The sequence below is a fragment of the Sphingobacterium sp. UBA7631 genome, assembly GCF_002483935.1.
In the GTDB taxonomy this organism is placed as follows: domain Bacteria; phylum Bacteroidota; class Bacteroidia; order Sphingobacteriales; family Sphingobacteriaceae; genus Sphingobacterium; species Sphingobacterium multivorum.
The window spans coordinates 611,980-669,650 of record NZ_DLIX01000004.1 but is presented as its reverse complement, the minus strand read 5'-3'; the positions used below and the strand labels follow the sequence as shown (position 1 = coordinate 669,650).

The 57,671-nt window shown below is 38.6% G+C and carries 52 protein-coding genes (1 of these 52 running past the window's edge); 26 read left to right on the top strand and 26 right to left on the bottom strand.

The annotated features are described in order from the left end of the window. The first annotated feature begins 99 nt into the window (after nt 1-99). The 4 genes from B3P16_RS07600 (at nt 100) to B3P16_RS07585 (ending at nt 2,401) form a co-directional block, all read left to right on the top strand. Complete coding sequence (locus B3P16_RS07600; protein WP_201638850.1) at nt 100-753, top strand: Pr6Pr family membrane protein; 654 nt, start codon at nt 100-102, stop codon at nt 751-753. Between the two features lie 71 nt (nt 754-824). Then, entirely contained in the window at nt 825-1,346 is a 522-nt protein-coding gene (locus B3P16_RS07595) for a hypothetical protein (RefSeq protein WP_146753149.1), read from the top strand. Between the two features lie 128 nt (nt 1,347-1,474). Then, the gene (locus tag B3P16_RS07590; RefSeq protein WP_046675059.1) at nt 1,475-1,882 is read left to right on the top strand and encodes a VOC family protein; all 408 of its coding nucleotides are present in this window, start codon (nt 1,475-1,477) and stop codon (nt 1,880-1,882) included. A gap of 255 nt (nt 1,883-2,137) precedes the next feature. After that, entirely contained in the window at nt 2,138-2,401 is a 264-nt protein-coding gene (locus B3P16_RS07585; protein ID WP_112375837.1) for a hypothetical protein, read from the top strand. 81 nt (nt 2,402-2,482) lie between these two features. Here the strand turns inward: B3P16_RS07585 and B3P16_RS07580 are convergent, their stop codons facing one another. Beyond that, complete coding sequence (locus B3P16_RS07580; protein ID WP_046675061.1) at nt 2,483-3,106, bottom strand: HPP family protein; 624 nt, start codon at nt 3,104-3,106, stop codon at nt 2,483-2,485. Nucleotides 3,107-3,488: 382 nt separating this feature from the next. Between B3P16_RS07580 and B3P16_RS07575 the strand changes: the two genes are divergently transcribed. Beyond that, nucleotides 3,489-3,947 carry a VOC family protein gene (locus B3P16_RS07575; protein ID WP_201638853.1) on the top strand — a complete coding sequence of 153 codons (459 nt, stop codon included), beginning with the start codon at nt 3,489-3,491 and terminating at the stop codon, nt 3,945-3,947. A gap of 2 nt (nt 3,948-3,949) precedes the next feature. Here B3P16_RS07575 and B3P16_RS07570 read toward each other — a convergent pair whose 3' ends face one another. The 4 genes from B3P16_RS07570 to B3P16_RS07555 all read right to left on the bottom strand — a co-directional run bounded on the left by B3P16_RS07570 (nt 3,950) and on the right by B3P16_RS07555 (nt 6,850). Then, entirely contained in the window at nt 3,950-4,282 is a 333-nt protein-coding gene (locus tag B3P16_RS07570; RefSeq protein WP_286842195.1) for a winged helix-turn-helix transcriptional regulator, read from the bottom strand. A 93-nt stretch (nt 4,283-4,375) separates the two neighbouring features. After that, entirely contained in the window at nt 4,376-5,539 is a 1,164-nt protein-coding gene (locus tag B3P16_RS07565) for a PepSY-associated TM helix domain-containing protein (RefSeq protein WP_286842192.1), read from the bottom strand. A gap of 84 nt (nt 5,540-5,623) precedes the next feature. After that, nucleotides 5,624-6,103, bottom strand: coding sequence for a hypothetical protein (locus tag B3P16_RS07560; RefSeq protein ID WP_286842190.1), 480 nt, complete (start codon nt 6,101-6,103; stop codon nt 5,624-5,626). 171 nt (nt 6,104-6,274) lie between these two features. Next, the gene (locus B3P16_RS07555) at nt 6,275-6,850 is read right to left on the bottom strand and encodes a GNAT family N-acetyltransferase (protein ID WP_286769923.1); all 576 of its coding nucleotides are present in this window, start codon (nt 6,848-6,850) and stop codon (nt 6,275-6,277) included. Nucleotides 6,851-7,213: 363 nt separating this feature from the next. Between B3P16_RS07555 and B3P16_RS07550 the strand changes: the two genes are divergently transcribed. Then, complete coding sequence (locus tag B3P16_RS07550) at nt 7,214-8,743, top strand: DUF2931 family protein (RefSeq protein WP_286753350.1); 1,530 nt, start codon at nt 7,214-7,216, stop codon at nt 8,741-8,743. A 15-nt stretch (nt 8,744-8,758) separates the two neighbouring features. Here the strand turns inward: B3P16_RS07550 and B3P16_RS07545 are convergent, their stop codons facing one another. Beyond that, on the bottom strand, nt 8,759-9,250 hold the full coding sequence (locus tag B3P16_RS07545) for a GNAT family N-acetyltransferase (RefSeq protein ID WP_286842188.1): 492 nt from the start codon (nt 9,248-9,250) through the stop codon (nt 8,759-8,761). Between the two features lie 278 nt (nt 9,251-9,528). On the opposite strand from B3P16_RS07545, the gene B3P16_RS07540 reads away from it, so the two are divergent. Next, nucleotides 9,529-11,256 (top strand): tetratricopeptide repeat protein, encoded by a 1,728-nt coding sequence (locus B3P16_RS07540; protein ID WP_204990991.1) that lies wholly within the window; start codon nt 9,529-9,531, stop codon nt 11,254-11,256. Nucleotides 11,257-11,390: 134 nt separating this feature from the next. Here the strand turns inward: B3P16_RS07540 and B3P16_RS07535 are convergent, their stop codons facing one another. After that, a complete protein-coding gene (locus tag B3P16_RS07535; protein ID WP_070566941.1) occupies nt 11,391-12,074 on the bottom strand; it encodes a YceI family protein in 684 nt (227 codons plus the stop codon). A gap of 311 nt (nt 12,075-12,385) precedes the next feature. On the opposite strand from B3P16_RS07535, the gene B3P16_RS07530 reads away from it, so the two are divergent. The 3 genes from B3P16_RS07530 (at nt 12,386) to B3P16_RS07520 (ending at nt 16,141) form a co-directional block, all read left to right on the top strand. Continuing rightward, on the top strand, nt 12,386-12,769 hold the full coding sequence (locus tag B3P16_RS07530) for a winged helix-turn-helix transcriptional regulator (RefSeq protein WP_046675072.1): 384 nt from the start codon (nt 12,386-12,388) through the stop codon (nt 12,767-12,769). A gap of 158 nt (nt 12,770-12,927) precedes the next feature. Further along, complete coding sequence (gene acpA, locus B3P16_RS07525; RefSeq protein ID WP_286842186.1) at nt 12,928-14,274, top strand: acid phosphatase; 1,347 nt, start codon at nt 12,928-12,930, stop codon at nt 14,272-14,274. A 34-nt stretch (nt 14,275-14,308) separates the two neighbouring features. Further along, nucleotides 14,309-16,141 (top strand): cytochrome-c peroxidase, encoded by a 1,833-nt coding sequence (locus B3P16_RS07520; protein WP_286842184.1) that lies wholly within the window; start codon nt 14,309-14,311, stop codon nt 16,139-16,141. 105 nt (nt 16,142-16,246) lie between these two features. On the opposite strand, the gene B3P16_RS07515 is transcribed toward B3P16_RS07520, so the two are convergent. Both B3P16_RS07515 and B3P16_RS07510 read right to left on the bottom strand, forming a co-directional pair. Beyond that, complete coding sequence (locus B3P16_RS07515; RefSeq protein ID WP_286842181.1) at nt 16,247-16,759, bottom strand: GNAT family N-acetyltransferase; 513 nt, start codon at nt 16,757-16,759, stop codon at nt 16,247-16,249. A 304-nt stretch (nt 16,760-17,063) separates the two neighbouring features. Beyond that, complete coding sequence (locus B3P16_RS07510) at nt 17,064-17,423, bottom strand: response regulator (RefSeq protein ID WP_046675074.1); 360 nt, start codon at nt 17,421-17,423, stop codon at nt 17,064-17,066. A gap of 210 nt (nt 17,424-17,633) precedes the next feature. Here B3P16_RS07510 and B3P16_RS07505 point away from each other — a divergent pair, with 210 nt between their 5' ends. Then, entirely contained in the window at nt 17,634-18,425 is a 792-nt protein-coding gene (locus B3P16_RS07505; protein WP_286842178.1) for an NIPSNAP family protein, read from the top strand. Between the two features lie 13 nt (nt 18,426-18,438). Here the strand turns inward: B3P16_RS07505 and B3P16_RS07500 are convergent, their stop codons facing one another. The 4 genes from B3P16_RS07500 to B3P16_RS07485 all read right to left on the bottom strand — a co-directional run bounded on the left by B3P16_RS07500 (nt 18,439) and on the right by B3P16_RS07485 (nt 22,169). Continuing rightward, nucleotides 18,439-18,840 (bottom strand): hypothetical protein, encoded by a 402-nt coding sequence (locus tag B3P16_RS07500; RefSeq protein ID WP_112375845.1) that lies wholly within the window; start codon nt 18,838-18,840, stop codon nt 18,439-18,441. Nucleotides 18,841-19,030: 190 nt separating this feature from the next. Then, nucleotides 19,031-19,897: an AraC family transcriptional regulator gene (locus B3P16_RS07495; RefSeq protein WP_286842176.1), complete on the bottom strand. Its 867-nt coding sequence runs from the start codon at nt 19,895-19,897 to the stop codon at nt 19,031-19,033. Nucleotides 19,898-19,905: 8 nt separating this feature from the next. Then, nucleotides 19,906-20,463: a hypothetical protein gene (locus tag B3P16_RS07490; protein WP_046675076.1), complete on the bottom strand. Its 558-nt coding sequence runs from the start codon at nt 20,461-20,463 to the stop codon at nt 19,906-19,908. 167 nt (nt 20,464-20,630) lie between these two features. After that, nucleotides 20,631-22,169, bottom strand: a complete 1,539-nt coding sequence (locus B3P16_RS07485; RefSeq protein WP_286842173.1) for an ArnT family glycosyltransferase — start codon at nt 22,167-22,169, stop codon at nt 20,631-20,633. A 232-nt stretch (nt 22,170-22,401) separates the two neighbouring features. On the opposite strand from B3P16_RS07485, the gene B3P16_RS07480 reads away from it, so the two are divergent. The 3 genes from B3P16_RS07480 (at nt 22,402) to B3P16_RS07470 (ending at nt 26,258) form a co-directional block, all read left to right on the top strand. Next, on the top strand, nt 22,402-23,328 hold the full coding sequence (locus B3P16_RS07480) for a 2-hydroxyacid dehydrogenase (RefSeq protein ID WP_046675078.1): 927 nt from the start codon (nt 22,402-22,404) through the stop codon (nt 23,326-23,328). A gap of 151 nt (nt 23,329-23,479) precedes the next feature. Then, nucleotides 23,480-25,549, top strand: coding sequence for a M48 family metallopeptidase (locus B3P16_RS07475; protein ID WP_286842171.1), 2,070 nt, complete (start codon nt 23,480-23,482; stop codon nt 25,547-25,549). A 118-nt stretch (nt 25,550-25,667) separates the two neighbouring features. Further along, nucleotides 25,668-26,258, top strand: a complete 591-nt coding sequence (locus B3P16_RS07470) for a dihydrofolate reductase family protein (RefSeq protein ID WP_046675080.1) — start codon at nt 25,668-25,670, stop codon at nt 26,256-26,258. Nucleotides 26,259-26,309: 51 nt separating this feature from the next. Here B3P16_RS07470 and B3P16_RS07465 read toward each other — a convergent pair whose 3' ends face one another. Further along, nucleotides 26,310-26,807 (bottom strand): DinB family protein, encoded by a 498-nt coding sequence (locus tag B3P16_RS07465; protein ID WP_046675081.1) that lies wholly within the window; start codon nt 26,805-26,807, stop codon nt 26,310-26,312. Nucleotides 26,808-27,170: 363 nt separating this feature from the next. Between B3P16_RS07465 and B3P16_RS07460 the strand changes: the two genes are divergently transcribed. Continuing rightward, on the top strand, nt 27,171-27,743 hold the full coding sequence (locus B3P16_RS07460) for a hypothetical protein (protein WP_286842168.1): 573 nt from the start codon (nt 27,171-27,173) through the stop codon (nt 27,741-27,743). A 136-nt stretch (nt 27,744-27,879) separates the two neighbouring features. Further along, complete coding sequence (locus B3P16_RS07455; RefSeq protein ID WP_286842165.1) at nt 27,880-33,879, top strand: alpha-2-macroglobulin family protein; 6,000 nt, start codon at nt 27,880-27,882, stop codon at nt 33,877-33,879. 77 nt (nt 33,880-33,956) lie between these two features. Here the strand turns inward: B3P16_RS07455 and B3P16_RS07450 are convergent, their stop codons facing one another. From B3P16_RS07450 to B3P16_RS07430, 5 genes are all read right to left on the bottom strand, one after another. Beyond that, complete coding sequence (locus B3P16_RS07450; protein WP_286842164.1) at nt 33,957-35,393, bottom strand: TolC family protein; 1,437 nt, start codon at nt 35,391-35,393, stop codon at nt 33,957-33,959. Then, nucleotides 35,386-38,547 (bottom strand): efflux RND transporter permease subunit, encoded by a 3,162-nt coding sequence (locus B3P16_RS07445; RefSeq protein ID WP_286842161.1) that lies wholly within the window; start codon nt 38,545-38,547, stop codon nt 35,386-35,388. The genes B3P16_RS07450 and B3P16_RS07445 overlap by 8 nt, the downstream gene beginning before the upstream one ends. Before the next feature lie 16 nt (nt 38,548-38,563). After that, nucleotides 38,564-39,616, bottom strand: coding sequence for an efflux RND transporter periplasmic adaptor subunit (locus B3P16_RS07440; RefSeq protein ID WP_286842159.1), 1,053 nt, complete (start codon nt 39,614-39,616; stop codon nt 38,564-38,566). A gap of 137 nt (nt 39,617-39,753) precedes the next feature. Further along, nucleotides 39,754-40,176, bottom strand: a complete 423-nt coding sequence (locus B3P16_RS07435; RefSeq protein ID WP_046675088.1) for a hypothetical protein — start codon at nt 40,174-40,176, stop codon at nt 39,754-39,756. A 209-nt stretch (nt 40,177-40,385) separates the two neighbouring features. Continuing rightward, on the bottom strand, nt 40,386-40,610 hold the full coding sequence (locus B3P16_RS07430) for a YdeI/OmpD-associated family protein (RefSeq protein ID WP_286842156.1): 225 nt from the start codon (nt 40,608-40,610) through the stop codon (nt 40,386-40,388). 218 nt (nt 40,611-40,828) lie between these two features. On the opposite strand from B3P16_RS07430, the gene B3P16_RS07425 reads away from it, so the two are divergent. From B3P16_RS07425 to B3P16_RS07395, 7 genes are all read left to right on the top strand, one after another. Further along, nucleotides 40,829-41,854 carry an NAD(P)-dependent alcohol dehydrogenase gene (locus B3P16_RS07425; protein ID WP_286842153.1) on the top strand — a complete coding sequence of 342 codons (1,026 nt, stop codon included), beginning with the start codon at nt 40,829-40,831 and terminating at the stop codon, nt 41,852-41,854. A 226-nt stretch (nt 41,855-42,080) separates the two neighbouring features. Then, nucleotides 42,081-42,932, top strand: a complete 852-nt coding sequence (locus tag B3P16_RS07420) for a universal stress protein (protein ID WP_070566902.1) — start codon at nt 42,081-42,083, stop codon at nt 42,930-42,932. A gap of 198 nt (nt 42,933-43,130) precedes the next feature. Beyond that, nucleotides 43,131-43,943: a glycoside hydrolase family 16 protein gene (locus tag B3P16_RS07415; protein WP_112375860.1), complete on the top strand. Its 813-nt coding sequence runs from the start codon at nt 43,131-43,133 to the stop codon at nt 43,941-43,943. A gap of 49 nt (nt 43,944-43,992) precedes the next feature. After that, the gene (locus tag B3P16_RS07410) at nt 43,993-44,727 is read left to right on the top strand and encodes a YoaK family protein (RefSeq protein WP_070566898.1); all 735 of its coding nucleotides are present in this window, start codon (nt 43,993-43,995) and stop codon (nt 44,725-44,727) included. A 32-nt stretch (nt 44,728-44,759) separates the two neighbouring features. Next, nucleotides 44,760-45,599, top strand: a complete 840-nt coding sequence (locus tag B3P16_RS07405) for a helix-turn-helix domain-containing protein (protein WP_112375861.1) — start codon at nt 44,760-44,762, stop codon at nt 45,597-45,599. 67 nt (nt 45,600-45,666) lie between these two features. Then, nucleotides 45,667-46,275, top strand: coding sequence for a DUF417 family protein (locus tag B3P16_RS07400; protein WP_286842150.1), 609 nt, complete (start codon nt 45,667-45,669; stop codon nt 46,273-46,275). A gap of 171 nt (nt 46,276-46,446) precedes the next feature. Then, a complete protein-coding gene (locus B3P16_RS07395) occupies nt 46,447-46,854 on the top strand; it encodes a hypothetical protein (protein WP_139145018.1) in 408 nt (135 codons plus the stop codon). 58 nt (nt 46,855-46,912) lie between these two features. On the opposite strand, the gene B3P16_RS07390 is transcribed toward B3P16_RS07395, so the two are convergent. The 5 genes from B3P16_RS07390 to folE form a co-directional block, all read right to left on the bottom strand. Next, nucleotides 46,913-47,089: a DUF6496 domain-containing protein gene (locus tag B3P16_RS07390; RefSeq protein WP_167450483.1), complete on the bottom strand. Its 177-nt coding sequence runs from the start codon at nt 47,087-47,089 to the stop codon at nt 46,913-46,915. Nucleotides 47,090-47,199: 110 nt separating this feature from the next. Further along, on the bottom strand, nt 47,200-49,008 hold the full coding sequence (locus B3P16_RS07385) for a glycoside hydrolase family 2 protein (protein WP_083295991.1): 1,809 nt from the start codon (nt 49,006-49,008) through the stop codon (nt 47,200-47,202). A gap of 185 nt (nt 49,009-49,193) precedes the next feature. Next, nucleotides 49,194-51,233, bottom strand: a complete 2,040-nt coding sequence (locus B3P16_RS07380) for a M13 family metallopeptidase (protein ID WP_286842148.1) — start codon at nt 51,231-51,233, stop codon at nt 49,194-49,196. Between the two features lie 488 nt (nt 51,234-51,721). Beyond that, nucleotides 51,722-52,729: a CobW family GTP-binding protein gene (locus tag B3P16_RS07375; RefSeq protein WP_070566891.1), complete on the bottom strand. Its 1,008-nt coding sequence runs from the start codon at nt 52,727-52,729 to the stop codon at nt 51,722-51,724. A 66-nt stretch (nt 52,730-52,795) separates the two neighbouring features. Further along, nucleotides 52,796-53,467, bottom strand: a complete 672-nt coding sequence (gene folE / locus B3P16_RS07370; RefSeq protein ID WP_115050134.1) for a GTP cyclohydrolase I FolE — start codon at nt 53,465-53,467, stop codon at nt 52,796-52,798. A gap of 161 nt (nt 53,468-53,628) precedes the next feature. Here folE and B3P16_RS07365 point away from each other — a divergent pair, with 161 nt between their 5' ends. Beyond that, nucleotides 53,629-54,117 (top strand): hypothetical protein, encoded by a 489-nt coding sequence (locus tag B3P16_RS07365; RefSeq protein WP_112375864.1) that lies wholly within the window; start codon nt 53,629-53,631, stop codon nt 54,115-54,117. A 7-nt stretch (nt 54,118-54,124) separates the two neighbouring features. Here the strand turns inward: B3P16_RS07365 and B3P16_RS07360 are convergent, their stop codons facing one another. Further along, nucleotides 54,125-54,562: a helix-turn-helix domain-containing protein gene (locus tag B3P16_RS07360; RefSeq protein WP_286842145.1), complete on the bottom strand. Its 438-nt coding sequence runs from the start codon at nt 54,560-54,562 to the stop codon at nt 54,125-54,127. A 75-nt stretch (nt 54,563-54,637) separates the two neighbouring features. Here B3P16_RS07360 and B3P16_RS07355 point away from each other — a divergent pair, with 75 nt between their 5' ends. Further along, nucleotides 54,638-55,330, top strand: coding sequence for a CPBP family intramembrane glutamic endopeptidase (locus B3P16_RS07355; protein WP_286842143.1), 693 nt, complete (start codon nt 54,638-54,640; stop codon nt 55,328-55,330). Between the two features lie 71 nt (nt 55,331-55,401). On the opposite strand, the gene B3P16_RS07350 is transcribed toward B3P16_RS07355, so the two are convergent. Then, the gene (locus B3P16_RS07350; protein ID WP_112375866.1) at nt 55,402-56,694 is read right to left on the bottom strand and encodes a DUF389 domain-containing protein; all 1,293 of its coding nucleotides are present in this window, start codon (nt 56,692-56,694) and stop codon (nt 55,402-55,404) included. A 396-nt stretch (nt 56,695-57,090) separates the two neighbouring features. On the opposite strand from B3P16_RS07350, the gene B3P16_RS07345 reads away from it, so the two are divergent. Then, on the top strand, nt 57,091-57,671 hold the 5' portion of the coding sequence (locus tag B3P16_RS07345; RefSeq protein ID WP_046675099.1) for an ROK family protein. Its footprint extends 388 nt past the window's final position; 581 of the gene's 969 nt are visible here — the first part of the coding sequence; the start codon lies at nt 57,091-57,093; its stop codon lies off the right edge, out of view.

Below are 57,671 nucleotides of genomic sequence, written 5' to 3'. Positions count from 1 at the left end.
GATTTAAGATTCGAGTAGGGGTGAATTGGATTTCATTATTTAAAATTCCAAATAGCAGTTGAAATTTTTATATTTAGTATCGTATAGACCACTAGAAATATGGAGGCTCAGAAGTCATTAAAATCGGTTTTTGCTGGTAGCATTGGTATAATTACCTTGTTTGCAATTGTTGGACAGTTTATCTTAAGTGCTCATACCTCCAAGCTTGACAGGATCGACTATATTATTCAGTTTTTTAGTTATTTCACAATTCTGAGTAATGTAATGGTTATGTTATGCTGTTTTTTTACTATTTGCTGGTCAAAAAGTCGAATGGGCCTATTTTTTACTAGACCCGAAACAATTACTGCCGTAACATTATATATTCTTATTGTCGGAATTATCTATAATACCATACTTCGCTTTTTGTCGCATCCACAGGGTTTATCAATGGTGGTTGACGAATTATTGCATGTGCTCGCTCCTTTGAGTTTTTTCCTTTTTTGGTGGCGTTTTTTGGACAAGGGAACAATCCGGTGGAGTCATATTTTTTATTGGTTGATCTTCCCATTAGTCTATCTTTTTTATACGTTGTGGCATGGTTCGTTTTCTGGATTTTATCCCTATCCTTTTGTCAATGTTTCCGAATTGGGGATGGACAGGGTTATTTTGAACAGCTTTGGAGTAACGTTGGTTTTCATCGTCATTGGTACATTGCTCATTGTATTGGGAAAGTGGCAAAACAAACGGCGTTCTCAACGGATTAAAAAATAAGAAAACTCAAAGCTCTTCGATATTGTTATATCACAAAACGGCGTTTATTTTTTACTTTAATTGAATTGAAAATGGTTATACGATTTTTTATCTGTGTCTCTTTGGTATTATGTGGGATTTGTTGTTTTGGTCAAGTGGATGTTGATAAAATGAGAGCCGAGTACGCGACTGCTGTTCAAAACAAAAAGCTCTGTGAAACGAATCTGAAACTATTGGAAAAAGCTGCCAATTCCGCCACAGAAAAGGGTTATCTCGCGGCTTATGCGATATTATGGGCAAAACATATGGGCAACCCGTTTACAAAATTGGGGCAATTCAAGAAAGGAAAAAAGCTCCTCGAAGAAATGATCATGAAATACCCTGACAATATCGATTTACGTTTTATCCGTTGGAGCGTGCAGACGCACGCACCATCTTTTTTAAGCTATGGTAAAGATAGATTGCGTGATAAAGATTTCTTGGTCAAAAATTTACATAAATTGCCCAATCCAAAGGGCCGAGATGTAATATATACCTATCTGAAAGAAGCGAATGGTTATCTAAAAGGCGAGCATGTGTTTTCGCAGGCCGAATTGAATGAGCTCTCCAAGTAACGAGCTTTCCAAACAAGATTTAGCTATTCCACCAGTTCATTGATGCTGAATAAAAATCTTCGCATAGGCCAAGTTTTTTTTGGACGGAAATTTTCATCTTTGTTAGATCAGTAGCAATTAAACTTTAAATGATGAAACAGATATTTATAAATCTCGCAGTAGCAGATGTGAATAAGTCAATGGATTTTTATACACAATTGGGCTTTACGAACAATCCTCAGTTTTCGGATGAGCAAGGCAAATGTATGGTTTGGAGTGAGCATATTTTTGTTATGCTTTTATCTCCGGATAAGTTTAAAACATTTACGGAAAAACCGCTTGCAGATACAAAAAAACAGATCGCAGGACTATTTTCACTTGCTGTCTCTGGTCTGGATCGTGTGAACGAAATTGTTGATAAAGGACTGAAAGCTGGCGGTATAGAACCCACGCCAATGAAAGACTATGGTTTTATGCAACAGCGAAGTATTGAAGATTTTGATGGGCATACCTGGGAGATATTTTACATGGATATGAGCAAATTTCCAACCGCATAAAAATCACAACGGAATAATCGGTGAAAGCAAGGTCCCTGCAGTAATGTAAGGGACTTTTTCTTTTGATTTTAACGTAGCGAAGCAAGTGTATGCCGACTATTGCCGCGGGCGATTTTTTATAGGAAGTACGAATATTAAATCATGGTAAGCGAATTATAGTTATGGCTTGTCAAAAACGGATGTGCACCCTACATTTGACGAAATGCTCGTTCGTGTTAGATAAGCGGATCAGTATTAGATCATAAAACTTGACATATGTTTAAAAATAGAAAGCTCAGCAAAAATCCGCTTCATTATGTTTATGCGATAATATGGATTCTTTTATTTGGTTCCATCGCTTATTACGTTTATTCAGGCGCCGCATTTAAACCGGAGAATGGTAAAATCCATTTGGTCGCCATACTTATTGCTTGGGTGGTGGAGTATTTGGGGCTTACAATTACGAGTTTACTATTCCTTCTGTATGGAATTTATCGGGCTATAATAACTGTTTTAGATGACGGAAAGAAGCGATCATAAAAGGATAGCGTTTGGGCGTCTACCCAAAACGCTATCCTTTATTAGTTTTAGATCGTGTTATTCAATAGATCATAAAGACTTTTAATCAAGACTCGATGGGCTCCTGCTTGTTTCAAAACGGGTTTTTAAATGCTGTCTTCTTGAGCGGCGTAAACGTGATTTTTTTACAGGATAATGTCTCTTTTTCGTGATATTGTTAAAGATCAGAGCCACCAGGAATAAAATTATGCAACCCGATAGTACTGGACTTAATACATACCAATATCCCATCGATGAAATTTTTGTTCCGCTGCTGACGGCAATGAGTGCTGTTGCTCCACCAGGAGGGTGTAGTGTGCGTGTATGCTGCATACAAACAATGGACAAGGCCACGGCGAAGGGAGCGGTCAGCCAGATAATATCGGGAAGGAGCTGTGCAACGGTAACACCGGCGATTGCAGAAACAACATGCCCACCAATTAAGTTGCGGGGTTGGGCAAGTGGACTTTGTATGGCACCATAAACCAAAACCGAGGAAGCTCCGAAGGAGCCTATCAAAAAGATATTTTCCAGCGAAGGTAAATGAAGAGATTGGATATAAGCGATAATAAATATTCCTACAAAGGCGCCAATAAATGACCAAAAATGTTCCCAAGGATCGACTAACGTCTCTCTATAGATTACATATCTATAGATCCGTAATTGTCGGTGAAGATGCTGTTTCATTTTATTTGCAAATATATATAGACTAAGGGCTTTAAACTTTGCGCATTCTATCTCGATTTTTGAAGAATTTATAACATCCGATTTCTTATGTTGGATGTCACGATACTTTGGACAGTAAAGTCCATCGAAATGATGTCTAATGAATACCTCATATTTATAGACTCATGGTAGTTACAAAGCTTTTATTCCTTCTTCAGATCGAGATATTTAATGGGCAAAAGTACATTAAAATAATAAAATCTATCTCCTATAATTTAAAATCTCCCTCTGATACTGCTAGTTTTAACGTATACTCTTTTATGGCCACCAGCGCAACTTACAATTTTGTAAGTTGTTCCAGTCACCAGAAAAACAAATTAGTTTTGTTCAAAAAATATACTTTATGGAATTGAAAGATAATATTGTGGGTTTTCACCACCTGTCGATTAAGGCTCAGGATTTTGATAAGACAATTGGATTTTATGAAAATCTCGGTTTTATTATTGTGCATGAATGGTCATTACCCGAGTTTAATTTAGAACGTTGTGCTATGCTTTTTAATGCCTCTATTGGCTATTATTTGGAAATTTGTGATAAGAATGCTGCTATTCCAACGCAGGGAAGAAGGCGTATAGAAGGGGAGGAATATGTCGAGAATGCGCTACTTCATCTGTGTTTTACGGTAGAAGACGCCGAAGATGCCCGAATACAGGCTATCGCCCATGGTGCTCAAGATTTGAGTGATGGAGTATTTCAACTCATACTCAGCCAAGGTAAAAAAGATGTTTTTGTGCGAAATAGCCTCGTTTACAGTCCGAATGGGGAAGTGATTGAGTTTTTGGAGCGTGTTGATTTTAGTTAAGGTTAGTCGTTGTTAAACCCAGAAAGCGCCGCCAAGAGGGGTTTTAGTTTACGACTTTTATCGGTCAGCGAATAGATTGATGCTGTTTTACTTCGGTCTTTTTGAATGAGTCCGTCCAGCTGTAATTCTTTCAATTGTTTTGCAAGTGTACGATCGCTGACTTGGGGCAGGAGAATTTTGAATTCCGAGTAGTTCGTATCCTGCTCCAGGAGTTTGAATAGAATCGAAAGCTTCCATCGGCCACTGAATAATGCCAGCGTCTTGGAGGCGTTACAGAACTGTTGTAATGGTTTTTCATTGATTGCATTCGTCGAATTTTCTTTGCGGTCTTTCATAGCAGCTAATATCGATCATTTCTTCTATTATTATCTAGTCGTGTGTCTGATATAAGAATTCATTTGAATAAGTTTAAAAATAAGGATAATACGCTATGCTATGGTTTGAAGTTGAATTGCTTTCTTCTTTTGGCTTTTTGACGGTTTCTTCTTTCTTCTTTTGTTCAACCATATCCATATCCCTGTGATGGGGAGAGAAGCGGCTAGTGTAACGGCTAAGAATACAATAATTTTAGAAGGTAATCCAAATATCGACCCCATATGAATAGATTTCATCATACGTTGAGCCTGTTGCGCCAAAGGTAATTTTTCTAAAGGGTTATTTTTAAGTAGTTGTCCGGATTTACTGTCAAAGAAAGCCTGGTTGATCTGTAAAGTTGCATTTGAAAAATTTTCCTTAGTTAGTGCAAAAGCTAAGTCCTTCTTTTCAGGAAACGTGATAATTATATTTCCAGAGCTGGGATATAGGCTGTTTAGCTGCTGATAGATCGTATCCAGCACGAGGTAATCTGAAAAAGCCTGATTGTTGATGTTGCCGATCTTCTCTTTTGTTGATTTTTGGGTTGAACCCAATACTTTATAGAATTGTTTATTGTACCAATCGAAACTCCAGGTCAATCCCGTCAAGGTAAAAATAATTAAAAACAAAGATGCGTAAAAACCGCCCACTGCGTGAAAATCCCAGATTTTTCTTTTGAGAGAGGCTGCCATTTTCATCGTTACACGTTGTTTGAGCATGGATTTATTTTTTGGCCACCAAAGGTAAATACCACTTAGGGCAAGAAAGAAAGCCGCTAGAGCTGAGATTCCAGTTAGGGTACTTCCGATTTTTTCGACGAGAAGAAAACGATGGATATCCAAAGTCTTTTGAAAAAAACGGTCACTCTGCCGACCTTTGGATAATAGTGCTCCTGTATAAGGATTTATATATGCATACCAGTATCCGGTCTTTTTTTGTCCATACTGAATACGGAAACTACGGGAAGGATCTGCTGGAATTTCGATGCGAAACAACTTCTTGTCCGGAAATATAGCTTCGGCTTTTTGGGAAATATGTGCAAGGGAAAGACGATTGCTTTGTACAGTTACCTGCTGTTCTTTCGGCCATAAAAGTGGGGTAAGCTCTTTTTCAAAGCTCAATAACATCCCTGTCACGCAAACAGTAAAAAAGATTATACCAAATAATAAGCCCAAATAAAGATGCAATTTTCTAAGTATATTTTTTAGGCTTTTTTGTTTAGCTCTTTTATGTGTCATAGATGCGCTGTCAATCGGATGAACAGGGCAAAAATACAGTATTATCAGTAATTATTCTAAATAAACGTAAAGTTAATCGTACCGTTAATCGTCCCAATCCTCATTATCGTCGTAATACTCTTCTGGTCTTCCGTCAAGAGGTACATCTTTGACCACACGAATCGCAGCATTTCCTAAGTTGACATTCACTAGAAAAGAAGGGACATTCACAGAAAAGTTCCATCGGCCATTGGTCATATAGACATATCCGCCCCGATAAGGATCATAGAATGTTTTGTAATCGCTAAAGTACACATGATGTCTCATGTCGTAGTGATGTGCGCTAGCCCATCTTGGACGCCCATGATCATGTTCGTATGCATGTTTCCAGTATTTGCGATCTTGCTTATCGCGTTCGCGCACATATTTGTCGTACTCTTTTTCCCGTTTTCGAATGTATTTTTCACGGTCCTTGTTGCCATGCCAGCCATGGTCACCATGTCCTCTGTGTTGTGCTTGTGTTAAAGCTGGCGTCGCCAGAACTAGGCTTAGACAGCCCACCGCAATTGAAATTAGCTTTTTCATTATTCCCAAATTTTCATAGTTATTTTCTAGAATACAAAATCCTTGCCAATTGATCAATGGTTATGTCTGATCTAATTGGTGTTGTCTGCCAGAGCTGCTTGGACTTCTTCTCAAAGATACTGATTAGCGGGATAAGGCCTGAAATGGCGATAAATTAGATAAAAACCGTATCTAATCAAGTTGAATATACATGTGATAATATTCGCCCCCTACTAAAGGAGTTTTTTTGCCGAGTTTGAAACCAATCCTTTCATAGAGTTTTTGTGCATTGGGATTCTCTAGGTCGACGAGCAGGCCAACTTTCTTAAAACCATTTTGCTTAGCATGTGTAATCGCATAATTTAAAAGTTCTGTTCCGATACCTTTGCCCCGTGCCATGGGAGCAACCGCAATTGAATCGATATAAAATTCGTCGCCAGCTGTTTCGGCTTCTGGAATCAAATTATTATTGTACAGTTCCTTCATATGATCCAAAATAGGCTGTCTTAATTCAATAAATCGATCACCATCGTAACCGGTTAATGAGCCTAAAATATGTCCATTGTCGTCAATTGCGACAAACGTATGCTCATAACTATAGAGATTACCTTTTTGCTTGAAGAGCTGCGTTAAGAAATTTACAGCCTCGCTTCGATCTTCTTTTTTGATAAAGCGAAATATAATGTCTTCCATTGCCTGGAGCATAATTTCAGGGACATGATGTGCGTCGCTTTCCTGGGCACTTCTAATGTTATGATGTATATCCATTTTTTTGAAGAATAAAAGCGAAGTTAGTAAACTTAAATGATTTTCGTTAAAGGGCTTTTGATCGGATTTTTTTTCGAAGAAATTTTACTATAACGAGCGATATCTCGCTGAGGGGATAAAGTCGACCGTTTATTGAATGTAATATGAAATGGCTCAATGTATCGATCCTGACGAAAACGGATAACAGTTAATTAAATACTTCTTGTGAAAAAAATATATTGTCCACGTTGGATCGAATATTTGATCAATGTATTTGAATATTGATCGGCTTATATTCATAAGACATTTCTTGTTATTTTTGAATCGTGTTGTTGTCAGTTATACGGCTTTCGGCAGCTTTTTTTGGATTAAAAACAAATTACAATGATTTTAAGAGCGACAGTTTCTGCTTTTTTGGTTGCTATCATCAGCCTAATTGCGACCTTACTTGTACAGAATGCAGATCTAAATATGGTTTATGCTGCATTTTGCTGTTCGCCTTATTTTATTGTTATCGCCTTGGTTTATTTCCATTTTAATTTCTTTCGGAAGAAGTTAAAGGTCTTAGAGAAACCAAAATTCGCTTTTGAACTTGGCTACGGTTTTCTTTTTTATTGCTTATTTTCTTTATTGCTTCCGGTACTTCTTTTTTTATCAACCTTGGGTGATGAATACGAGCATCGGCTTTATGCAGATCTAGGGGGAGTGATTAAGGAAATGTTTCCCTTGATTTTAACACTCAGTATTTTCCTGACATTCTTTAGTAGCGTGATTATCACATGGGCAATAAAATCCTGGAAATATTTGGTTCCGACTTTGCTTGGATATCTTATTTTACTACCGATTATATTCGCGTTCTCAACGACAATACGTGAGTTTAATGACCTCAGGGAAGAACGCCTAACACAAGAAGATAATATCAGAGAAGGGCGCTATAAATGGTTCTGTGCGATGAGTAATCCAGCAGCTTATCCCGTCCAGTTATATAGTGGCCGTTTTATCTTTCCGAAAGATGAAGATTATGAATTTACATTTAGTGAAGGCAATATCGTAAACTATAACGCCGTGTGGGGACAAGCTGGAGGCGGTACATATGAGCAGGTGATGTCATTGCCTAAGGCATTAGACGTTACTTGGTATTCCTTTGCTGAAGATGTTTTTTATCGCATGAACGGTCCGATTGATTATAGTAAATTGCGGAGGTTGTTCAGTACACCATATCAAGAAAAAGGAGCGATCAAAACTAATGATGAACATTATAATAAGATTATTTTGGGTTTTGCTCCTGGCGGTGTACTTGTAGTATGGGCCAGTGGGACAGGACGTCGTCAGGTCGAAATCGGTCGTTATCAAGCCGAAAAAGTAGTGATCCATGCTACGGATACATCCAAAGATAATGGAGCGTACGGTAATGTCTTTAATCAGGAATGGCGCGATCAAGTATTGTCCGATACATCGATTATTCCTTCGGATGTTCAACAAGCCATTGCAAATAAATCTATTCCCTATGGCTACTGGGATAAATTACGGCAACGTTATCCTGTACAGCCTAAATTTGTATTGTCTTCTGACATAAAAGCATTTGATGCGGACTTTGAGTTTTATAATTCCGAACGATTTGTCTTTGATGAGCGTCTTCGGGATATGGACATGGCATCTCGAGGTATTCCCAAAGATGTGTACATCAAATGGTATGATCAACATAATAACCGATGTGCTGCGCGGTTTTTGTTTGATGAAACTGAGACATTTAAGAATTTCGCTTCATTTTTTAATGACAAAAAGGACGTTGGGGCTATGCTGGAGTTCAGTGTTGACACAAAGACTAAAATAGCAACAGCGACATTAAGAACCGATAGTGAAAGTAAGCTGCTTTTGAAAACTGAAGTAATCGACTATGGGGAGCATTTCTAAAATTTGGAAGTGAATCTAAAGATCTTTTTTCATGTTATAATTTGGTATTTCGACTTCAGTTCTTATTTGTATCTGCTCAGCGATAACTTTAAATCCATTTGCCTCAAAAAAGGGTTTCGCGGTTTTACTTACATCAGCAGTCACGAAAGTTCTTTCTTGTCTTCTTGCTTCATCTTCCAATGTAGTATAAAGTTTTTGAGCAATCCCTTGGCGTTGAAAATCTTTATGGACATACATGACATCGACATAGTTTCCATGATTGAGGGAAGCGAACCCAACCATTTTCTGATTTAGCATAGCTACAATAAAATACTGATCTTCGATTAGCCGATGCCAACGGCCATGATTATTGACGGACGATACCCATGCTGCAATTTGCTCGTTATTATAATCATCTGCGCATACAGTCGCAATAGTTTCAGAAAATAGGATTAACATTTCTTGCAGATCTTGCAATACTCCTTTTCGGAGAGTCAATCCCATTGTTTTTGTTTGAATTTTGTTCATCTTTTGGAAAAAGTGTTAGATAAAAGGCCTGATATGCCAAACCTAATGGGTTGCAGTGGTATCAAAAGAAGGCGAAATTTTAATGAAAACGTGTAATTATGTTAAAGTTATAAATATTATATTTATAACCGCAAGTCGGCGATCCGATTTACGAACAATAAGTCAGTATTAACCATTTTCTCGGAGGATTTTGCGTATTAATTTCACAGAATTGTTGAAATTAATTTATCGGTTATGCCAATAGGCAGACAGAACGTTGAAATTGACCTTTTTCAAGCATGAAGACCATATTTTATTTTTTTGTATTCGTTTCTTTGGTATTGTCAAGCAACTTTAATCATGTATGTGGGCAATCTGTAGTGGAAATAGCTGCAATTAAAAACCCTGTTGTCCAACTGGAGGCTGCTCTTCAGTTGCCTATTAGGTTTGATGGTGATACGATAAAATTGAAAAATGCCTTGGCGCCGTTTTTGGAATTGGCAGACAAAAAAAGAAGTGTTGCTTTAAAATGGGCTTATTATATGCGTATGGCTGACGGTTTCTCAATTGCGTTTGATCGCATAAATTCATCATCTGAGCGCTATTATCGTTTGGCTGAGCAGTTGCTCCGTGTACATCCGGATCCTGAATTAGAAATGTTGGGTTGTGCCCGTGAAGGGTATTACAACTTTATCTATAGACGGGTAAAAGAAGCATTTCCGTTCTTTTTACGAGCGAATGATTTAAAATCTAAAGTTACTATCAAAAAAATCCCCATGGTAGTCAAGCATTACCAATTTATGGCGAGTTTCTACAGCTACATTGGTGAACAGGCAAATGCTGTTGCTTATTTAGAGGAAGCGCTACCTTTTACCACGCCGGCTGCACGGGAACGTGTCGATCTGATCAATTCCATTGCTGTATATCTAGCAAAGGACTCGCTCGATCACCAAGCTTTTACCTATTTGAATCGCGCAATGGATGAAGCTAAACTGGCGAAAGATTCGGTTTGGATTGGTATCATTTCGGGTAATTTAGCGGATCATGCATGGCGAAAAGGTGAAAAGGAAAAAGCTATTGGGTTAGTTAAGAAAAATATTGAGCTTTCTATGCGTTATAATGAACGGAAAGATGCGATGCGTGCAAATCTCAATTTAGCCAATTGGTATATCGAATTGAAAGAATGGAAATTGGCTGAGCAATATGTGATGACCTGTGAAAGTTTGATGGAAGATAAGCCCTATTTTTTAAAATATAAAGTAGAATTAGCAAAATCCAAGTCTAACATCATGCGGGGGTTAGGACGTGGAGGGGAGGAGCTTAAGCAATTGCATTTGTATCTGATGTTGAAAGATTCGTTGGAAAAAAGGATGAATGATAAAGAGATACAGAAAATGCTGTGGCAAAGGGAGTCTGAAAAATACAATCGGACTATACAGGCTACTGAAGAAAAACGGATTCGGACAAAACGCATGTATCAGTTTATAGGCATTGTTCTTCTCTTGATTTTTGCCATAATTGTATTGTTGGTCAATAAGTCGAAAATTAAAATTAAGATGCGGAATACTTTACTAGAAAAAGACCAACTTGCGCTTGCCTATGAAAAACAATTGCTAGATCAGGAGCTAATGATTTTACGAAACTCTTTGACTGAATTTACAGCCACCATCCGGCAGAATGATGTCGTTATCCAGCAACTTAGGCAGGAGGTGGCGACGATTTCCGAATCTGATCCGGCGTACATCACGCAGGTTACGGATAATTTGAATGCGCTTTTGCAGCAACACATTATGACAGATGAGCGGTGGCAAAAATTCAAACATGTTTTTAACAAAGTGTATCCCGCTTATCTGACACAAATGCGGCAAACTTATCCAAAGGTTACCGAGAATGATCTTAAGATATTAGCGCTGCTCAAATTGGATTTAAGTAATGCGAGTATGAGTGAATTGCTGTGTGTTTCGGTGGAAGCCGTTCGTAAGGCAAAACAACGGTTGAAGAAAAAATTGGAGCAAACCGAAAAGTAAGGGAGATTCACATTTGATTCATGTCTTGAATAAAGATGATCTCGTATTCGGAGGTTATTTAAATCAAATAGATTAATCAAGTACAGTCTACCCGATTAATCTATTTGCTAAGAGCGACGAAGCGCTATCGAAATCTATTTCGCATTTTTTGCAGTGACATTAAGTTCAATGTCAACGTTTTGTGCGATCATCCAATCTTGAGGATTACCTTCTGTACCGTATGTAAGACCCCAATCTTGTCTTTGGATCGTAAATTTAGAATAGAATGTTACTTCATCACCATTGAAAGTAATTTTTGCAGGGAAAGTTACATTCACCGTTTTATCTTTGATGGTTAAGTTACCACTAACTGTATTTGTCGCATCAGCAACAACACTTTTTCCTTGCGCTGCATCGAATGGGCCAACTTTGGTGATTTCGAATTTTGCAGTTGGATATTTTGCTACGTCAAAGAAATCAGCACTTTTTAAATGTGCATCCAAATCTGATGATTTTTTGCCACCGGATGTCGCAGGATCTACAGAAGCTGTATCTGTCAGAATAGAATTGACATCGATAGTGAAAGTACCACCAGTAACTGCGTTATTTTCAGCTGAAAGTGTTCCTTCGCTTTTCAAAACACCATATCTTGGGTTTAAACCGCCTTTATGGTAACCAGTCCATTTTAATGAGCTTTTATCTGCTTCAACAGTGTAAGTCTGTCCTTTTTGTTCAGTTACTTCCTGAGCAGTTGTTGTTGTTGCTTTGTCGCCATTTGTATTTTGACAAGAAGCTAACAACAGGATAAGGGCTAAACCCGAGATTAATTGCTTTTTCATTTTTAATCGTTTTATTTTTTATATGTTTTTTACACTTTATATTTTGCCGCATCAACTGTGCCAATTTGCAGCTGCTGATGTTGTCGATACAAAGGTAGATGATAGATAGTTTATTTTTGGTATCAGTTTCCTTAAAGAAACTACTTTCCAAAAAGATAGTGGTCTGTAACTTTATAAATGCGTATTTTTGTAAGAATAAAGAAATCATGTCAGTGGCGCCAAGCTTTGCTTGTGTGTTCATTTATCGTTGATCGCATAGGGGATAAGGAAGCCAGTGAGGGTAGAGCGTACATGAATAAAAAAATAATGTAATGAAAAAGGAAGCAACTTTAACGTCGTCAGGTGCATGCAAAACACGTGTGTTGGCCATTAACGATACCATGGAGATTTTGGCCGGAAAATGGAAATTTCATATTATAGGTACCTTATTGTTGGTTGAGAAATTACGTTTTATGGAACTGCTGCGCGAAGTTGAGGGGATAGGTGCGAAGATGTTGTCTAAAGAACTGCAGGATTTAGAAATGAACCAGCTGATCAGAAGAACAGTATTAAATACCAAACCTCTGACGGTGGAGTATGAATTGACCGAATGCGGAAAAACTTTGGGCCCAATCATCGATGAGATTACTAAATGGGGTATAACTTACCGAAGTAAGCTTTATACCAAGAATGGGGAACTGGAAGCAACGACCTAGTATGTAAACACGCCTTTACTTTTAGTGATAAGAGGGAGGATGCCTGTAAAGAACCTGATACGTTGGTAGCAAATCCCTTTGATTATAGGTTATGAAAACGATAATAATTGTAAGTTTGTTCTAGAAATTACAGTCTAACCTACTAAAAAGAAGACAGGATGCGGTTACAACACTTACTTTATTTGTCTCTTGGAGTTTTGAGTATCAGCAGTTGCGGAGTTACCAAAAACGCCCGACACCAAGAGATTCCCTTTGATGAAGGTATCAAAAAAATTAACCATGTGGTTGTTATTTATATGGAAAACCATAGTTTTGACAATCTTTATGGCGAATTCAAGGGAGCCAATGGCATAGCGAATGTCAGAAAGGGTGATTTTTTACAGGTAGACGAGAATGGTAAAGCCTACCAATACCTCCCCGAAATTCCACGTAACAATTCCTTTCCAACCAATCTACCCAATCAATTTTTTAATATAGACCAATATGTACCTTCGGATAAGGCGACGCCCGATGTTACACATCGGTTTTATCATAATCAATTGCAGATCAATGGTGGAAAGATGGATAAATTTGCACTCTATAATGATTCCAAAGGTTTAGCGATGGGCTATTACAATACAGAGAAGCTACCTTTGTATCCGTTTGCCAAAGCCTATACATTATGTGATAATTTCTTTCAGAGTGTATTCGGCGGATCCTATTTAAATCATATTTATATGATTTCTGCGGCTATTCCTGTTTGGCCTGATGCACCAAGCTCATTGGTTGCTAAACTCGATGCAAATGGAAAGATGATTAAAGATGGTGTAGTTACGCCAGATGGTTATGCAATCAATCATGTGCTTTCTCGCAACAAACCTTATCCCGCGAAATCTGATACTTCCAAATTATTACCTTCTCAGACTATGCCGACCATTGGCGATCGCTTGACAGCGAAAAATGTAAGTTGGGCTTGGTATTCAGAAGGCTGGGATGACGCTGTTGCCGAACGTAAAAATAATTTTGCCTACAATCATGAGCCTTTTTTATATTTTGCTAATTATGAGGATGGTAAGGAAGGACGACAACACATGAAGGATCAAAACGATTTTATCAAGGCCGCAAAAGAAGGAACGCTTCCTAGTGTATCTTTTGTTAAACCAGGTGGGGGCAATGATGAGCATCCTGGAAGTTCGGCAGTCTATTCATCAGAACAACTTGCCGTTAATTTGATCAATGCTGTATTGGAGGGACCGAATGCAAAAGATGCGTTGGTGATTTTGACCTACGATGAATTTGGTGGCTTTTTTGACCATGTTAACCCACCCGTCGTTGACCGCTGGGGACCTGGTAGCCGAATCCCGGCAATTGTCATTGGACCATTTGCTAAGCGTGGTGTAGTGGATCATACGCCGTATGAGACAGTGAGCATCCTTTCATTTATAGAAAAACGCTGGGGAATGGAGCCTCTTGCTGAAAGGGATAAAAAAGCAAATCCCTTTAGAAATGCACTCGTTTTCAAATAGTCGGTTTTTATATCGAGAGATAGGAAATTGAACTATGTGTAAAAAGATTGCCGTTTTTATCTTATTGGTTGTAATAGTATTTACCCTCGGATTTACTACAGGGCAGCCTGTTTATACAAAACAAAAAGAGGGCAATGCCCGAGAGCATCTGATTCAGAGAGAAGTACTGGGTCAGATGCTTTCTTTTAAGAAATATATCAAGGATACGCTGCAGGCCGAAGTACAGAAAGGTACGGTGGATACGCTACGTCTCAGAACAGCATTTTTGACGACAAGGTTACTTTTTAAAAAGTTTGAATGGGCTTCGGAGTATTTTACTGCAGATCTATCCAGAAGGTTAAATGGACCTCCGGTGGAGGAAGTTGAAAATGCGGATTTGTTGGATCCCTCTTTGGCTAGAGGGGTAGAGCCTATTGGATTGCAGGTGATTGAAGAGCTTATCTATCCCATTTACGATAATAGCAATAGGCAAAAGCTAATTCGTGAAATCGAACATTTGATAACCAATACGGATTATTTGATTTCCTATTTTGAAGATCATCAATTGGAGGATTGGCGCATTTTGGATGCTTCGAAACTTGAAGTATTTCGGATTATATCTTTGGGGATTACCGGATTTGATAATGCACTTTCTCGAAATAGTATGATCGAGTCTTCTATGGCGTTAGGCAGCCTACAGCAAATTCTTTTGCAATATGAAGGTAGAAAAGAAACGCTAACATTGATGCTTAAAGGGGCGATCAAATATTTGCAACAACACGCGGAATTTGAATCGTTCGATAGAGCGCAATTCATTACCCAATTTGCCAACAACATCAGTACAGAGATAGCACAGTTGGAACGTAATCTGCCTGGCCCTAAAATCAGATACAATCGAATGCTTCGGCAAGACGTCAATACGATGTTTGATCTGAATGCATTTAATGTAGATGCCTTTAGCCCGGGACCAAAATTTCACTTCAGCAATGAAAAGGCCGTACTGGGAGAGAAATTATTTTATGATGTTGCTTTGTCAGGAACACATACGAGAAGTTGCGCTTCATGCCATCATCCGGACCTTGCATTTACAGATGGGTTGAACTTGCAAGTGGACATTCATGGTTCGGGACGTTTGCTCAAACGTAATACGCCTACTTTGCTCAATGCGGCCTTACAGTCCAACTACTTCTATGATATGCGTTCGTTGACGCTGGAAGATCAGATACACGATGTCATTAGTAATAAGCAGGAAATGGACGGCTCGGTAACTGATATCGTTCAATATGTCTCTTCGGATAAAATCTATCGATCATTATTTAATAAAGCATTCAATACAGCGGATGGCCCAATCTCAGCAGAGCAGGTAAGCAATGCACTTGCTTCTTACATTCGTGGCCTGACCAAAATCAATAGCCGATTTGATGATTATATGCGTGGGGATAAGAACGCATTGTCCAAATCGGAAGTGAATGGGTTTAATTTATTTATGGGCAAGGGAAAATGTGCGACCTGTCATTTCCTGCCTTTATTCAACGGTGTTACACCGCCCAAATTTATTCAGAGCGAAGTCGAAGTTCTAGGGGTGCCAAAATCCATGAAAGATTCTGTGGTGGATTCAGATTTAGGCTACTATGATATCATTGGTGTTGATTCGTATAAATATGCCTTTAAAATACCTTCTGTCCGGAATGTAAAGAAAACTGCTCCCTATATGCACAACGGGATCTATCGGACGTTGGATGAAGTCATGGAATTTTATAATAATGGGGGTGGGGCAGGATTAGGGATCAAATTATCCAATCAGACATTGTCAGATGAAAATTTGCATCTGAGTGAAAAGGAAATGAAAGATATTATTGCGTTTATGGAAAGTCTCGAAAGCCAATAAAATGACTACGATTCAATATACGCATTCAAGATGGAAAAGCTGTTATTTTTACCATATCTTGGTTTGCCGGGATTGATCAACAGTCAAGTTAGTTAGCCTTACTGACTATAGGAATAAACTATAATACATGGAGTAGCCAGTTGTTCCGTCGAGCCATTGCACAAGTTCTTTATGACTATAATGAAAACCGGCTTTTTGGATAGCGGCTTTCGAAATCATATTTATTTCACGATGGCTTATCGTCAGTTTTCTTAATTGATTCTCGGTGGCCCACGCCATTCTTATTTTATACAAAAGACTCGATAGACCTAATTTTCTGTACAGCGGCTGTATGAAGGACTGACCAAAGTAGGCCTCTTCTTTATTCAACAGCAGCATGCTGGTTATCCCAATCATTTTTTCATTTTCGAAAAGACCAAAAACAATGCGTGGGTATCTTATGCGTTCTGCCCAATCCAAGTCAGATAGTTCTATTTCAGGAGGAGTGCTCCGTCTAAAAAGTGTAGGTTCGGTTTGAATTGACTCGATACGCATCGCTTTGTAAAGTGGAAATTCGTTCGCTGCAAGCTGACGGATATGGAATGAACCTGATTGAAATGCTAAAACGGGCTCTGACATAACGTAATTAATGCTGTCTTAATGATTATTTCTAATACTATTACGCGAAAGTATGTATTATTATTTATACTTCAAATGTGGTATAGCATTCCTTCTCAATTGCTGATTCCCGATGATTATGGCGCGACAACTACGACGATAATGCCTGCAATTGAGCAAGCCGCAATTGTATTAAAGCAACACATGATCCTATTCGTTTCAATGTGGCCTTATGCGCAATTAGGACATCAAAATATAAGTTTCAGGAGTAGCATTTCCGTAATGGTGCTAAAATATGTAAAAGTGCTGAATTATAAGATTAGAACTACAGTAGTTCGGCTATTCTATTTTCTAAGTCTTCTAAATCAAAGGGCTTGGCGAGATAGCTGTCTGCTCCGGCTTGCTGGGCTAGTGTTTCGATATCGGTATTAGCGGATAGATAGATGACAGGGATATTGCAATATAAGGGATGATTTTTGAGCAACCGTGTGGCTTCTACACCGCCTATTTTGGGTATCCAGTTGTCCATCAAAATTAAATCAGGATGTACCTCTTCTACTTTTTCGATAATATCATGAGACGTTTCAGAGACCGCCATATTATAGCCATTTGTTTCGAGGATTATAGTACATATTTCAAGGACATGTTTATCATCGTCCAACATAAGTATTGTTTTGTTTGACATGTTGCAGCTTTAAAAAAGGTGGAGCTAAATTAAATAAAAAGCTATTGCGAGAATAAAGTTAAAATACCGATTCTAATAAGTATAAACCCGTATTTTCGATATATAAAGATGAAAAAGGGAGTTAATTTGCTAGGTTAGTCTAATTTTGAACTTTCAAAAATAGTATTATCTTTATTTTTTAATTAATATCCAATGTTGTCCTGAATTCTAATGAAAAAATACATTTTTATTCCCAATTGGCGTTTCATCTTGCCGCTATTATTTATCATGGCAGGAAATTGCCTGTTCGCTTTTGAGAAATCGAAACAAGCGTATTTTCAATTGAAAGTATATCATTATGAGAACGATGAGCAGGAGAAAGTCATTGATCAGTATCTTGAATCGGCGTATTTGCCGGCATTGCATCAATTGGGATTTAAAGAGGTCGGGGTATTTAAGCCCTTAGAAAATGCTACTGGTCAAGATCGATTGGTTTATGTGTTCATCAGCGCTTCTGATCTCAATTTACTGGTTAATTTGGATCAGCGGCTTGCCAAAGATCAAAAATACCTGGAGGCTGGAAAGGCTTATATTGAGGCAGGTTATAGTAATCCTCCTTTCAAAAGGTTGGAGACAATATGGATGAAAGCATTTGAAGGAATGCCCAAATCGGCGCTTCCTAAATTATCTGCTGAAAAAAATAAACGCATTTATGAACTACGCAGTTATGAGGCCGCAACCGAGCAGCTTTCTGCAAATAAGATAGCGATGTTTAACAATGGAGAGATCGATATTTTCAAAAAACTGAATTTTAATGCTGTTTTTTATGGACAGGTGATTGCCGGTAGCACGATGCCCAACCTGATGTATCTGACAGCATTTGAAAGCATGGAGGATCGGAATATACATTGGAAAGATTTTGGACCATTATACAAACCAATGCAGGATTTACCGCAATATCAGAATAACGTTTCCAAGAGTATAAAAGTATTGTTATATCCCACTGCATATTCTGATATTTAGTGGCTGAACTTGTTTATCTTCTCCTAACAAACAAATTGAATTTTTTGCACCAGTCAAAAAAACTGGCTAAAGCCTGTTTGTCCAATTTTTCAAAACTGTAAATCTTATGGGGATAGGGAAGGGCATTCGTATAAATGCCGGTATTTGCTAATATTAGCATCGGATTGCTGTTATTAATTTTGTCAAAATATTTGCCTAGGATGGTGTAGTGTGTTTTAAATAAGGATTCAACAGTTTCATTATTAGGGACTAATGAAATGGTGTAATCGTAGTCATCATGTTGCATTTTTTCACAGTCGCATATCCTGTTTTTTCCTAAAGCAACTTCATTTCCACTGTCCCAAAGAAAATTTGCGACTTCAAAAAATAAATCGTTTTTGATATGCCCGACGGGCTCAGCGATAAAATATCTCATTCCTTTTCTCTTTTATTTGTGGTGTTCTTCTTGATATTTAATGGACTACAATCTCCTTTCTGTCGGATTTAGATAATCATTAAAGACGCAGTTCGAGTTGTCGCTAACGACGGGCTGAACCAAGCTTTCTAACACAAAGAAATACCAATTCGCTCTAGTTTAAAAGAGATAAAAAGTGGTAAATATTGGACTATTCAAGGTTCCTATTTCGAAAGGTAAGAGCTGTCATACCGGTTACTTTTGAAAATAGACGTGAAAAATATGGATAGTCGTCATAACCTAGCTCTACTGCAATTTCTTTTACAGATTTATTTGAATGGTAGAGCAAACGTTTTGCTTCTAATACAACGCGTTGCTGAATATGATAAGTAACGGGTTTTCCGGTTGTTTTTTTGAGACATTCATTGAGATAGGCCGTTGATATTTTCATTTTCTCTGCATATACTCTAGGCTGTTTAATGTCAATAAAATCTTTATCTAACAGTGAACTGAACTGTTTGCTGATCAGTTCGAATCTAGACTGTGCATCACTTTTAGTTGATTGGATTAAATACTGCGAGATAATAAGTGCCGCGATGGTATTGCAGCTATCTTTCATTAGTGCAGTATATAGTTTTTCATGTCTTCTTTCGTTGATTTTTAAACAGGTGTCTACAGTCTGGGATAAGACCGCCATTGTATCCTGATCGATTTCGATGGGAGCAATCGTCGTAATATCCTTTAGCGCGTTTACGTAGTCTGAGTTTAGGTTTTCTACACTGATCATTAAGACACTAAAAGCGCTGTAATCCATAGCTAAACCCCGATGTACTTGGTAAGGCTGGATGATCATTACGGCGGAGGAGCCTAATTGATAGCGCTGAAAATCTACTTCAAATATTCCATTTCCCTCTTCAAGAATAAAAAACAAGTAGAAATCATCACGATGTGCCTGACTTATCTTAGCTAAATCTAAATTTCTGACAGCATTCCTTTTTATAGCCATTCCCGAATTAAACTCATTAGGAAATGAATTTAATGGGATGGTATTATTTTTTTTTGAGGCTGAGGGATTCACGCTCAAATTTAAACATTTGTCAAGATACTAATGATGTTTTTTCTATATCCGGGGTCTTTTTCTCGAAGTTCGAGAATATTGTGTTTTAAATCGATGTTGACATACCATTCCGCGTAATGATGTTTTTCATTTCCGTCGTCAAAGAAAACTTTAGCTTTAATATATTCTTCATCAAAATATTCCGGATGCCCACTGACGATAAAGGCGGTCGATCCAATATTATCGTGCATTTTAAAGGATGTACCATCAATTTTAAAGAGGCTATTTAAGGCTTTGGTAAAATTGTCACTTAATTTGCCAATCGAATAGAAATTGATCCCTTCGCGATAAAACCTTTGTTTATCGACTTCGGTATCGACAATGCCCAATTTCATGTCGGGACGAAAGGCGATTGCCAAACCAACTATCTCTCTACCCCAAAGCCCCTTAGCTTGGACAATATGATGTTCGTCGTCATCTTTCCAGTATTTTGTGACGGTCAGCTGTAAATCTACAAAATCATCGTCTTCACTAACGTCAATCTGTCTCAAATTACTTTGTCCTTTCAAGAAATTCAAAAAGCGCATAATTATCCTGTTAATTTGGTGTTAAGCTCCATGGCGTAGTTATGATACCAGAAGATATACGATAAGTATCATTTGCGCTGGAAGCCTTTGGCTATTGAATTAAATATACTATTTTTTTAATAAAAAAATAGACTGGAATTAGCTTAATCGCTTAAAAAATGATTTATTTACAACGGAAGTTTCTTCGCTGTTTTTTCTGATGCGATCTCTTTGGAGATACGTTCATTGATATTGATTTTTGCATGAATAAAAGTGAAGATTACTGTGCCATATTCCCTGGCGTAGCTATTTGTAATGGAGTCGGCCAATATTGATTTGCCGAAGAAAGGACTTGTTATTGCTAGTTCTCTTTCTCTTTCCCAGCGGTCTTTAATTCGAATAACATTGCGGTATGCTTTATTCAAATCAAACCAATTGATGTAGTCAGCATTGAATGAAACAGCCTTAATTCCGCGTTTGGAATAGTAGTTTATGGCGCCGGCCTGCCCATAATTGTCGCAAAGTACCAGCGTATTTTCCGATCTAGGTATTTGGTCATAGAGACTATCGACTTTGCGTGCAAGTTCTTGCCATCCCAACATATCCGCAAAATCTTGCGGGAGCGGATGCTCTTTGCCGTCTTCCCATGTTAACATACCATATTTCCTGTATTTATCGGGATGGTTCACAAAATATGCTGGATTTCTATTGGGAAATGCAATATTATAGACCGGAAGAAATAGGATCGCAGTTAAAGCGATCAAAATAGGTTTTAAAATCTGACCAGTTTTATTTTCCAAAAGTGATGAAATATAAACTGCGCCAAAAGCAAAATATATTGGGTAAAGGCCTATTGCATAATAATCCTTCGCTCTTAAAAATAAGAAGATTCCGAGGGTGACAAAGAAAGAATAGAAGAATAGGCGATATGCTTTAAATACAGGATGTTTCAGCAGTGCATATAATCCAAGAATGAGGACGGGAAAGGTTCCGAAAAAAAACAAAAATTGAGAACGTATGAAGCTCCATCGGTTAACATGGACAAGTTGCGTATCTTGAAGTTCTTTGAAATGAACAAATACAGGAAAGTTATTTTTGTATTGCCATATTAGATTGGGAAGGATAATTAGTATGGCGATGAGTATTCCGTAATATAGCTTTTTTTCTGTAAATATTTTTCGCTCCGGAACCAATGCGACTGCGGGGATCAAACCCAAGATCAGAAATACGATGTTATATTTATTTAGAAATCCAAGCGCAAAAACAATAGCCATATAAAATAACCACTTGGATTGTCTGTTGTTTAAATATTTTATTATACAGGAATATATGGAGGTCCAACATAAGACATCAAATGAATTAGGTTGATATAAACCATTCAAACGGAATAGTACAGAAAACATAATACAACAGCTTCCAAAGAACTGTGCAAATAGATTTCCTTTCAGCGATTCTATTGTTTTCCAAACGATAAGAATCGTTAAGGCTCCGAAAAGTGCCGGGAAAAACTTGATCCAAAAGACAGAATTGCCAAGTATTTTGATGAGATAGGAAATCCACGATGTTAATGGTGGTACGGAAAGGTAGCCCCAAGCTAAATGGTTTGCTTGATCTATATGTAAGAATTCATCGCGCTGCAATTCGTAGGTTGGGCTAATCAACTGGTATTGCATAATGAATTTAAAAATGATTAGGCTTATTAGGATAATTCGGTTTTTGAGTGCCATCTGAATCTATGTTTATGGATGTCCTCCACCAATTTACGATTAAAATAGATTCTAAACTTTGTTTTTTAATAGAATCGATTGTTTCAGCTAATTTGGGCAGACAGCTAGCCCACTGTTTTGTCTAAATAAAGGAAATCATCACAAAATTTTTTGAAAACGTAAGACTAAGAATCCCCAAGAAAGCAAACGATAGATCGGCATAAAATGTTATTTTCGTGTAAACCAACAAAACATGAGTATAGCATTAATACTGAATAGGGCCAGGGCCGAGGAGTGGAAGGTAGAAATCAATAAATATTTACCTGAAATAAAGGTGGAGATCTTCCCTGAGATTGAAAATTATGATGCGGTCGAATTTGCGCTTTGTTGGAAACCTGAAGCAGATTATTACACTCATTTTCCAAACTTAAAAGTTATCCAGTCTGGGGGCGCCGGAATAGATCACCTTTTTCCCAAAAGTATTTCATCCCATCTCCGCATTTGTAGGATTATCGATCCCATGTTGAAAAGCGATATGTTTGAACATGTTTTGACTTGCTTGATGCATTCGATGAAGAAGTTTTCGGCTTATATAAACGAAAAAGAAAAGAAACATTGGCAGCCCTTGCTATACAAATCAATTGGTGAAACCAGGGTTACTATCTTAGGATTAGGCGAAATTGGTGGTTATGTGGCTGAAAGGTTGGTCCAATTGGGATTCAACGTAAATGGGTGGGCTAATTCACCTAAAAATCTTAAGGGAGTGAATTCGTTTACTGGAATGAAAAGACTTCGTTCTGCCCTTGAAGACACGGATTTTATGGTTAATATCCTACCATTGACCGATGCAACAAAGGGAATTCTAAGTTGTGATTTGTTCAATTTGTGCCCAAAAGAAACTGTACTCGTGAACGTTGGTCGAGGGGAACATCTCGTGGAAAGTGATTTGTTGGATGCAATTGATGGAAAGAAAATTGCCGAAGCATATCTGGATGTATTTCATCAAGAACCATTACCGCAAGATCATCCCTTTTGGGATTGCCCATCCATTGTGATAACCCCGCATGTTGCGAGTAGGACAAATATTGGCTCTTCCGTCTTACAAGTGGTGGATAACTATCGAAGAATGGTTGACGGGCGACCTTTGCTCAATGAGGTTTCTTTACAAAAAGGTTATTAGCAATTTAAGATGTACGTGGGTTTGCGGCATAATGCATTGATTGGTATTTTATCGGATAAGTTTGCAAAGTTGGTTTGCTGTAAACTTATAGGCAAGTGGATTTTATTTTTTAGATTTATATAGTCAATTATCCTTGCTTTATAAACAATTTATGAAGGTACAAGTATCTACAAACTTTAGGAAACACGCGCGTAAAACAATTTTATCTATTGTTGTGTTTGCGATTACTTACGTTATTCTACTGCTCTTGGCAATAGGTATTACTGTTGGTTTTACCATACTTGGAATAATGATTTTCACCGCCAAGCCCATGTTTTACACTGCAATTTTATGTTTGGGCTTACTCGCTACAGGTCTGACTATACTGTTCTTTTTATTAAAATTTGTTTTTGCGTCAACAAAAGTTGATACGGGACATCTTACGCAGATATATGAGCGCGACGAACCACAATTATTCGCACTTATTCATGAGGTCGTAAAAGAAGTTGATACCAGCTTTCCAAAGAAAGTTTTTCTATCGCATGAGGTCAATGCATCTGTATTCTATGACTCTAGTTTTTGGAGTATGTTTTTACCCATTAAGAAAAATCTTCAGATTGGTGTGGGGCTGGTGAATGCAGTTACTCAACAGGAATTAAAGGCTATTCTTGCACACGAGTTTGGACACTTCTCACAAAAGAGCATGAAAGTGGGTAGCTATGTTTACCATGTTAATCAGATTATCTACAATATGCTGTATAAGAATGAATCGCTGGATAATATGTTTGATAAATGGGGCAACATCAGTGGGTACACTGCGATTTTTATTGGCATATCAGTGTTTATTATCCAACAGATTCAGCATATTTTGAAGCATCTTTACGAATATGTAAATCTCAATTATTTGGCATTATCGAGAGAGATGGAATTTCATGCGGATGAGATTGCGGCACATGTTGCCGGTTCCCAGGCTTTGGCTGATTCGCTGCTGCGCTTGAGTTTTGCAAATCATGCACTAAATAATGTGCTTACCTTCTATGATAGCAAATTTTCTGAAAATATCCGCAGTCGCAATATTTATCCCGAGCATCGCTATGTCATGCTCCTGTTTGCGGAACGCAATAGATATCAAGTGCGAAATGGTTTTCCCCAGATCGAATTAGCGACTTTAAAAAAATATGATAAATCGAAATTAAATCTTGAAGATCAATGGTCATCTCATCCGTCGGATGAAGATCGGGTAAAGGCATTACAGCAGCTTAATATTGTCAAGAAAGAAATCAACAACGCACCTGCTATTGAATTGCTAGCTGATCGTGCTGCGGTAACAAACCAGATTTCGGACAAGTTGTTTGCGCAGGTACAGTATCAACATCCTCCTTCGCTGTTAGAAATAGCATCTTTCAGTGCGGATTTTGAAAATCGGATGAACAAGTATGCTGTTGATCAAAGATTCAATGATTTCTATGACTACAATCATCCTGTACGAAAAGGTGAAACGCCAATTTTTCAGGAACAGCCAAAGCCGACTTTTGATGAATTATTTGCCGATAGTAGAGTTGACGCATTATATGAACTTAATAGCCTGAAAAATGATAAGTATGTCGTTGAAGCAATCGGCAAAGGCGAATTAAAGTTAAAGTCGTTTGACTACGATGGTATAAAATATCGTGCTGCGGATGCCTTCGAATTACTGGGGAAAATTGAAGATAATATTGTAGCTACGGAGCATAAAATTACCCTCTATAACCAACAGATCCACTCTTATTTTGCACGCTTAGCGGATAACCAGGGGATGTGTGAAGAGTTTGAACGGAGATATGTTGATTTTGCTTTTTTCGATAAAAATTATGAAGAGGCACAAAAACTTTATGCTGACATGACGGAGAACACCCGGTTTATATTTCAGACTTTGCCTTTCGCAGATATTGAGGCTAGGTTGCGAGACGTCAAACCTATGGAAGGGGAGTTAAAAAAGAAACTGGCAACACTTATGGCACTTCCTGGAAGCAAAGACGAATTGGATGATACGTTGCTTACGTCATTGGACACATATATCAATAGGGAATTAATCTATTTTAATGTAGATCGTTACAATGAGGATAATCTTCAAATTCTTTTTAATGCCATCTCGGTCTATAAAAAGTTATTGGATGATCAGCATTTCGCGAAGAAAAAGCACTATTTAGATTTTATGCTTACCCTTGAGGAGGGTAAGGGGCAGAAAAAAGGACTGTCGTAATTGCCCTTCTATATTGACGGTTTGTCCCCGCTGTACGTCGAATAAAATGGTTTAATTTTGAGAGACAGTAACCCAATTTTAAATTGGATTTGTTTTATTAAAAACTAAAGTTTTTGTTATGCGGAAATTAATAATGAAAATGTCTATTTCCATCGATGGATTTGTTGCGGGCATCCACGGTGAACTTGATTGGATGTTTAAAAGTGGCGACGATCATTCTAGCGCATGGGTTTTAAATATTTGTGAATCTGCCGGCATTCATCTAATGGGTCGAAAGACCTTTGAAGTAATGGCTTCCTATTGGCCTGCTTCGACAAATCCTTTTGCGGCAGCAATGAATGAAATCCCTAAAGCTGTCTTTACAAAAGAGGGCTATCATCCCAAAACAAAAGATTTCGCAGACAATACAAAGCTTCCTGCGAATTCCTCTTGGATGAATGCCCGGGTTTTTGATGCAGGTCTCATTGAAGGAATTAAAGCACTAAAAGCAGAATCTGGGAAGCCAATATTGGCGCATGGCGGAGCTGAATTTATGCGAAGTTTAATTGAAACCGGATTAATTGACGAGTATCATTTGATCACACATCCAATTGCATTGGGTACTGGGCTGCCCATCTTTGACGGTCTTTCCAAACCCTGTGAACTAAAGCTTATGCACGCGCAGGTTTTTCCAGGTGGTGTTGTCGCACATACCTATTGTCCGGCGTAGAATGAACATACGACATCTAGATGTCGTATGTTCATTCCAGCAGCTAGCTTTTTAGAAATTCAGTGAATCGGCAGAGGGGCCATAACTTGCTGGAAGGGGAATATCATTGAGTCTATAGTAAACACCTAATTGTGCCCTGTGATGTGTAATCTGGTTTAATGAGTGACGAATAGCACCGTATTTGCTCCAGCTTGCCAGTTCATGGCCGTCATTTTTAATGGTCCAGCTTGGAATTAAGTCTTCCTCCTTAGCTGTTTCTAAAGCCTTTTTTCCGGCTTCGTAATCTTCGTCTAATTTTTTTAAGAGATCATCCCGGGTCAATAGACTTGTTGGCACATAAGCACTTTTGGCAAAGTCAAGTTCTGAAGTCTTTAAAATGGTACTTGGCCATTCGAAAACTTCGACTAAGTGGGTTGCCAGACGCATCATTTTCATGCTTTTTTCATGTGGGACATATTCATTCTTGCCTTCAGGAAAAAGTGCGATAAAGTTTTTTGTAATTTGATATTCATTCGCTAATTCTTCTTTTAATTGTGGTAATGTTTCCATGTTTTTTACTGTAATAATTTAAAATTCGATTAGTTATCCTACTAATAGCCTTCGCACTGGAATTGTTTTTTCGTTTAATATTTTTCTTTTCCTACTAAGGTTAAACAAAGATATAATCACAGGGTGACAGCTATGTGTCAGTATGAATTATCGATTTATGATAAAAATAAAATAGTGGCAGTTCTTATTATCTCATGTTGTTGAAAACTTGGACTGCAGAGGTTCGAGTATTTGTTTTTTTATAACGTTTATTTACGCAAGCGCAGCAAATAATAAAGCAGGTCAAGCGAATTGTAAAAAGGGTGAAAATGAGCATATAGACTAAGTATATTTGATTGGTAATTAATTAAATAAAATAGAACTATGGGAAATAAGAAAGCAATATTCACTTTTGTAGGCCTGGTATTGGTTGCAGCAATTGGTATCGGTATATGGGCTTACCGTCTTTTGGGAAATATGGAGGCGGATCAGGAAAAAACAGAACAATTATCTTCCCGAATTTTAGCAGGTTTTGGCGATCATACCGCTATTTATAAATATCCAGTACAATTGTCCACAGTAGACTGGGGGAAGAGCTGTCTAATTCTTGAAAATGGCGGTGCCGGTGATTTGGGAATAACTTATAAGGAAAAATGGAACGAGGCATTGGGAACAATAGATAATTATCCCGGTGATGCTGTCAAAGGCATTGTTATGATAGCGATGGACATGCAGGAAAAAGGTGAGTATGTTAATAAAATCGGCCAAAGAGATAAAGCTTATCAGCGCAATTATATCATTAGCTATGTAGAACTCGACAAGAAGGTAGTCATTGCCCGCGATACTCTATATGGTGAGGAGCCGCCTTTGGTGAATCGTTCCTCCGGTTCGGGAGCTGGTGACTTCCCCTCGGAAACAGAAGTTGTAAATTCGGTCAAAAGTAGGTTGAAGTTATAATTTTTTTTTCTTCGTTTATGGAATTTTGATATTCTTCGCATCCCTGCACGAAAGTTGAAGTGCCGGATGAAAGAATCTAGTACTTGGCTTTAGGTAAATTTATCTATTTTAAAAGAATTTAGCCAGTATCTTAAACATGAAATGGAAATCAATTGTTGTATGCTTTTTAGCTGTTCTGTATTCCGTGGTCCTTTGTGGGCAATCGACCTTATTCAATAGTCCGCGTGGATCTTCTGACTATTATATTTATAAACTGAGCCCAGAAGTTTTAAGAAAAATTCACTTGGGAGAGAAGAAATTCGATGAAACTATGCTCAGCGATTTTTTTCTTAAGTATAAGGCCGGAAGTCCACAGCCGACTTTACCTCCTGGTAATTATGTCCAGGTCCGCGCCAGTGGAGCTGATCTCATCTATCAGGAATTGATTAGTGATAACCTATATGTCAAGATTATCCCAGCAGAAACTTTTGCGATTTGTCTATACGATTCTTTGGGAACGATTATAAAAGATGCGCAAGTAAAAGTGAAGGGACGTCGCATGTCATTCGATAAGAAGTTTCATTACTATAAAGTTGCCAATGCAAATAATGACGATATTGTCAGTATTGAACATAAGGGTGTCTATCATTACCTGAGTGTAGAGCGGAGTTGGCCTTACAAAGACAGGGTTCCATTATGGAAAGGGATCAAAAATAGCTTGCTTAGAACAAAGTTTAAGATTAAGAGGTTCTTTCATAAACAGGAAACTGAACAGACAGAAAGCTTTATGGTTTTTAACAAGCCAATGTATAAGCCAAATGAGCAGGTTAAATTTAAAGCTTATCTTGAGGAAGAAAAATGGAAACCTTACCGTGATTCTATTGCCGTACGTCTGACAGGTGGATATGGGTATGCCAAAGATACCGTTTTGACCCGACTTGCTCCCTATCGTCCGGGAATGTACACCTTTGAATTTAATTTGAAGGGGCTTGGCCTTATCCTTGATAAAGATTATGGGATCTCTTTGGAATCTACAAAAACCAAAGCCGTCTTGCATCAACAATCTTTCCGATATGAAGATTATGAGTTAAAAAGCCTAAGTTTTAATATGACGTCCGAAAAGACGAAATATGCTAAAGGAGACAGTGTGCGACTGAAACTAAAAGCTTTAAATGAAAATGAAATGCCCATATATGATGGGAAAGTAGATTTGCGTGTTGTGACAAGTCCACTTTATACGCTTGATGTAAAAGCCAATAAGGTTAATTTTATTCCAGATACTTTATGGCAAACGAGCGTTTCTCTCGCAGATGTGGCGGAAAAGGAAATTGTATTACCCGATTCAATTTTTCCGGCTGACATTGGTCTTACATTTCGGGCTATTGGCACTTATCTAAGTTCAGATAATGAAAGAATTGAACGAAGTCTCGACCTCAATATACTCAACAGCGAAAAAGAAATTCGTATTGCTGTAAAAGACGGGCATGCAGAGCTGAAGTATTTTGAAAAAGGTGTTGCGATGCCAACAACTGCTCAGCTAATGATATTAGGTGAACATCGCGAAATGCTGAAGACTGAAAATTTGAGTTTACCTAATTTGGTTTCTATACCCTGGCAGGCTGAAGAAATTGTTGTCAAGTCGAATGGATTGAGTAAAAGTGTATATTTAGAGGATCAAGAACAGGCACAACTGAATTATCGGTTTTATCGAACTGCGGATTCGGTGATATTGCATGTCAATAATCCCGCTATGATTCCATTTTGGTATCGTGTCCATCGTGCTGGTCGTACGATTGCTTCGGGTTATCATACCACGTTAAATAGTAAATTTTTAGCCCGTGGAAAAGACGGGTATAGCATGGAAATCACCTATCTTTTTGGAGGAAAATCAAAAGTTATCCAGGAAGAATTACCCTATGTGGAGAAGAATTTAAATTTGGTAGTCAACACGGCGACGACAGTTTATCCGGGGCAGAAGGCTGACGTGGAACTTTCGGTTACGGATAAGAATGGTAAACCTTTGAAGGATGTTGATATTACGGCCTATGGTTTTACCTCAAAATTTAGGTCAGCAACCGCTCCAAATATTACTATGGGTGGTCTGATGCGAAGGGCAAAAGTCTCACAAAATCTTAATTTTAGTTTGGATGATGATGAGAAGGCACATCAGGGAGCTCTTCAAAATTGGGCAAAATGGTCTAAAGACATGCAGTTGGATACGATGGCTTTTTATCGGTTTTTATATCCCAAAGATTATTATCAGGAGTCTCTTCCTTTAGATGCTGTCAAGAGCCAGATTTCCCCTTATGTCGTTGTAAATGGTGTGGTGCAGGGGATACATTTGGTATGGATAGACGGCGTGCTGACTTATGCTAAGCAAGAGCAGCAAAACAACAGCAGTATTTTTGAAGTTGCTCCGGGTCAGCATGATTTTAGATTTAGGACCAAGGATCGCGACATTCGTGTAAGTGGCTTTTATATTGAAAAGGGAAAAAAGATCATTGTTTCCTTTAATGCCTCACAGGATACGATTGGTTTTACCTACCCCGAAAAAGCATTCAGTAAAGGCCAGATTTTGGTTTACCAATTACCTAAAGAACAACGTGGCAAGTTCTACGAAAACGAATTGACTGAATTGAAGCGCCAGTTGATTACAGTAACCAACAATTTTGGAGCCTGGCAATTACCCAATAATAATGTGTTGATTGAGAGGCCAGCATATATCCAGACAGCTGGAGATCTCTATTACCTCAATCCCGTAAGAAAAACCGTTTACGATAGTCGGTTGCGTACACAGGTTCCTGTGCCACTGATGGTAGGACCATTTCCAAGGACAGAAATGTATAATGGTGTGTCCAAAATAGGTACGCTCATGGTTGATACAGCGAAAATTGGACGTTTTGAAATTGAGGGGGGCTATCAATATAGCATCTATAAAAATTATCAAAAGCAAAAAAGCTGGGATGGCAATCCTTTGCGGATTGATCTGTATGATTTCAAGCCAAATTTAGATTTTCAGGAGAAGGTATGGTCATTGGAGGATATCAAGGCAAACGTAGAACGTACTTTCAAAGAGATCATGCAAAATAGCACGGGATTGGCACAATTTGCTACGGTGAAGAAAGGAAAAAATGAGGCTATTTTTAAATTGAATTTAACTTTGGGCAATGATGTTGCACAGAAAGGCATCCGGCCTACATTGATCTTTATTGAACCGACGAATGTCGAGGAGAGAATGTATTTTCGACTGTTTTACGGTGGACATCGAACTTTTGGAGATCTTCCAGTCGGCGATGTTACTTTGCATATTGTAAAGGATGATTCAACTTCTTTTAGTTTGCCAATCAAACTCAAAGCCAATGGGATGAATTATCTCCGGCTGGATTCTATTCAATGGAGCAATGCATCCCAAGCGGCAAGATTGGCTTACAAACTTGTACGTGATGAAATTATTGTGCGTACCGTAGAAAATCCATTGCGGGATTCTATAAGCCATGGGCAAGAGATTGTTCCGCAGCTCTTAAAAATAGACCGGGAAGATTTTAGAACGAAGAGAAAGAATAATAAGGTCGCCAGGGTCTTAGTTTATGATGGGGATACGCCATTAATTGGGGCTAAGGTGAGTGTTCCGGATACCAAAAAACGATATTTCACAAGCTTTGATGGTAGTGTGGAACTTGAGCTCTCCGATGACAAAAATACGGTACTTGAGATTGCTGCTTTAGGGTACAATACCGCTACGGTCAAAGTCTCCAGTGGCAAAGATTATTTCGTGGAATTAAAGCCAAGCGAAAATCAATTGGATGAAGTGGTTGTTGTGGGGTATGGCGTCCAAAAAAGGCAATCATTGACTGCGGCAGTGAAATCGATCAATGCTAGGATGGATGGGGTGACTACAGCTATGCTGCAGGGGGCTGTAGCAGGGATTCGTATTCGTGGCGCTGCTAGTCCGGCCCCCAATGAAAAACCATTGATTTTAGTGGACGGAGTCCCTTTTGAAGGTGATATTTCAAGTCTTGATCCATCGACTATCGCGTCATTGAATGTGATTAAAGATCAATCTATGCTGGGATTGTACGGTGCGCGGGCCGCCAATGGCGTGGTGATGGTTCAGATGAAAGCTGGAGCATCTGCGACATCGACAGGTGCTGTGGATATGCCCTATTTGGAATCTGGAAATACGATGCGCGTGAACTTCCGCGATGATGCATTCTGGCAGCCAAAGCTAACTACCGATGCTCAGGGAAAAGTTAATTTTGAAGCGACCTATCCGGATGATATTACCAATTGGCGAACATTCTTTATCGCTAAAGGAAGTAAAAATTTCGCCGACATAAAAGAGCTAAATGTCAAATCCTTTAAAGCTGTTTCGGCACATTTGGCGACTCCCCGATTTGCCATCAGAAGTGATCAGTTTACAGCCATGGGAAGGGTTGTTAATTATCTTAGCGACAGCTTGCAGCTCTTGCGTACCATCAACAATGGGCTGACAACGCAGGAGGCAACGTTGAAAATTGCGAAGTCCTATCGGGATCCTATATCAGTTATTGCCGCTCAGGGGGACAGCGTCCAACTTTCTTATTCGATCGAATTGTCAAATGGATATTTTGATGGTGAAAAACGTAGCATTCCGATTTTTGAAAAGGGGCTTGAACAACATGAAGGAGATTTTAAAGTACTCAACAGTACCGCAGAATATTTACTAAAAACTTCTCCAGCACTAGGCGAAATCACCTTGCATGCCGAAGCAAATTCGCTGGAATTTTTACAACGGGAAATTGAATCGATCGATCGTTATAAATTTCTATGCAATGAACAGATGGCTTCCAAATTGAGCGCATTACTTTCCAAAAAAGAGCTGACAAAATTGATCGGAAAGCCCTTTACAGAGGATAAGAAAATAAAGGATCTTTTGAAGGAGTTACAGAAAAACAAAAATTCCAATCAGGGCTGGGGTTGGTGGAACAAAAGTGAAACTGTGACCTGGATCAGCAACTATGTGATCGGGGTACTGTTGGATGCCCGAGAAGCCGGCTACCAGGTTGAGATCGATACGGAGATTTATGCAGAACGTGAAAAGACCATGTTGAAAAGCAGCTTGGCTTCGCTGGATGTTCTATTGGATAAAGATAAGCTTCACGGGGCCAAGGAGAATTTGTTTAGCTCCTTGATATATCTACTCCGGTTGGATCCTAAAGCTGATTACAAAGATTATTTCTTCGAAATCGACACAAAACTGAAAAGTAAAACCATCAAGGATAAACTGTTGAAATATCTGTTGATTTCAAAACTGGGTCTTAAGGATTCACATGCTGCAGATACCGTTCTTAAATACGCGTCAAAGGCTGTCTTAGGTGGGCTCTATTGGACTTCTGGAACTACAACAGATCAGAAAGGCGGATTTTTTATGCGCCCAACGGAAACCAATACCGAGAATACATTGTTGGCTTATGGTGTCTTAAAATCAATTGGTGGTCATGATTCAGATTTAGAAAATATCCGTAATTACTTTTTCGCGCAGCGGCAGCAAAACCAATGGTATAATATCTACGAATCTTCCCGTATCATACGAAGTATTCTTCCTGATGTACTGAAAGAGGGTGAATCTTTCCAGGCACCGGTAATGGTCATCAATGGCAAACGCGTCACTGCATTTCCGTATACGCAAAGCTTTAAGTCGGATGAGCAGATTAAAGTGAGGAAAGAAGGGACGGGGCCGGCTTTTGTGACGGCTTATCAAAATTTTTGGAATCCCAATCCAGCTGTAGAAAAAGAAAAGGGCTTTGCCGTGGCAACGCGATTTAAGGACAATGGTGCTACGGTAGCGGCACTCAAGGAAGGGAAGCCTGTAAAACTTGAAGCAAGCGTAACATTAACTGGTGAAGCTGAGTATGTGCAGATTGAAGTTCCGATACCGGCGGGATGTTCTTATGAAACCAAAACCAATGGATACTATAGAATCGAGGCGCACCGAGAGCATTTCAAAGATCGTGTTGTCATTTTTTGCAACAAACTGAGGAAAGGTACACATACCTTTGAGATCGAACTTTTACCTCGTTATACCGGGACTTATACTGTCAACCCCGCGAAGGCTGAATTAATGTATTTCCCGACATATTATGGAAACGAGAAAATGAAAGAAATCGTGGTGGAGTAAGTGTATTGTTAAAATAAAAAGGGACTTATCACATGATAAGTCCCCAACATATAAAAACTAAAATTACAAGTGCGCTATTAATGATCCCATCCGCCTCCTAGGGATCTGTATATCGCTACGCTTGCTTTGAGTTGGTTGACCTTCTTCTCAACGAGCTCAAATTTAGATTCCAGGGCATCGCGTTGCGTTAGCAGAACTTCCATATAATCTGCGCGAGCGTATTTAAAGAGGTCGTTGGAAATACCGATAGACTCATTTAATGCATCAACTTCCTTGGTCTTAATTTGTAGGCCATTCTCCAGATTTTTAATTTTGGAGAGCTGGTTTGCAACTTCAATATAAGCAGCCAATATGGTCTGTTCATAATGGTAAACAGCCTGAACCTGTCGTGCATTGGCATTATAGTAAGCCGCCTTGATCGCTCGTTTGTTAATCAGGGGCGCAGTAAGTTCTCCAACGAGCGAAGCCAGAAATGATTCCGGCTTAACGAGATAAGTTGGATCAAAGGCCTGAAACCCTACACCAGCAGCAATATCCAAGGTTGGGTAAAAGCGGGCTTTAGCCGATTTTATATCCAGTTTGGAAGCTGCAAGTTCATACTCCGCCTGCTTAATATCGGGTCTGTTTTCTAATAGCTCCGAGGGAATACCTGTGTAGACGGTTTGAGGAACAAGCTTGTCAAAAGAGGCTTGGTCTCTTTGAACCGGCTGCGGGAATCTTCCAACAAGGTAGTTTATTCTATTTTCTGTTTCTGTGATCTTCTGCTTGATATCATATTGCATACCTTGGGTTTTCAATATCTGGGCTTCGAATCTTTTGACCGCTAATTTATTGGATCGCGCATTTTTCTTCAGGTCATTCACGACGACAAGGGCGTCGTTTTGAATCTTTACATTCTCATTGATAACCAGGAGTTCGTTGTCCAGCGCTAGGAGTTCATAATAAGAATCTGCAATTTCGGATATTAGGTGAGTTACCATAAAGTTTTTGCCTTCCACGCTGGCAAAATACCGTTGCAGCTGCGCTTTGGTCGCATTGTGAAGTTTACCCCAGATATCTGTTTCCCATTGTGCCTGTACACCAACTCCAAAATCAAATAGCGGTTCAGGCATTTCACGTCCGGGTTCGATTTCTGTATTCTTTTCCATCGCTCCAATGTTTGTGTAGCGACTTACTTTGTCGACCCCCGCGCCAACTTTTACGCCTACGGAAGGTAGATATTCACCTTTTTTGGCGCTTACCTCTTTTTTGGCTATTTCAATTTCCTGAAGCATAATATGTAGCTCCTGGTTGTTTACTAGTGCCTGACCGATCAATCCTTGTAAATTGGGATCGCTGAAATAGCTGTTCCATTTTATTTTTCCTGTATTCGCGGTGTCGCTGTCGGCATCGCCATATTTATAAGGAACGGTTCTATTTTCGGCACGTTGTTTTATTTCCAGTGGTTTGCAGGCTGCAAGACTGAGCAAGAAAAGTGCAAAACCTGTATAGTGATATAATCTATTCTTATTCATAATGTATCATGTCTTCGCTTAATGGTGATTCGTCTTCGGCTTGGATCATTTTTCTTCCGTCAGCCAATTTTGCAAAAATGTAGTAAAGTCCGGGAATGACAATAACGCCAAAGATTGTTCCGACAAGCATACCGCCCAGTGCTGAGGCACCTATGGTGTGGTTACCGATAGCTCCCGCGCCGCTGGCAAAGACAAGTGGTACAAGTCCCGCGATAAATGCAAATGAGGTCATGAGAATTGGTCTGAAACGCGCTCTTGAGCCCTCAATAGCTGCTTCTAATATGCTATCGCCAGCTTGGCGCCTTTTCACGGCAAATTCTACGATAAGCACCGCATTTTTACCCAATAAACCAATAATCATGATCAGCCCGACCTGTGCGTAGATGTCATTTTCAAGACCCATTGCCTTTAATAAAAAGAATGATCCAAATACACCCACGGGTAGCGACAACAATACCGCAAATGGAATAATGAAGCTTTCGTACTGTGCCGCAAGTACAAGATATACGAAGACTAAGACAACCAAAAAGACATAAACGGCTTCGTTTCCGCGTTGAGCCTCATCATAGGACAAGCCCTCCCAGGCAACTTTATAGCCGTGTGGTAATGTTTGAACTGCGGTTTCGTTGATTGCCTGAATAGCGTCGGCTGTTGTATACCCATTTGCCGGAAGTCCACGGATGGCGGCCGAATTGTACATGTTGTAGCGCGTGATTTCATTTGGTCCCTGTGTTTTTTTTAAGGTCATAAAGGCCGAATAAGGAACCATCTGGTCATGATCGTTTTTGACGTAAAGGTTCATGATATCGGAAGGTAGCCTTCTAAATTCTGGTGAAGATTGTACATAGACCTTGAAGAATTGACCGAAACGGATAAAACCCTGCTCATAGGTACTACCGATAAGGATATTGAGGTTGTCCATGGCTTTACCAATGGAAACGCCTTTTTGCATGGCGGCGTTATTGTCAAATACCAATTCGTATTGCGGGTAATTGGCAGCGAAGAAAGTGAATACACCAGTTAACTCTTTGCGCTTTTTGAGATTAGCAATAAAAGCTTTATTGACTTTATCGAAATCTTGGTAATCGGTTGTCCTATTGAGGTCCAGCAGGCGCATGGAGAAACCTCCTGAAGAACCAAAACCCGGAACAGCCGGAGGTTCGAAGAATTCAACTGTTGCACCTAGATTTTTTGATTTTTCTTCAAGTTCTTCCATGATCTCTTTAACGGAGTGTTCACGTTCACCCCAGGTTTTGAGGTTGATAAGACAGGTTCCGGCATTCGATCCACGGCCTTCGGTCATGATTTCATAACCTGCCAGTGATGAGACAGATTCAACCCCATCTACCCCTTGACAGATCTTTTGGAGCTCTCTGGAAAGCTTATTGGTCTGTTCCAATGTTGATCCTGGAGGAGTCTGAATAATGGCATATATTGTACCTTGGTCCTCACTCGGTATAAAACCTCCTGGAAGCGTTTTGTTAATGACGAAAATTCCGACACAGAATGCTATTAAGATACCCCATGTAATCACTCTTCGGCCGGCAATTTTACGAAGTAAGGAGGCATATTTGCCCGTTATTTTATCAAAAGTACGGTTAAAAAGGTCGAGCGATTTAGTGAATACGTTTGATTTTTTTGGTTTACCATGGTTATTTTTAAGGAGCATCGCGGCAAGCACAGGAGTAAGGGTTAATGCGACTACTGCAGATATCACGATGGAACTCGCCATGGTAATTGAAAACTGACGGTAAAATGTTCCCACAGGGCCTGTCATAAATGAAATGGGGATAAAAACGGCCACCATAACAGCTGTAATAGCGATAATAGCACCTGCGATTTCGGCCATGACTTCTTTTACAGCACTGTACGGCGATATAGCACTTTCTTCCATTTTGGCATGTACTGCTTCAATGACCACAATGGCATTGTCTACGACAATCCCGATGGCAAGCACCAATGCAAACAAGGTCACTAAGTTGATCGACATACCGAACCATTGGATGACGAAGAATGTACCTATCAGCGAAACGGGCACGGCGATGATTGGAATCAAAGTCGAACGCCAATCGCCAAGGAAAATAAACACAACAATGGCAACTAAAATAAAAGCATCGCGTAGGGTATGCATCACCTGTTCGATAGAAGCATCCAAGAATTGGGATACGTCATAACTGATTTTATAGTCTATACCTGGAGGAAAGTTACCTTTCATCTCAGCAAGTTTTGCCTTCACATCTTTAATAACGTCATTAGCATTACTGCCATAATTCTGTTTCAACACAATTGAAGCCGAGGGATGCCCGTCTAAATTGGAATAGATGTCAAAGAATTCACTTCCCAGTTCGACTTTAGCCACGTCTTTTAACTTGATGTTTTCACCGTCGCCGTTTGCGCGAACGATAATATTGTCGTATTCTTCAGGTGTATTGTATTGTCCTTTATAAGTTAGGACATATTCGAGGGATTGCGCTGCAATACCCGAGCTTTGTCCCAGTCGACCGGGACGGCCGATGATACTTTGTTCTCCTATCGCTTTCATCACTTCATCAACTGATAAGCTATAGGCACGCATACGATCGGGATTTAACCAGACGCGCATGGCATATCTACGGCTACCTAAGATTTGTGATTTGGCGATACCATGAATACGATTGATTTCAGGAATGATGTTTACCGTTGCATAGTTGTACAAGAACTTTTCATCCATGCTTTTATTTGTACTGTAAAGATTCACGTACATCAGCATACTGGGCTGAATGGGATTGACGACGACTCCTTCCTTTTGAACAAGTTCAGGCAATAGTGGCATGACTTGATCCACCCGGGTTTTGACCAGTACTACGGCATCGTTGGGATCCGTTCCGGGGTCAAATACGACGTTTACGGTCGCTTCACCGGCGCTGGTTGCATCGGTAGCGATATAGCGCATTCCCTGTACACCATTGATTGCATTCTCCAGTGTAATCAGGGAGGATTTTACAAGTACATCGGCACTTGCACCAGGATAGGCAATGGAGACCGCCACTGTAGTCGGTGCGATTTTTGGAAATTGCTCTGTAGGAAGCTGCTTTATGGCCAAACCTCCGATAAATAGGATGACAACCGATATGACAATAGCAAATACCGGTCGATGTATTACTTTTTTAAACATAATGCTGCTTTTTTAATTACTCTGCATATAAATCTAAGTTTGACATGACTTTCTCCGGAGTCTGATATTTGGATTCAATGGTCTGGTTTTCCTGTACCATGCGAAGTCCATTGAGCAGAATCTTTTCATCCTTGCCCAATCCGGAAGAAACAACATAGATATGCGGCAGTTCGGCAGCAACTTTTATTTCTCTTGCTTTTACTTTATTATCTTTTGTAATAACGTAAACATATTTTTTTTCAAGCTCCTCAAATGTTGCTTTCTGCGGTATCATAAGCGCATTGTTATAGGGCGATGTAATGACGATATTGCCTGTCTCACCATAACGCAGTAATCCCTTTGGATTCGGAAAAGTCGCTCTGTAGGCAATATTTCCAGTTTCATTATTGAAGTCTGATTCAATTGTTTCAACAATACCCTCATGACCGAATTCTTTTCCATTGGCCATGTTTAACCGTACATGCAGCGGGCCATTGTCTTGTTTTGCGTCCATTTGATTGAGGTATTCCACTTCGGGTACATTGAAATAAACCCACATTTTACTGTTATCGGACAATTCCGTGATCAACTCGCCTTCGTCGACAAGACTTCCTTTACGGACGTGAAGCTTACCAACGATTCCGGAAAACGGTGCTACGATGTCCGTAAATTTGAGATGAGTATTCATCGCGGCTAGCTCAGCTTTGGCTTTTTCATATTTTGCTTTTGCCATTTCAGTTTCCTGCGGAGCGACAATATCTTTTTCGGACAGATTTTTGGTGTTCTGATATTCGATTTCAGCATATTTTACCTCTGCTTTAGCACGATTAACATCGGACTCATAGAGGTTGGGCATGATTTTAAATAGGGGTTGTCCTTTTTGTACAAATTGACCTTCATCGACAAATATCGATTGAATGTAGCCTTTTTCCTGCGCGCGCAATTCAATATGGTTGATCGAACGGATTTGGGCGACATAGTCTTTATTGACGATTGTATCCTTGACCAAAGGAGTAGTGACATTGAAAACTGCAGCTTCTTTTTTGTCTTTTTTTCTGACTGACAGCTTGTAGATAGAATAATAAGGCACAGGCTTATATACATAAAGCTTCTCATGACCATGATAATAGTTTTTTAATTATTTCCGAAAAATTGAACAATAGTGTGACCTGCTTCCAAGTGATTTTGAAAGCTATTTTGATGTTTTTTTAAGAAATTATTAAAAAATCACAGCCTGAATACACTGTAATGGATATAGAGAGCGTTTTTTCTAGAAGTAAGCTGGTTGGAATTTGCAAGCGAAACTGCTGTGCGTGTATTTTGAAATTGAGGATGGATATACGATATTATATTCCCAAAATCATCCCCGGTAAGTGCAAATAAGTTAGGGCTATTGGAATCACTTCCCGCGTCATCATTTTCATTGTCATTTTCTGAAAAATATGCCCTTAATTTTTCATGCCGAGGACGTTTAGTTTTGCGAATAACTTTGGTGTCATAATCTTCGCTTTTTACTTGCTTGTTGAAGTGGTTGACAGCGTGAAGATTGCAGGAGGGGATATTATTTGGTGTTGGCACATGATACCAGCCAAAACTGATAAGTATTGCGCAAACTACGCCGAATAGATATTGATGGAATTTTCCTTGCATCCTTGAAAGCAAATGTAATTAAACTTTAAAAATGATACAAGTGATTTGGGTATCGAAATTTTAAAGTTTATCTAGTATTGTTACAATTATTGAAAATTGACATTGCTGAAATGTAAAAAGGTCTGCGATGTTATTCTGAATACCTTTGCCTATCAAATTTATTCTTGCCGTTAATTTATAACTCTTTTTTAGGAGTTAATGCCTCTTTTTTAAACGGTTTTAAGCGTTTTTTGATTATTTCTTAGCATCTGAATTGCTTTTTCTCCCCTTGTTTTTCTAGTTTGTTCCTGTTTAGCTGAGCCTACCCAATCACAATATCCCTGTTTGTATGATTTGGAGAGTGTTTCAAAAAAAACATTGGCTTTTTCGTCCATATCCAACAATTGTTGGAGTTCCATAGGAACGCCTTCAATATGTTCACCTTTTTTTAGCATGTATTTTTATCATTTGATTCCCGATAAAAATACATAAATATCTTCGAGTTGCCGGTCTTTATTGCATGAATACTTTTGACTTGCCGTTAGGTAATACGATCAGGGGATTGCAATACTTTTTCTTGAAATAAGACTTACATGTTGCCGCTGTCTTTATATGTGTTGAAACATATATCGCTCTTATTTGTTCTTCTATTAGTCAACAAAAAAAATTCAATATGAAAGCAGTACGTTTTTTTGGGCATAAAGATGTCCGCGTTGTGAATGATCTTGTGAAGCCCGTTCCTAAGGGCGATGAAGTATTACTAAAAATTGGTGGTGCAGGTGTTTGTCATTCTGATCTCCACATTATAGATGAGGGGACCGTTGTAGGTACGGTATTTACCTTGGGACACGAAAATGCGGGCTGGATTGAAGAAGTTGGATCGGATGTAAAAGACTATAAAAAAGGAGACGCGGTACTGGTCTATGGCCCTTGGGGTTGTGGGCACTGTAAGCCCTGTCAGCAATCAAAGGAAAATTATTGTGATCACCAGTCTGAAATGGCCTATGGTGGTGGGCTAGGCCTTGATGGTGGGATGGCGGAATATATGCTTGTCCCTTCTTCGCGTTTACTGGTCCCAATTTATGACTTAGATCCAGTCATTGCTGCGCCATTAACGGATGCGGCACTTACTCCTTATTCGGCGATAAAACGTTCGATAGGCAAATTGACAGCGGATGAGTATGTGGTTGTGATCGGAGTTGGAGGTTTGGGCCATGTTGCCTTACAAATACTAAATGAAGTAAGCGCGAGTTCAATTATTGCCTGTGATGTCACCGAAGAAAAACTAGCCTTTGCTAGAGAACTGGGCGCAGCCTATGTGGTTAATTCGAAGGATGCAAATGCAGCCGAACAAATCAATAAGATTACGGGCATTAAAAAAGCTAAAGTAGTGATTGACTTTGTCGGCGCAACATCGACTATAGATCTAGGAACAAAGGTTGTTGGTTTGGATGGTGATCTGACAATTGTTGGATTAGGTGGGGGACACTACCAGTACAATATGTCGGGGCTTCCTTTTGGTGTGAGTATGACAAACCCATATTGGGGCTCGCGGGTTGAGCTTATGGAAGTTGTAGGTTTAGCTAGGCAAAGGAAGATTCATATTGAAATTGAGCAGTTTAAGCTTGATCAGGCTAACGAAGTTTATGATCGAATGCGCAATGGTAAGATCAAAGGAAGGGCTGTACTGATTCCTTAATAAAAAAAAGTCTATCTTTTTAGTAGTTTATTTTGGTTTTTATCTTTTTGATGTTTATCTTTGTTGTATCATAATTTAGGTTTATAATTGGTTATTTAAGGTTTTCATTCTCCCCGTTTGAAAACCTTTTTTTTAAAGTCTCTCTTTTGATTGATTATTAAAAACCTTCTGCCTTCTTTACTGTTGTAATACTAATAATCCGCGCTGATTTATCTGCAAAATATTTATGGACAAAACAATTCTCGTACTCACCGATTTTTCTGAAAACTCATGGACTGCTATTCGATATGCGGCGAATCTGGCTAAAAAATTTAATTGGACAGTAGAACTTCTGCATACTTATACCATCCCAATAAAAGACAGTGTCCATGCGAAAATGGAGAATATGTTTTTGAAGCCTCAGAAGGAAGAGGCTGAAAGCATGCTCAAGGACTGGCAGATACGTATCGACGATGAATTTCCTGATCTCCGCTGTAAAACCGTAAGTTTGGCCGGCAACTTGGAAAAAACGGTACTAAACTTACTACAAGAAAAGGAATATCATTTTATCGTCATGGGAGCTAAAGGTAAAGGTATGATACAGAAAGCTGTCTTGGGAAGCAATACCTTCGCCCTGATAAAAAAGAGTCCAATCGGTGTCTTGGCAGTACCCATCACTTTCCAAAAATTTGGGTTGCAAAATATCGCATTACTGAGCAATTTTAAAGCGTCCGAATATGATCTACTCGACAGTTTCACCTTACGTGTACCGGAGAAATTTAATCTCAGCCTGTTGCACGTAACACAAAAGTATATCTCTCCAAAACAAGAAGATATTGAAGACTGGAAACAAAAGCTATCCGCCCAATTTTCGTTTAATAAAATTGATTATGTGGAAAAAAATGCGGTCAATCGTTTAGATTACAATATGCCTATACCACGTTGTATCGACTACATGGTGGAAATCGAAGCTATTGATCTTTTACTTGTGTCGTACAGTCCTAAAAGTTTTTTCAAAAGTATATTTTCCCGAAATCTTACGAAAGCAATTTATCGCAACCTGACTGTACCTACCTTTTTTAAGCGTAATTTATATTAATTGCGGGTAATCTCCTCCTGCTTATCACTTTCCATTGGTTGATAGTACACGTTTTAGGTAAAGGGAAAATGATTAAACTAAAGTTAGTAGCCGCGATTTTATAATTACTAACGGAGCTTTAAATTGCGTCTCCGATGTGAGGTAATCTATTCATATTTTTCATTAGCTTTATCAATAATTGTATAAAATATAAACATAATGAGCCTTTGGATACTTCCTTTGATCGCAATACTTTCCGTAAGTCCCGATAGTACACATGTAGGAGAATATAAGTTTGCTGAAATGCCCAGTTGGAGTGATGAGTTCGATTATGATGGTCTTCCGGACGCAAAAAAATGGGGATATGATGTAGGCTCCTTGCATAATGGTTGGGGAAATCATGAACTTCAATACTATACAGATGCAAACAGGAAAAATGCAAGTGTTGCAAATGGTGTTTTACGTATTACTGCAATAAAAGAACAATATGAAGGGTTGAACTATACTTCTGCCAGGCTGGTGAGTAAAAACAAGGGCGATTTTCTATATGGTCGATTTGTAGTCCGAGCCAAGGTGCCGAAAGGGAAAGGTACGTGGGCAGCCGCTTGGATGTTACCGACAGATTGGGTTTACGGAGGATGGCCACATTCGGGAGAAATAGATATCATGGAGCATGTCGGTTATGACGAGAATGCAATACATATTACCGTTCATACAAAGGATTATAATCATTCTATCGGAACTCAAAAAGGAGTGATGAAACGAATTGATCAGGCAACATCGGAGTTTCATAATTATCGGATAGACTGGACCCCCGAGTATATTCGTGGTTTCGTGGATGATGTACAGATCTACAGTTTTCCAAATGAAGGAAAAGGCAATGGCGTGTGGCCATTTGATAAAAGATTTCATTTACTATTGAATCTGGCCGTTGGTGGAGATTGGGGCGGTGTGCAAGGCGTCGATAGCAGCGCATTTCCTGCAGAGATGGAGGTGGATTATGTCAGGGTATATGATTTACTGAAACCTTAAATGAATCTTGTTTTCATCTATTTTCTCTAATTTATAAAGATTAATTCAAATGTTTAGGCATCAAGGGAGAGGAAGGAATTATATTCATAATTTAAAGTTAGCCTCTATTTTATCTTGTGTGGCGGGTTTGGTCAATATTACAGGTGTTCTTGCCGTTAGCACTTTAACAACGAATGTCACAGGTCACTTCGCATTTTTTTCAGAACAGTTGATTTTAATGAATTATAAGATGGCTTTGATTTATCTGTTATACATTGCTTTTTTTTTAATGGGAGCTACCGTTTCAGGTTTTATTGTAGAATTAGCTTCAAAAAAGAAATCACATAACGCTTATATCATTCCAATTTGTATGGAGTCTATTATCTTAATTAATGTAGGACTGCTCCCAGCTTTATTTAAAGCAGGGCCAACGTTACCAACCATAATTTCATTTGCCCTGCTTTTTGCTATGGGACTTCAGAATGCCCTGGTAACGAAGGTGTCACAATCAGTTGTCAGAACGACGCATTTGACGGGATTGTTTACTGATCTTGGTATTGAAATCTCGCAGTTACTTTTTTATAGAGAAATTGCTGAAAAAGTGAAATTACACAAAAGTATTTTTCTTAAGTTGATGATTATTGGAGGCTTTTTTATTGGGGGAGTTGTAGGCGGCTTTATGTTTCAATATTTTAAACTGAAAACATTATTGTTACCGGCTAGTATGCTTTTATTTGCCTTATGGTATGACCATATTCTACTTAAGTTTTATCATTTGAAGCGAAGCTTAAGACCGGATGAATAGGTTCGATTAAATTCATATTTTAGCTTAATAACATGAACTATTCCCATATCCTGTTTGAAAAATTAGTATTATCTGCCGGTAGATTCAACATTAGTGAACCATTGTACTGCATTCTTTTATTTGAGAAAGCGACGAGTTTTTCGGTTGATTTGGTGACATACCATGCGGATCCTAAAAGTGTTTTGTTTTTGTCTCCCTATCAGTTGTTTACGATGGATGTGGTGCAGAAAAGTACCTTTAGTGTGCTAAAATTTCACGGCGATTTCTATTGTATAGAATATCATAAAGATGAAGTTGCCTGTAATGGAATTCTATTCAACAACATCTACCAGCAACCTCATGTGTTGCTCTCAACAGCTATTTATCATGAGATATCAACTATCATGGAAAAAATAGATCAGCTCAAAATGTCGTCGGAATCCTATGATCAGTCATTGAGCAGAACCTATTTACAGCTGATTTTAGCGCTGGCGAGTAGACAAAAGCTACTTTTTAACGACCTACAAAAACCGTATTGGGCTCATAGAGATATTATTGATGACTTTGAGCAGTTTTTGGAAAAGAATTATAAAGCGCATAAAGAAGTTACCTTTTATGCAGCGAACTATGGTTTAAGTCCAGCCGTTTTTACGAAAAAAATAAAATTGAAATGGGGAAAATCCCCTTCAAAGTTGATCCAGGAACGCCTCGTATTGGAAAGTAAAAGACAGCTCCATTTGACGGCCAAAAGTATTAAAGAAATAGCAGCCAATTTGCAGTACAAAGACGAGTTTTATTTCAGTAGATTTTTTAAGAAGATGGTAGGCGTATCTCCTAAGGTATTTCGGAAGCGGGTCGGTTTATCAATTGTTGCCGAAAAGTCTATGTTATAGATCTATTTGTCCATGTTGTGGATTTAAGCCATTGTTTAGTTTTGCATGGTATTAAACAAACTACGTTATGGAGAAAATAATAAAGCTATTGGCAAAGTCACAATATATCTTTACAAACTTTGCTAGAATTTCAATTTTTATTGTGATGGCATGGATTGGAGGATTAAAAGCATTTCAATATGAAGCTGATGGTATAGTTCCTTTTGTTATTAATAGTCCGGCAATGCGTTTTTTTTATCATAATACGGAAAAACGGGTGTTGGATAAAAACGGAGAGCTAATACCGGAATACCAGTTGTTTAAAAATCCGGAGGGTCGTGTCGTAAAGAAAAATATTGCATGGCACCAAGAAAATGGAACTTATATTTTTTCTTATATACTTGGCTTTGTAATTGTTTCAATTGGTCTGATGATATTTTTAGGTATCTGGTATCCTAAAATCGGAATTTTTGGGGCATTGTGTACCGTGCTTATGTCATTGGTTACACTTTCTTTCCTGATAACAACTCCAGAGGCGTTTGTGCCAAAGCTAGATGGAGATTTCCCGTCACCTAATTATGGTTTTCCTTATTTATCCGCGGCCGGTAGATTAGTCCTGAAAGATGTAATTATGCTTGCAGCAGCATTGATCATTGCAGCAGAAAGTGCCAGCCGTCTGATAAAAAAACGAATATAAAATAGAGACAGATAGTTTTTGTATGTGAATTAGCAGCAGGTTGTTTGCTGGAGGCGATCACTACTCGGGGTAAATCCACCAACTTTTGGAAGGTATCTTTCATGCCAGCTGTATTTTGGCAGCATCTTTGTGTCTCGTCGTTAAACTATATTGAGTTATACCACGAACGATATGAAAATAATACGAACGACCCTTCCATTTCTTCTGTTTAGTTTCATCCTTTTAGTTGGATGCAACAATAATCAACAGATCAGGATGATTGATAAAGATGGTAACACACATTTGTTGACAAGAGAAGGTGATCGAAAAGGAGAATTGGGACTGCAGCGTATCATCGCTCGTGGCAATGATACAGTAATAACGATTGATGGTGCAGGTCATAAAATGATATGGACAGCTTCAGATGTGACCAATATTGATACAACAAAGATTCAATATTATCTCAAAAAAAGAAATGGAAGCAGTGTTCATATTTATACACCCGTAGATGTAAATCAAAATTTTATAGATGTCGAGGATAGTCAAAATGTTTTGTCAGATCCTTATGATGGTACAGACAAGAAAAAATCCCTACTGTAGATTGCCGCATGAAAAAGCATAATTTGGGCTAAAGAGAAAATCCTAGCAAGTTTACTTGCTAGGATTTTTTTTTGGGTACTTTGGCACCTTCTTTTTTTGCTTCGGAGAGGCCGATAGCAATCGCCTGTTTTCGTGATGTTACCTTTTTCCCGCTACCAGATTTTAATTTTCCTTCTTTCATTTCGTGCATCGTCTTTTCAACTTTCTCAGATGCTTTTTCTGAATATTTTGCCATAATAGTGTTACCCGTTGATCTGTTATTAAACACTTCTGCAAAAAGAACAGCTGTTTCAGTTGAATCGTTTGAAAATTCTTTGAGAGCGAAATAGCGAACATCTGTATCCGCTAATTCAATTCATTTCCAGCTTTAATCACGGCTTGGTTGACTGCTTTTATTCTTTCAAGATCCATTTTTTGTATTTTACGGTCGTAAGTCAATAGGCCATTGACTTCATGTTCCACATCGGTAGTTTGCGTATAAATAGCAACACTCAATCCTTTGTATCGGAGCAATTGTTCGACATTATCCATTAGGAATATATAACGGTCTGTGAGTGCCTCTATAGTGGGTTCGTAGGCATAGGCATTGTTTTCGACAGGCCACATGTGACCGCGGACAAATAAGCCTACGCCACCAAACTCTCCGAGGGAAGCTGCCCTTTTCGAATCAGGTTCTGAGGCACCCTTTGGGCCAACATAGATATGGGTGTCAACAAAATCTCCATTTCCGGGGTCACCATAAGCTTTTTGGTAAGATGGATTGTTGTTAAATCCCGAATTACCGTTCACTAAACGTGAAGGGTCATATTGTTTGGTCCAGTCGGTAATATTGCGTACATCGAAAGCGCCCCAATTTTCGTTAAAAGGAACCCAGGCGATAATGGATGGCGAGTTGTAGTGGTCGTCAACGATGGCCTTGTATTCATCACGAAATGCTTTTCGATAAATCGTAGTATCTTCTTCGGGATACCAAAGGCAGGGCATATCTTGCCACACAAGCAGTCCCATTTTATCTGCCCAATAATAGAACCGTTGGGGTTCGGTTTTCATATGCTTACGAATAAGGTTATAACCAGCATTTTTGGTAAACTCGATATCATATTTGAGAGCTTCTTCCGTAGGTGCTGTTAGAATACCATCGGGCCAATACCCCTGATCCAGGAGACCGAGCTGCATCACAAATTTGTCATTCAAGAGCGGCCTTACAATTCCGTTTACCTTACCAAGTTTAATATCACGCATACCAAAATAGCTCTTAACCTCGTCAATGATTTCTCCATTCTTCCCATGTATACTTAATTTTAAATCGTATAAAAAGGGGGAGTCAGGAGACCAAAGTTTTGGATTTTCTACCGGGATATTAAATTCCATGCCCGACTGAATTACCGTTTTTGAAATTTCTTTTCCCTCTGAAGAAACGATGGCCGTAACTTTTGCCTTCGCTGTGCTAGTGACCTGTATTTTTAGTTGTTTTTCTGCTACTTGAGGCAACAATTTGATTCCCTGTATATGGTTTTTGCTTACTGGTTCCATCCACACAGTTTGCCATATGCCAGAAGAAAATGTATAGTCGCCTCGAGGTCCATTTTTGCCCGAAGGATACTTACCGTCGTTCTTGTCATGCACTGCGACGACAATGTTATTTGGACCGGCCTTTAAAAACTCAGTGATGTTGATCCAGAAGGAGTCGTAGCCACCTGAATGAGTACCAGCTTTTCTACCATTTACAAATATAGTTGCATCGTGATCCACTGCACCAAAATGGAGTATAATATCTTTCCCTTTCCAATGATTAGGTAGCTCGAAATTTTTACGATACCACAGATTAATTTCTTGTTTGCGTTGTATTCCGGATAAATAGGACTCTGGACAATAGGGGACAAGAATGCTTTCTCGGCTGTGGTCAAAGGAAATGGGGACAGCAGGATTTAGTGCGTTCGGAGCATCCTTTCCACCTATATAATCCCATTTACCGTTGAGACATAGCCATTCATTCCTTTCCATTTGGGGACGTGGATATTCGGAAAGTGGGATTTCTGTTTGCTTGGCTATTGCTGTCCATGGGGTTGAAAGCTGTGGCTGTTGTGCCAAAGCATTAAGCCAACCGAAGAACGATAGTGCCAGCACAAAAATTGAGGTTTTGGTTTTTATCATGGTATACTTCTTGGTTTTTCAGAATATGAATATAAGTATACTAAAATGATTTAGTGAATTATAAACGAAATGTTACTAGTGGGGCTTTCGATATTGGGGTTGGTTGGTTCACAAAAGAAATAGATATTGGATTAAAGAAAATTACAGGAGCTGCCTTTTTTGAGACAGCTCCTGTATAATGCTTATTACCAGATTTTAATTCTCTCTTCTGGACTTTTGTAAAGTTTGTCACCTTGTTTAACATCGAAAGCTTTATAAAAAGCGTCAACATTGATCAATGGACCAAAACTTCTGAAATATCCTGGAGAGTGTGGATCAGTTTTAACTTGGTTGACCATATATTTTTCACTGGATAGGGTTCTCCATACCGTTGCCCAGCTTAGGAAAAAACGTTGGTCTTGTGTGTATCCACTTATTTCACCTGGGTTTCCCTTATCTTTTAAATATAGTTGAAGTGCATCATAAGCAATGTTTACACCTCCTAAATCCGCGATATTTTCACCGTTTGTAAATGTTCCGTTGACGAAAGTGCCTTTTACAGGTTCATATTTATCGTATTGAGCTGCGAGTGTTTTTGTTGCTTTTTCAAAATTGGCTTTATCTTCTGGTGTCCACCAGTCGACCAAGTTTCCATCCGCATCAAATTGCGCTCCGGAATCGTCAAATCCATGGCTCATTTCGTGGCCAATTACAGCACCTATACCACCGAAATTAACCGCGGCGTCAGCTTGTGGATTGAAAAATGGAGGTTGGAGAATTGCTGCTGGAAACACGATCTCATTGTTTACAGGATTGTAATAGGCATTTACTGTTTGTGGAGTCATTCCCCATTCTGATTTGTCTACTGCTTTTCCGATTTTCGCCAAATCTCTTTCATATCGCCATGTGGTGATACTTTGCAAGTTAGCATACAGGTTTCCACCTTTGTTTTCCGATAGAATATTTAATTTAGAATAGTCCTTCCATTTGTCAGGATAGGCAACTTTTACGGTAAATTTATTTAGTTTTTCAAGCGCTTTAACTTTGGTGACAGAGGACATCCATGTTAAATCATTGATATGAAGTGCGAAACTTTTCTTTAAATAGTCAATTAATTCCACCATTTGCGCTTTGGCTTCTGCAGGAAAATATTTTTCAACATATAACTTCCCAAAAGCTTCCCCTAAAGTGGAGTTGATAAGTTCAAATCCTCTTTTGTTTAGTGCTCTTTGCTCTTGCTGGCCTCTTAAATATTTCCCATAAAAAGCAAATCGCATATCTCCCAGTTCTTCACTCAAATAAGAGGCACTTCCATTAATAAGATGAAATTTAAGGTAATCTTTAATGACAGGAAGGTTCTGGTTGCTGACCAATTTGTCAAAGTTCTTATAATAACCTAATTCTCCGATGATTACTTTTTCTGTATTGACGCCAACTTTTTTGAGGTACTCAGGTAGATTTACATTTTTGACTAGAGCAGATAGCTCAGCCATAGTCTGCGGGTTGTATTGTAATGTATTATCCCGGCTTTGTTCATTGGTCAGGTAGGTTTTTGCAATGCTTTTTTCGTAGTCAACAATCCCTTTTGCAGCGGTTTCGACATTTTTATACCCCAATTCCTTTAACATGGAAGCTACATACTTTTGGTATTCCGCAATTGCTTCGGTATTTTTTTCATTTTCTTTTTGATAATAATCTCTTCCCAAACCTAAGGACGCTTCTCCTAAATAAACCGCGTTCATTTTAGAGTCTTTTAAATCAGCACCGACCCCCCAGCCGTAGAAATTATTCTCACCTTCTTTGGTTACGGAAGTTAAATAATTCTGAAGATCTTTTAGGTTCTTTATCGCATCGATTTTGCTTAGATTTCCCTGGATGGGCTTAATCCCATCGGCATTTCTCTTCTGCAAGTTCATATAGGAGGCGTACAAGTCCTGTATTTTTTTTCCTTCGCTTCCTTCTGGAAATTTATCTTTTAGAAGAGAGTTCAGAATTTTCATCGAGTTGTTGTCCGTATCTTCTGCCAATTTGTTGAAGCTTCCCCAAGTAGGTTTATCAGAAGGTATTTTAGCGGTTTTCATCCAGGTTCCGCTCACGTAGTTGTAAAAGTCATCCTGGGGACGTACAGATTTGTCCATTAAGCTCAGATCAAGTCCTTTGTCGGACCCTGTACCTGCTGTCTGTGCTTCTGCATGCTGAGTGTAAACTCCAGCCAAGAAAATTAGGGCAAGTGTTAATTTTTTCATTCTTGTTTTAATGTTGTATGATTTTCAATAATTCAATCTGGAGTACGCACAAATTAGGAGTAAAATAGGTCATGTTATTTGCTCCGTGTAATTCGATTTGTATCAGCCATGTCAATAATTAGCGGTGATTTTTTTTAAGCTAAAAAAATCATTTACACAAATGACGGAAAATTCTAATTCAGCAACAAGTAAATCTGTGCATAATCTATAATTTTATTATACATTGACCTATGATTTTTAATGCGATCTGTTAACTGCTACCTCAATAGAATCCAAATTTCTTTCCGAATGCAAGTATCGTATGCTGGTTCGTCAGGAAATGATTGCATTTCTTTGGAGCGCGGCTGAAATATAAATCTACATAAATTGATAGATTAATTAATCACCTTAAAGCTTCCACAGTGGAATTTAGAAAAGCCGTGCGCGAATTCACTATCGAGCGCAGCAATTCTAAGACATCGTACATCGATGATGGTATTTACCTCTTATTAATTGGAATGATTTTCCAGTAGTCTTGTGAGAAGGCGCTCTATATACAGACTGTCCAGTTCTTTCCCGATAAAAACCATCGTATTCAACTTTTTATCCTCCTGTTTCCATTGGCTGCCATAACTCATTTCGATACGAGAACCTACAGCTTGAATAATGATTTTTTTGTCGCTATTTTTTTTAAATGCGATTCCTTTTACCCTGTAGATTCTGTTTGTATATTTTCCGACAAGCTTGCTCAAACCAAGGAATAAATTGACGAAATTAAACTCTTCGGCAAAGGTGTAGATTCGTGTCGAAATATCTTTGAGATGTGATTTTCCGAAACTCGATTGACCTAATATTGTCGTCTTATTGGGGGACAGGTTTTTGAGAAAAGAAAACGTTTCTATTTTCTTTGTGTACACTATATCTTCAATTATTTCAAAAGGAAATTCCATTGTTCCTTTCGAATATAAAGTTTTTGCAAGTGGATTTAGGTTCGCTAAATAATTGTACAGCGAATCTAGATAAGTTGGGTGTACATCGTTGGTTTTATTAATGATGATGGCGTCAGCCGCCATAATTTGTCTGAGTACTTCATCTCTTTCCTTGATCTGATCTTCGACAAGAGCGGCATCTACGAGACAAATAATTTTTTTTAAAGGGAAGTAGTTATGGAATATCGGGTGCGTCGTAAAGGGCTCTATAATTGCAGTCGGTATGGCTAAACCAGTACATTCGATAACCAACTCGTCAAAACTATCTTGTTTTTTATAAAGTAATTCAAGCGAACTATAGAGCTCGTCATTTAGCGTACAGCAGAGACAGCCTTCCTGAAGTGGAACAAGTTGTCCGTAATTTTCAGTCAGTAACATGCTGTCAACGTTGAGTTGGCCGATTTCATTTTCGATAATAGCAAAACGTTTGTTCGGATATGATTTCATTAGGGCGTTTAGATAAGTAGTCTTTCCTGCACCTAAAAAGCCTGTCAGTATCGTGACAGGGCGAGCATGACTTTTATTCATTTTTTATGATTAAATATGCGATCTATAATTATCAGAAGTACATGGAAAATTATTCCATATGGTATCTTATTTCAATAAATTAAAGAAGTCATTTCTTTGACTTTCCGATGCGAATATCCCACTATACTCCATGGTAGTTGTACTACTGGTCGTATCTTTAACTCCCCGTGCTGATACACAGAGATGATCTGCGTCAATGAGCACAATAATATCATCCGTTTCTAAGGTCGATTTAAGTTCATTAAAAATCTGTAACGTAAGCCGTTCCTGTACCTGTGGGCGGTGTGCGTAATAATCTACTACACGATTTATCTTTGATAATCCGATTACTTTTTTCTTTGCTATATAACCAATGTGCGCTCGTCCCACAATTGGCAGAAAATGATGCTCGCAGGCTGAATTTACACGTATATTTTTCTCAACCAATAGTTTGTTGTAACCATATCGATTTTCGAATGTGGAAAGTTGGGGCTTATTGGCTGGATTGAGGCCATAGAACAATTCATTGATATACATTTTAGCCACACGATAGGGGGTTCCACTGAGACTATCATCCTGGAGGTCAAGGCCTAGTTCATGCATGATATCCTGAAAAAGCTGCGCGATCTTTTTAATTTTCTCGCTGTCGGTTCGTGTAAATGCATCATGTCGCATAGGTGTATCAATCGAAGTCATGATATGAAGATCGCCTAGATTTTCGATAGGGGAGGAGATGTCTCTTTTTAATGATGTGTTCATAAATAATTCCTTTGTTAGTGTACGCTGATTAGATATACGAAGGCTCCTGCAATTAGGAGTTGTTAACTTATTTTTATAAATATAGTGAAAAAGTAGTAAATGCAATTTAGTTGCATGTAATGTTTTTTCACTATATTTGATTGTCACATCTTTAATAGGCTATGTTTAAGAAATTTACTCTTGTTTTTTTATTCATTTTTTTAGGTGGAGAGTGTTATTCAGTCTTGGCACAAACGGGGTTGGAATCTCAGCATTTAGCAGACCATAAGCCACTCATGAATGAAGTTTGGAAAACCTTTGATACCATGTTGTATAAAGTGAACAAGAAAAATGGGAAAACGATATACACGCCATTTTTTCCCAGTAAGCTTGCAAAAATGGATGGCATGAAGGTGGAACTTCAGGGGTATATGGTGCCGCTCAAGGCAGGTCTCCGACATAACAGGTTCCTATTGTCCGTTTTACCTGTTTTACAATGCATGTTTTGTGGGCAAAATGGAATTCCACCGATGGTAGAGATTACGTTGGCTAACAACGATAAAATTTGGTTGAAGGAGAACCCTATTACTTTAAAAGGATATGTCAAGCTTAACGAAAAAGACAGGACTCGGGTTGAAATTTTTATACAAGATGCATCTATCGTAAAGTAGTAGATTGTTAACTACGCCAAATGGTCCAAAGTATGATCCCATAAACCACAACAACCAAAGCAAGCAACAAAAACAGTTCAAAGCTTGTTTCCGGGAAACCACTTGATTGTGATAGAAAGGCGGCTATTAATAAAATACCAATCAATCCGATACCGATACTTAGTATGAGTTTTCGAGGTTTATTAAATGTATTATTGATTTGGTCAGGTTCAGCTGTATCTGAAATCTTGCTTTCCTCTTTCAGTACTGCTATATCCAGCTCAAGTTCCCTTGCTATAAGATTTAGGTTATAGGCCCTTGGAAGGACTTCAGCATTTTCAATACGCTGTACGGATCGCAGATTAAGCTTGACCAGATCAGCAAGTTGCTGTTGTGAGTAGCCTCGGTTTATACGTGCTTTTTTGATCAGAAGTGCAATTTTTTCTTTACTTGATTTATTGGTCATCTTACGGCATTTTGCGACGTATTCAAATGTCGTAAAATTAAATGATTTAAGGCTATAGCTTTGTAGAAAAAAAGTATGATTGCTATTGTTATTGAATTGTTGGTTTCTTGGTTTTTACTAAAACACTTCTGTCACCAGGACCTTAAGGTATTGGGCTTTTATGCGAAAGGCAAACCGTTATTTTTAAGTTTGGTTGTACCAATGTTTTATTTGGTTATCCTCTATTTAGGAATAGCCTATTTGGTAGAAAATCCTTATAAGTTTAACCCAGAGTATACATTTGGAGATTTTTTTCGAAGTCTTTATTATGTATCAAAAGCAGTTATATTTGAAGAATTGATCTTTAGAGGAGCTCTATTGTATATGCTAGTCAGTCGCTTTGGGAAGACAAAAGCTGCATTCATAACAGCCATAGCTTTTGGAGTTTATCACTGGTTTTCATATGGCATAATCGGACATGTGTTTGAAATGTCAAGAGTTTTTATGTCGACGGGTGTATTTGGTTATTTACTAGCACGTATATGTATAAAAACAGGTAAAATAATATTTCCAATTGCTTTGCATTTTGCTTATAATTTCACAACAATGGTCGTATTCTCAAAGGAAAAAAATATTGGATTGCAACTTTTGGTAAAAGCTCATGCCGTCGATCCGGTTAGACCTGAAGGAATATTTCCGCTGTTCATTGTCGTTATTTACTATGTAGGCTTTCCAGTATTGTGTTATATTTTCCTTAAATCGTTAAAAAACACGAATGGCTGGTCCTGATCTTTTAATTTTTCCATTACTTGCTTGTTGAGCAGATGCTATTAAAAATATATTTTCCGATGGATTGCCTACTATTGACTAATAATCGCTACACTATCTTTAGGAAAATGATTTTGCAACCATTGTTGTAATTTTTCGTGTTGCGCTAATGGAAGTGGGGTCTTGGTAGCGTATATAAATGCTACGATCCTGGCGACGCTATCGGCCTTTGCATAATGTTGTTGGACACCAATGCTATAGGAATTCAGTTCGGGGAATAATACAGCGATATCGCGATCAAGTTGCGGACTGGCCAACTGGTATTTCGCTAATTCATTGTTTAGGGCGCGTATCGTGAGATCCTTTTCACTTACAGCTGCTGTACGTCTGTCTATTTCGCTTAGAATACTCGATTTTAAATCTAAACTATCCTGATGAATGACAAGGTTAGTATTGGTAATACCAAATGATTCCATTACACGCTGTAAAGATTCTACCTCTTTGTCACTGAATTTTTTTGATAAAAAGGCAAGTTCAAGTTTCTTTGGATTACTATTCATCTCCAGCTTTTCATAGATAACGGTGTAACCTTTGTTGCTGAGTTCCTGTTGAACAAATTGGTTTACCTTGCTGGTGTATTTTTTTTCTTGCAGTAGATTGTATGCAAAATAGACACTTGGCAATACAAGAATAATCGTGATGATGGTAATACTTTGAGTAATTCTTTTTTCGCGTTTTTTATCGATATAATGAGTTTTGGGGTAACGCAAATATTTGACAATGATAAATGTAGCAATGCAGATAAAAACACAATTGATGATGTATAGAAATAAAGCACCCGCAAAATAACTGAGATTACCGATAGCTAATCCGTAGCCTGCAGTACAAAGTGGGGGCATCAAGGCTGTTGCTATGGCAACGCCAGGAATAGGATTACCTTTGTCTACCCTAGTAATAGCGATAACCCCTACTAAACCACCAAATAGTGCAATCATTACGTCATAGATATTGGGCGATGTACGCGCTAATAATTCGGATTGCGCTTCCTTGAAGGGGCTTAAAAGAAAATAAATATAAGAAACAACTAAGCTTATTAAAGTTGCTATCAATAGATTTTTTAATGATTTTTTTAAGAGGGGAAAATCAAATGTCCCCAACGCAAATCCAGCTCCAACAATCGGGCCCATTAATGGAGATATAAGCATAGCACCGATAATTACCGCTGTAGAATTTACATTTAGCCCTACAGATGCAACCACAATTGCACATGCTAGAATCCATGCATTAGCACCGCGAAAAGAGATATTGCTCACAACATTTTCTAGAACAGCCTCCTTTCGGTCTTCTCCCTGATGTAGATCGAAAAATCTCAATATTTTATTCATTAGCGTATTAATATAGCGGCTCAGCAATTATTCAGCAATTATTAAGACGCTAAAATTATGCCGATTTTAGTCCTCTGTCGTAATTCTGCTATACAAAGTCTTTACGGACAAAAACACTCGTTAATAACGTGAAATCCATTTTTCATTTGGCTGAAATCCCGGGTGACCGGCAGATATCGTTGTCTGCTTTAGGTTGCTGATACTTTATTTTACCTCATATTTATCGGGTATTTAGCACATTTAAATTTTTTAAGTTAGGTTGATCTGGTGGTCGGTAGATCGGCTTTTCAAAGGGGATTAGCATGCTATTTATGGATAATTGTGAAGAAGATTTTGTTGATTCCTTATAAAATATTATCTTTTAGTAATTTTAGAACTTAGAAACACGGAAGAGAAATGTCATTAATAGATTTATCAAAACGCGTGGCGTTGGGAATAGATATCGGTGGAACCAATACAAAATTTGGTGTGGTCAATCATCGGGGCGAAGTACTTGAAAAAGGAAGCATAAAAACAGATGCTTATCAAACGGTGGAAGAGTTTATTGATGCGTTGTACGAGAAAGCTTATCCCTTAATTGAAGCATTTGGTGGTGAACAAAGCTTTGATGGAATTGGTGTCGGCGCGCCTGATGCTAATTATTACACTGGGACAATAGACCACGCTCCCAATCTCCCTTGGAAAGGTGTGATTCGATTTAGCGATTTAATGACGGCCAAATTTAAGATTCCCTGCACCATTACCAATGATGCAAATGCCGCTGCTTATGGTGAAATGCTTTTTGGTGCGGCACGCGGCATGAAAGATTTTATTATGATTACCTTAGGCACGGGAGTAGGAAGCGGCATAGTGGCCGGAGGGAAGCTTATTTATGGACACGATGGCTTTGCTGGCGAATTGGGCCATACCATTGTCAAACCAGGAGGACGAAAACATTGGAGTACGGGTTCTGAAGGAAGTTTAGAGGCTTATGCATC

Coding starts and splice junctions, on each gene's coding strand:
- B3P16_RS07600 (WP_201638850.1), top strand. CDS start 100: ATGGAGGCTCAGAAGTCATTAAAATCGGTTTTTGCTGGTAGCATTGGT.
- B3P16_RS07595 (WP_146753149.1), top strand. CDS start 825: ATGGTTATACGATTTTTTATCTGTGTCTCTTTGGTATTATGTGGGATT.
- B3P16_RS07590 (WP_046675059.1), top strand. CDS start 1,475: ATGATGAAACAGATATTTATAAATCTCGCAGTAGCAGATGTGAATAAG.
- B3P16_RS07585 (WP_112375837.1), top strand. CDS start 2,138: ATGTTTAAAAATAGAAAGCTCAGCAAAAATCCGCTTCATTATGTTTAT.
- B3P16_RS07580 (WP_046675061.1), bottom strand. CDS start 3,106: ATGAAACAGCATCTTCACCGACAATTACGGATCTATAGATATGTAATC.
- B3P16_RS07575 (WP_201638853.1), top strand. CDS start 3,489: ATGGAATTGAAAGATAATATTGTGGGTTTTCACCACCTGTCGATTAAG.
- B3P16_RS07570 (WP_286842195.1), bottom strand. CDS start 4,282: ATGAAAGACCGCAAAGAAAATTCGACGAATGCAATCAATGAAAAACCA.
- B3P16_RS07565 (WP_286842192.1), bottom strand. CDS start 5,539: ATGACACATAAAAGAGCTAAACAAAAAAGCCTAAAAAATATACTTAGA.
- B3P16_RS07560 (WP_286842190.1), bottom strand. CDS start 6,103: ATGAAAAAGCTAATTTCAATTGCGGTGGGCTGTCTAAGCCTAGTTCTG.
- B3P16_RS07555 (WP_286769923.1), bottom strand. CDS start 6,850: ATGGATATACATCATAACATTAGAAGTGCCCAGGAAAGCGACGCACAT.
- B3P16_RS07550 (WP_286753350.1), top strand. CDS start 7,214: ATGATTTTAAGAGCGACAGTTTCTGCTTTTTTGGTTGCTATCATCAGC.
- B3P16_RS07545 (WP_286842188.1), bottom strand. CDS start 9,250: ATGAACAAAATTCAAACAAAAACAATGGGATTGACTCTCCGAAAAGGA.
- B3P16_RS07540 (WP_204990991.1), top strand. CDS start 9,529: ATGAAGACCATATTTTATTTTTTTGTATTCGTTTCTTTGGTATTGTCA.
- B3P16_RS07535 (WP_070566941.1), bottom strand. CDS start 12,074: ATGAAAAAGCAATTAATCTCGGGTTTAGCCCTTATCCTGTTGTTAGCT.
- B3P16_RS07530 (WP_046675072.1), top strand. CDS start 12,386: ATGAAAAAGGAAGCAACTTTAACGTCGTCAGGTGCATGCAAAACACGT.
- acpA (WP_286842186.1), top strand. CDS start 12,928: ATGCGGTTACAACACTTACTTTATTTGTCTCTTGGAGTTTTGAGTATC.
- B3P16_RS07520 (WP_286842184.1), top strand. CDS start 14,309: ATGTGTAAAAAGATTGCCGTTTTTATCTTATTGGTTGTAATAGTATTT.
- B3P16_RS07515 (WP_286842181.1), bottom strand. CDS start 16,759: ATGTCAGAGCCCGTTTTAGCATTTCAATCAGGTTCATTCCATATCCGT.
- B3P16_RS07510 (WP_046675074.1), bottom strand. CDS start 17,423: ATGTCAAACAAAACAATACTTATGTTGGACGATGATAAACATGTCCTT.
- B3P16_RS07505 (WP_286842178.1), top strand. CDS start 17,634: ATGAAAAAATACATTTTTATTCCCAATTGGCGTTTCATCTTGCCGCTA.
- B3P16_RS07500 (WP_112375845.1), bottom strand. CDS start 18,840: ATGAGATATTTTATCGCTGAGCCCGTCGGGCATATCAAAAACGATTTA.
- B3P16_RS07490 (WP_046675076.1), bottom strand. CDS start 20,463: ATGCGCTTTTTGAATTTCTTGAAAGGACAAAGTAATTTGAGACAGATT.
- B3P16_RS07485 (WP_286842173.1), bottom strand. CDS start 22,169: ATGGCACTCAAAAACCGAATTATCCTAATAAGCCTAATCATTTTTAAA.
- B3P16_RS07480 (WP_046675078.1), top strand. CDS start 22,402: ATGAGTATAGCATTAATACTGAATAGGGCCAGGGCCGAGGAGTGGAAG.
- B3P16_RS07475 (WP_286842171.1), top strand. CDS start 23,480: ATGAAGGTACAAGTATCTACAAACTTTAGGAAACACGCGCGTAAAACA.
- B3P16_RS07470 (WP_046675080.1), top strand. CDS start 25,668: ATGCGGAAATTAATAATGAAAATGTCTATTTCCATCGATGGATTTGTT.
- B3P16_RS07465 (WP_046675081.1), bottom strand. CDS start 26,807: ATGGAAACATTACCACAATTAAAAGAAGAATTAGCGAATGAATATCAA.
- B3P16_RS07460 (WP_286842168.1), top strand. CDS start 27,171: ATGGGAAATAAGAAAGCAATATTCACTTTTGTAGGCCTGGTATTGGTT.
- B3P16_RS07455 (WP_286842165.1), top strand. CDS start 27,880: ATGAAATGGAAATCAATTGTTGTATGCTTTTTAGCTGTTCTGTATTCC.
- B3P16_RS07450 (WP_286842164.1), bottom strand. CDS start 35,393: ATGAATAAGAATAGATTATATCACTATACAGGTTTTGCACTTTTCTTG.
- B3P16_RS07445 (WP_286842161.1), bottom strand. CDS start 38,547: ATGTTTAAAAAAGTAATACATCGACCGGTATTTGCTATTGTCATATCG.
- B3P16_RS07435 (WP_046675088.1), bottom strand. CDS start 40,176: ATGCAAGGAAAATTCCATCAATATCTATTCGGCGTAGTTTGCGCAATA.
- B3P16_RS07430 (WP_286842156.1), bottom strand. CDS start 40,610: ATGCTAAAAAAAGGTGAACATATTGAAGGCGTTCCTATGGAACTCCAA.
- B3P16_RS07425 (WP_286842153.1), top strand. CDS start 40,829: ATGAAAGCAGTACGTTTTTTTGGGCATAAAGATGTCCGCGTTGTGAAT.
- B3P16_RS07420 (WP_070566902.1), top strand. CDS start 42,081: ATGGACAAAACAATTCTCGTACTCACCGATTTTTCTGAAAACTCATGG.
- B3P16_RS07415 (WP_112375860.1), top strand. CDS start 43,131: ATGAGCCTTTGGATACTTCCTTTGATCGCAATACTTTCCGTAAGTCCC.
- B3P16_RS07410 (WP_070566898.1), top strand. CDS start 43,993: ATGTTTAGGCATCAAGGGAGAGGAAGGAATTATATTCATAATTTAAAG.
- B3P16_RS07405 (WP_112375861.1), top strand. CDS start 44,760: ATGAACTATTCCCATATCCTGTTTGAAAAATTAGTATTATCTGCCGGT.
- B3P16_RS07400 (WP_286842150.1), top strand. CDS start 45,667: ATGGAGAAAATAATAAAGCTATTGGCAAAGTCACAATATATCTTTACA.
- B3P16_RS07395 (WP_139145018.1), top strand. CDS start 46,447: ATGAAAATAATACGAACGACCCTTCCATTTCTTCTGTTTAGTTTCATC.
- B3P16_RS07390 (WP_167450483.1), bottom strand. CDS start 47,089: ATGGCAAAATATTCAGAAAAAGCATCTGAGAAAGTTGAAAAGACGATG.
- B3P16_RS07385 (WP_083295991.1), bottom strand. CDS start 49,008: ATGATAAAAACCAAAACCTCAATTTTTGTGCTGGCACTATCGTTCTTC.
- B3P16_RS07380 (WP_286842148.1), bottom strand. CDS start 51,233: ATGAAAAAATTAACACTTGCCCTAATTTTCTTGGCTGGAGTTTACACT.
- B3P16_RS07375 (WP_070566891.1), bottom strand. CDS start 52,729: ATGAATAAAAGTCATGCTCGCCCTGTCACGATACTGACAGGCTTTTTA.
- folE (WP_115050134.1), bottom strand. CDS start 53,467: ATGAACACATCATTAAAAAGAGACATCTCCTCCCCTATCGAAAATCTA.
- B3P16_RS07365 (WP_112375864.1), top strand. CDS start 53,629: ATGTTTAAGAAATTTACTCTTGTTTTTTTATTCATTTTTTTAGGTGGA.
- B3P16_RS07360 (WP_286842145.1), bottom strand. CDS start 54,562: ATGACCAATAAATCAAGTAAAGAAAAAATTGCACTTCTGATCAAAAAA.
- B3P16_RS07355 (WP_286842143.1), top strand. CDS start 54,638: ATGATTGCTATTGTTATTGAATTGTTGGTTTCTTGGTTTTTACTAAAA.
- B3P16_RS07350 (WP_112375866.1), bottom strand. CDS start 56,694: ATGAATAAAATATTGAGATTTTTCGATCTACATCAGGGAGAAGACCGA.